Here is a 57,671-nt window from a genome sequence, read left to right as displayed (position 1 = left end):
TCCTTTACCAGCATCTTTACGCCGTTGGCTGTCTTCTGCTTGCAGAAAAGCACAACGTAACCTCAGTTTCGGTTGAGCGCGACGAAGATATCGAGCTTCAAAATGCGGGGCGGATTTACGTCCAGGTCAAAACCCGAATCAAACCGATCATACCCAGTGACATTGCTGGAGCGCTTGCGCGCTTCGATACGTTGCGTGCAGACCATGAATCAGGCCTTAGACGAGGTAAAGCTCAGTTTTTCGTTGTGATGAACCAACCACCTGGCCCACAGCTGCTTCAAGCCATCCATTCCGGACAAATGTCTGCGGATGTGAAATTGATTTGGCCTGGCTCTGAAGCTCACGCAATGCCGGCGTTACCTCCAGCTTGGAGCGGCATTGATCAAGCAGCTGAGTGGTGCGCCCAACTCGCAACAAAACTACCCTATTCCCTGATCTCACCGGAATCGCTTGTGTGGAAGTTGGCAGGTTGCGTGCAGCTGGCGTCAAGTGGCTCAGTACCTTATTCAACACATACATTCAAAAGCGATGATTTGAGGTCCTTATTCGAGCAACTGATAGTTAAAATGCAGGCGTTTCCTACCCCGCCAGCAGCGTATCGCCCGCAACGAAATGAGCCCTCGTTAGACAAAGCTGAAAGGATCAGAATCATCTGCGCCTTTTCAGGCTCAGGGAAAACGTCTTGGGCTTCAGAGTCAGCTATACACTCCACAAGCACCTGTGCCTACTACGATGTAGGGGATCTGCCTGGACCTGCAATTGCCTCTTCTCTTGTAAGAGAGCTGGCGCCACTTGTGCTCGATGTCGATAGTCCGGAAATCAGAAGGGTGCTTACCTTAGGAAGTACCGGACACGAATCTCTACAGGTGCTTGATGAGCACATTGGTCGTCACAACATTTCGGCTCTGGTGGTACTGGATAACGCCCACCGTGTTCCCGCAGAAAGTCTTCGCATTTTGGTAGAAAGCACCAGGTATTTGAAACTAGTCCTGCTCTGCCAACCCGGCCCTAGCATTCATGAGGTAGCAGCTTTACTTGGGTTAACTCAAGAAACCCTTTTGGGGTGGGACGTAGATTCGATCGCTGCGGAGGCTCAGCGCCTTGGCGTTAAGGGAAGCGCCAGCTCTTTCAAAAAGCTCAACTCGCTGACAGCAGGTTTGCCCCTCTACGTACAAAGCGCCCTCAGGCTCTGCAAGACGCATTACAGAGGTGACCTTGCGAAGCTTTGCTCTGAGGTGTCAGAACAAAGCAACGTCGCTGAGACAGCCCAAGAGATCATCCTTTCGAAGTTATTCAACTCACTTTCAGAAGCCTCACGCAAGGCGCTATCTGTTTGGAGCCTGGTAGACGTGGGCATGACCAAAGATGAGGTCTGCAATCTGTTGAAAGCAAGCGTTGGCATGACCAACCAACAAACGTTGGCACTGCTTAGGACGTTGCGTGCCCAAGGGATTGTCCAAGCTATTGATGCCGATCAGATGAAGATACATGACTCACTGAGGCTCTTAGGGCGTAGGCATTTGCACACGCTCGACCCAGCAGTCACACAGGATGCTTTGCAACATCTCAGGATCATGTTGTTTAAGTACTTGGCAGTACGGCGCGAACCATCGCGTTTGGCGACACTAATTTCAGTCTTGCTTCAGTTGGAGGACGTGGAAGCCATCATAGAGTTTGCTGGAGAAGAGTTATTCCACGAGATGGGACCGAGCATTGAATTTATGTCGTACCTGGACCAAATCGCGATCTCACCTCAGATAGAACCTACGCAGCGGTTTTGGGCATTGGATGGCTTGGTCTTCTCAGATGTAAAAAACGGACGGCACGAGAAACTGGCTGAGCGCTTCGATCAAATGCGGCGACTCATCGCAGATCATTCCCTAGATAGTGAAATTCAAGCTACGTATTACATGAAGTTGATGCTTCATCATGCTCAGTTTGGCCGTGCCGATTTGGCCCTTGAAGCCTTTTCCCAAGTGAGAGACCTGCTTCCTGACAAGCCAGTTGAACGGCGAGTGCTTCAGTACAACGCCGCTACCTCATTTTGGCAGCTAGGCAACCGCGAGGACTCACTCCAGATGTTGGAGCCAGTCATTGAGGAATATTTCGCATCGCTGGACTTCGACCTGCCAGATATTGCAGCACTCAATCCAGAACAACTCTGGGAGCGGGTTACTGGATTGCGCCATGCAGGCGACAACATCAAGCGCCTTGCCGATGCGTTAGAGCTGCGCGCGAAACTCTGTAGCGACACGGATCCAGATCAACTGGTTTACAGGTACAGCGCCTTAAATCTGTATGAAATGGTTGGCGCTATCGACTCACAGATCCGAGTGGGCCAAGACTTAGCTGACGACATGTCAGCTCGAGGCCGCTATGACCAAGCAAAGCAAGTGATCGAGAGGTTCCTCCTACCCTTACTGGCTGAGCACGGCTTGGTAGATCAAGCCATCGGAGTCAGGAGCCAATACGCCGTGTTCTTGGCATATTGTGAAGAGTTTGATGCAGCTGATGCTGAGATGGCCAGGCTGATGCCCTACTCGGCAGGATTCACTGAAAGACAGCGGCATGAAATTCAAGAGCAACTGAAAATCATCCATAACAGCAAAGCGCTACACGCATTTCGAGCTGATGGAGTACTTCCGAGCACAGTGGAGGATGGATCTGCGGACTGTCCTTGCGGCTCTGGAAAAGCCTTTTCGGCGTGTCACGGAGACATCTCTTGACCGTTATCTGTTTACGATTCTAGGTGCGAAAATCGTAGTTCTCAGGTTCAAGCTTGGGTGTGCCTAGTGTGACGTTCCTCGGTTTATCGTCGTAGTGACTGTCATACCACGACCGTCGCCGTACGCTTTCAGACCTCCGTCTGCTCCGCCATCTCCAATGCTAGGCTCTGATCGTGAACAGCCTGTCACGCGTCTTACTCAGGTTCTGGATCACGCGCGGCCCTTTTGAGCGACTGGATCAGGTGCTTGAAACCCTTGGTTTGAGCAAACTTTTTATAGAGGGCCGGGGTTATTTCAGACAACTTGGCAACAGCTTCCCCCCATCGTATTCCTGAGCTCTGTCGAGTACCTGAGCACGTCGATCAAGGCATCGCCGACAGCCGCGATCGACTGTACGGGCACTTCATTGCTCACTATCCCATTCAGGAGTGCCTGGTGCTATTTGGCCCCTGTCGAGATGATCTGAAATGAATCTGCAGGAACTGGATCAGCCACCCGGTCTCCATGGAATCGCCAAGGGTGGCACCCAGTTCGCTCCGCAGTACCAGTTCGTACATGCCAGGTTTGGGAGAAATATTCTTCCGCGCTGGAGACGGCTTCAATAGCCGGGTGGCAAGGTCTGTAGGTGCAATCGTTTTCGAGAGTATGGGCTGGGCACATAGTGAATCACTCCCGGTTTTATCGGCAGTGAGTGTCCACAAGCAATTCACTTAGATCCAGGCGCTGATCAATGGCACGCAGATGACCGATCACTGGCCAACACCAGAGGCAGCTATGGATCGCAAGCGGCCTGTCCGGGCATGGACGCCTCAAGCTAGGCCCAAGCAAGCCTCTTGACGGGCAATATTAAAACACCTGAAGGGCAGCAATCGGCCAAAAGCGGCACTCGTGCTTAGATTCCACAGCGGTCATTTGACTCGAATGCGGTATCGAGAACACGTATTTAGGCTCAAGTTGTCGGCGAAGCGTCAGTAACTCCCTCAGCCGGTCTGCGCGCGCTTAGAAGCGGCCAACTAACACCAGAGGCGAAATTTGGGTGACGCGGTTCGTCTTCAGGCAGCCCGTGTATGTCTCTGATTTCATCAATTTCTCGCAGGTATCGTGCAGCCACGTCGGACGGACCACCGTCCGTGCACATTGCCAAGAGATCTCGCCTCAGCTCAGCGACAGGTGCGGGCAAGATTTCGAAACCCCCTGACCAATCGCGTGAGGGAATACGCTCAGTTGCAACATATTCGACCGCGCGATAGCCCGCGAAATTTCGGCCCGTCGAGATCTCTGCCCGCACAAGCAGCAAAAGACCCGGCATATCGGGCGCTTCGGATATCGCTGTCGCAAGAAGCACCAACCCCGGCGTTGTGGGACCATCTGCGAGCAGTGCATATGTATGGCCCCGGACGTCGGCATGTACTTCTAGCAATCCAGCGATTTCGCGTGCGATGAACCAGTGATCTAGCCCCTTCTGCTCGAAAACACCATGCGCAGTAAGATCTATCAGTTGATGCGCAATATCTAGAGAACCCGTAGCCAATCGGAAAATTGTACGGAGCCAACTGTGATCACCGTAAAGGGCAGGAACCAACACTGCTAGCCTGAACAGGCAACATCCGCCCTCATCCTCGGTCAGGCTCCCGCATGCAAACACAACATCCTCGAGCATGTGAGGCTGGAGGAACGAATCAGGTAATGTTGTCAGCAAATCGAACCCATCGAGTGCGTTGTCCGTAAACGGTAAAAGCTGCAACCATTGCTTGAGTTCATACCCATTGCTTTGAGAGAGGATCCATGTTTGCAACTTGGCATCTTCCAGTGTGTCGGAGATGCCGCGTGTAACTTCATCAAGCGGGAGAATCTCGCCTGAAAGACAGAGATTCACGAGCAACGAGCAACGAGCGCGCGGTAGGGCCAATTCAAGCAGTTGTTTAACCACGCTGCTCCACCTACCGTGAGGAAGGCGCGCAGCTCGTGTGCCAAGCGCAACGGCAAGCCGATGCTGATCGTCGCTATTTCCTTCGAGCAACCTTTTGACCACCGCGAATATGGTGTCGGCCTCCTCGCAAGTTTCTTCGGGATTGCCGATGCGCGTTGCCCGTCGCGCAGGAACATCTGAAAAATCGAGCCTGCCAAACAGGCGAGTTTCAACCGGCTGAGGTTCGTTAGTGAGCCGCCAATGCTCGACAAGTACACCTGTGGCCTCTTCGCCAAAATTTAAATCGTCAAGATAGCCGTACAGGATGTGCCTAGTTTCCGGAAGCTTTAGCGCTCGAAAAGCCCGCGCATATTCATGGGTATGAGGCGTGCGCGCTTCATCCACTGCATTCCCAGGCCGCCACCTCTCCGCTTCTGCCTGCTCGCGGAATACTCGAAGGCGCTGAAGATTGTCATCGAGCAGTGCCTGAAGGACTGGCAAGAGTTGGCCAGATGGCGCACAGGTGGCAAGTTTCACGAGACTCGCCGTCTGCATCCTCGTCGCATCGCCGGACGCCAGCATTCGGTATGCCCACTCCTCCATAAAACCGGCGACACAGCTTTTTACTGTGTCACTGAAAGGTCGATCGTGACTCGATTGCTCTCCGCGACATCGGATCAACACCTCGGCCATCAGCGCCATCTGCGAAACCGAGGCTGGCGCAGACCGCGCCTGTACAGCCTCAAGAATACTTTCGGCAGGTGCGAGCGCTAGTCTTGCTTCGAGGCCATAAAATAGCTTATTCACCTCAGGGTCCCACGCGCCGTTCACCTTACGACTTGGTCCAAGTTCGAACAGCATGTCAAGCAACACGGCTGACGAGCGAGGGCCAAGCACCGCAGCAGCGATGGAGGCACGCTGGCTGTACTGGCCTAAGTCGTCCTGTGCGATCCTCAGCAGCGAGTCATCATCCTCAACGACCCCTCCAGTAGAGACAATTTCTGCAGCGTGGTGAAATAGCGACCGTCCTTCAAGCACCCGGGCTACGAGGGCTTTCGCTACAACGAAGGGATAATGTGTCCGCAACGTCTCAGCAAGCGAGCTCACGTCTCGGTCCCCGCGCTCAAATTCCATAGTTGACAGAATTCTGTACAACTCAGGCTCCAGCTGCTCATCGCGTGGTGTACGCGCAATTCGATGCAGCTTCTCGTAATCCGTTTCCGCCTCAATTGAGCGATGCTGCGCCTGTGCAAGACGTTCGCGACACTGAAAATCTGCGACTTCTTCAACATCCAGAATCTGTCGCCTAACGATCTGATCCAATGTGGCATCTGAGACAGCCCGAAGGATCTCGGCTATATGAAAATCAGCTCGTCGAAACGACAGCGCACTAACCACAGACAACTGCACGTCAGTATGAGGATCCATCTTTGCGAGGTCTGTTGCGAGACCGAGTCCCTCCACATCACCGTGCATAACCATTTCATGCAGTAGAACCTCCCGTGGGCTGTCTGGTAGCGCGGCGATGGCACCCGCAGCGTCCCCTCCAAACACCGCCCGCCGAAGCTGTCGGCAGTTACGCAGCGCACGCAGGCTATTTTGCTCACCCTCGTGAGTCACAAGCGGCCAGATTACTGCGAGGAACTCTGGTCTGCCGGACGTGAGCATGAACCTGAGTGCGCGATCAACAGTGCCGGGCACATGCCATGCCCTCACGAAGCGCTGTACGTCATCCGAGACCAATGCCCAAATTTCATCCGACGACCGATAAATCATTTCGGCTGCGAGCAATGGATCAACCTCCAGGGCCGCCAGTACTGATCGTGCACAAACCGCCTTTTGCAATTCGTCGGTACTACGCGCGAGCCGCTCGACCGCGAACAGGGTTGCCTCTTCCCAAGCAGGTTTGTCAAATATTTGCGCCTGCAGAGCCTTCAATTCGACCGGATCCTCTGAGGCCAACCGCATGCGATCTTGGACCATGTGCGACGCGTACCACTCTTGAAATTGCTGATGCTGGAACGAGTAGCCGGGGGTGTCCCCTAGCCGTAGCAGAACATGATTGCTAATCAGAGCTTCAAGAGCATCGTGCGGTTGAGGTAACGTCGTCACCTGCCCTTCCGCCATCAACAACCTTCCGGTATCGCTGATTGACCGACGGGCCTCTACCTCCGAGAGTGCAACCGCAAACGCGCTAGTTGATCGCACAGCCAGATCACACAAGTAGCGGTCGTGCAGGCCTGCCAAAGCTGCGCGCAATGCTTCTGCGTGCTCCGGCGTAGCTTCATGCGCTTCCACGAAACGGCGTAGAAGTTCTTCCTTCGTTGTCGGGAAGGCTGAGCCGCGCGGAAGTGACAAGAGCACTGTCAAGTAAAGGGGGATGGAGACTAACTCGCGAATTCCGGGCGTTCGCCAGGCCTCATCCACTATGCGAACTCCCGACTCGCCATACATATCGCGTGCTATTTCTTCCTGCTGACTGTAGTTGAGAGGCAGGAGATCGACGCGCAGCGCTTCGATGGGGACATCAAGTGACTGTCGGCGTGTCGAGATAATGATGCCGAGGTTGGGCAGCTCGGCCTTCAAGGAGATCAACTGGACACGGGCGCGTCGACGCGCTGCAGTGTCAAGTTCATTCCAGCCATCCAGCAGCAGCACTACACCAGGTTCTGCTGCTGCCGCACGAAAAATTTCTTCTGATATACCTCGGAAGGATGGCCGACGCAGGATGGATGCTAGCAATTCCATGTCATCCGTTGCCCAGTCACCAAGCGAGGCAAACATTGGAATTCCTGTTGGTTCTGCAAGCAGCCCCTCGGCTACTTGAAGCAGCACTGTCGTCTTTCCCATACCGGGAGGTGCCACGATCACGAGATCATCAAGTGATCCAACGGCTCTTGCCAGTGACTTTGTTGTAATGGACTCGTTGACACCCTCGATGGTCAAAGCGAGCTCAATCGACGAGGCTGGCCATCGCGCGGTTCGGCGAAATACTTCAATATCGGCAGATGCTGCGACACGAAGATCTCCTGCATCTTGGAATTCTTCAGATACAGGCCGTGCAGTGCCCTCTAAAACACGCTTTCTTGATTCTGTCTCGGCATCTTTCTTCCAAGTGCGCAACAGCTCGGTAGTGAACTTCGAATCTGGCGAGTCGATAGCTGTGCCGTGATTTCGGCACATCCAAATCCCATTGGTCACCGAGCGACGTTCGTCCATCGTCATCTTTTCGTCGTAGCGTGGTCCACCGGGCGCAGCGGCGCAGATGTGAGAAGCGGTGCCCACGCTCATGCGCCCGTTCTCGTCCGAGGTCGCACCTTCGGTAAAGACGCGACAGCCTGGAAAACTGCATAGCCATCCAGCGCGCTGTCCGATCTTACGCCTGGTGCACTCTGTGAAATCGTCTCGGTTCTTAGCCATTTGCCCTTCGCCTGCTGTCCGCTCCCGCATACTGTGCTGCGCGCTCACCCAAGTGTCCATTAGATCGCGCGCTGCCAGTTCAAGACCTCCATCTCCAAGCATCCTTCTCTTAGACTCTGTAGAGGTGACTGCTTTGGGTCCAGGCTGTGTGAAAACATATTTTTAGAACGATTCGGCCATGGGGGCATTCGACAAGGTTTTGAGGCTATTGGCGCCGATGCCGAGTTGACCCATTTTCCGAGATTTCACTGATCCATTCTGACTCCGCGTTAATCATTGTCTGTGATCGATTGTTGCAGTTTTAGAGATGGGACAGTCTTGCGTCGGCAATTGGGTCAATCCGGGGTCAGCATCAACAAGCTGGGACTCATATTTAGACACTTTATCGAAATTCACTCGAATCTTAAGTTAGATTTTTATCTTGGTTAGGATCAAGTTTCTATGTTCGCTGCTCCCACCAAAATCAGAAATCGGTTACAAGCTTTAAATCCCAATAATCTTTCGCTCAGGTGCTTCCTGGCATATGCCAGAACGAAGAGCTACCGCTGCGCGGATATAGCAAAATTCTTGATGGTCGGTCCTATCAGAATTTTTTCAAGATTCAGTTGTTGACTTGCTAGCTACAAAAAACACTGATCGGGAGCGCAGTGCGAACACCTAGCTCAAACTAGATGTTTAACCAGCTAAAATAAGGTAGATTGTCAGCCGTGTAATTTAAATTCCTAACCAGCACCGATAGGGGCTGGCCTTGCGTGCTTTTCGATTTAGGAACAGAAGTTGGACATTTCGACTATTTCTCGATTTCTTTTTTCGCTGGCTAGCCCCGTAGTTATGTTGCTCAAGAAACCTTGGGCTGAACGTACTGCAGCCCATAATCCGTCGGCTGCAGCTCACTCGCCAATCGAAGAGTTGGACCAAGAGACATTCGTGCATTTGGGTGTCACCTCATCCACCGAAGAAGGGTGGAAACGAATACTCGAAATGTTCGGGCATCAGTTGGTGAAGTCAGAACCATTTTCTCTGCCGCATGTGTGTGAATGGTTAAACTCCAGCACCACGAGATACCAGCTAAGACAACTCGCGCATGCACGTATCACCTCATCTATGGAGCCGTCCGACGTTCTCTGTGCGCTAATCGATAGCTACTCGCTGATGTCAGGAGAACACCATAATCGGGCAAAAAACATCATTGACCACGCCGTAAATGTACTAGTTGCAGGGGTGTTGGGTGCGACCAAGGATCGCGCCATGGCAGGTTTGATTGAAGTTAACATGCAGGCTCTGCAACAACGTTTCGATGAAATCAACATGCGGCTTGATGCGCAGAGTTTGCCGGAATCAGACTGGTCTCTTGATATTGCATTCAAAGCCAATACCGATTGGCTGCTGAGCGCTTTCTCCAATCGCGCCAAAGCCAAAGTTCGGCTCGGTCAGCCGCTATGTCCTGCTGACACAGCGGCTTCTATCATATATATGTCTAGAGGCGAGTTGGTTGCGCGTTTCGAGTCCCTGCTTGTCGAATCGACTGTTGGCGGTGTAGTAGCTCTTACTGGAGATGAAGGCAACGGCAAATCTTGGCTCGTCGCGCAAGCGTGGCTCTCCTTGGAAGAAAAGCCATTGACGCTGTTTTTAACCGCGGAAGAAATAGGCGAGCAGGCCATCACCCCTGCCACCCTCCTAGCGCAAAAGCTATGCGTACAGACTGATAGGCAAGGCTCTGAACGCCACCAGGAGTTTTGGACTACTCAACTTAGCGAATGGCGCAAACAGCGTAAGGGCCCTGATCAAGGGTTTCTTGTGGTCCTTGATGGCTTGAACCAACGCCCTCGAACAGAATGGGCTCGTGTGATTGACCAGCTCAGCGAAGAGTTAGAATGCATCAGTGGCAAGCTTATTCTCACGTCGCGAAGACGTTATTTTGACGAGATAATAAAGCCGCGTTTAGTTTCATCCTACCGTGTCTTGTCAGTGCCAGAGTGGTCACCTTCGGAGCGGGATGAATTGCTCTCCTCACAAAACATGCGCGGCGGCCAACTGCATGAACGTGTTGCGTCAGCCCTTCGCAACCCTAGATTACTATCCATTGCTCTAACCCTTTTGGACAGCGAGCAGCTTAAAAAGATGGAGGAGTTAAGCATTCCCTTTTTGTTGTTCGAGCATCTGCGGGCAAGCCAACGTGACAGTTACGATCAATCCGCTGAGCACTTCAAACGCAACCTGCAGCGACATGCAAAGGAGGTATTGCAACGGCTGAGTAGGCAGCAACGCGATGACCTAAAGGTATTTGACGGTGGATTAGATGCCGTAGTGGAAGGACGATTCTATGTTCCGTTGACAGAAGACCCGACGCGCTACTCCGTAAGCGAAGAGGGGCTTGGCTTGGCATTAGGGTTGGCAATTCTCGAAGAGCTCAACAAAGCCCATCGCAATGGGCACAATCTAGACGAAGCTCTGGCTGTCATAGCGGAACCGATCGCCGCGCTTGATCAAACTTCGGAGGCAATACTGGCATCACTCACCGTGGCGTGTATGTCTGAAGAGAATTCAACTGCAATTGGTGCAGCAATCCTGACCGGGTTCGCTGGCTTACAAAATCTAGACGATGGCATTTCCAATTCTATCACCGCGTTGGCACGCATCCGGACGCCTGTTTTTCTTGAGGCGATGAGGTCTCTTGCATTGCAAGGTGGTGTAGCGATCAATTTTGATTGCGTCGAACTGGCTTTGCATAGCGCTAAGGTTGACGATCAAGCTTGGACAGCCATTGCATCGGAGCTCAATAGCTGGCTGACGCATGTAACTCTAGATGTCGAAAAACATGTAAATCCATCTGGTAGAAGCGCGGACGATCTCACATCACGCCGTCTTGAACTAAAAAACGAATTGGCAGAGAAACTCGAGAAACTATCTCCAAGTGAAAAGGACATTTTTGATCAACTGCAGCGCGTCGAAGTTCAAGACGTTTCAGTACTCGGGACAGTTGCTTTGAGACTGATGGCCGGCAAGCCACTAGCAGATTTCGCACACGCATTCGTGCAATGGAGTTTTGCTAAAAGTCTCAACGTTAGTCACTTATCACCTACGCAAGATTTTCGCCATTTAATTCGCTTCAACAGCATTGATTGGGAAGCCACCCGTGCCGAGCTTCTGCTTTTTAGCCAAAGATTGGCCGATGGAAAGCCGTCAAATGTTGGTCAATGGGCTCTAGTAACATTACTTCAGTCGACCGGACACCCGGATGACGCATTGCGTGCGCAGAAACTAGTCGACGACCTGAGCGTAGATCTACCGAAAGGCGGGGGCTGGAGACTTGTTGAAAACTATTGCAGCACCGATCCCTGCGATCCTAACAATGAAGAACCTGAGAATGTCGCGAAAACTGCAACACAGTATGCTGCTGCCGATGTCACCAGCATTTCGTTGAGTAAAGGAATACTTCCACAGGACTACTTTTTCAATGATGCGCGGCCTGCCATTAGCCGCTTTTATCCAGAGATCGCGATCAACCAGCATCGCTCGCTCTTTGATGACGTACTGCGACGCAACGCTTTACCTCTACGGCAAGGAGTAGTCGGTCTACTCGATCACTCTGCCCTCGTTACACATCAGCAAGCACTAAAGTTCGTCGGTCGCTCGTGCGGGGACGGAGCTGATGTCGAGGCTTTGCACTCGCTAGGAAACGAGGCCCAGATCTGGGCACAATTTCAATTGCAAGTTGTCTTTCCCGCGCTAGAGGCCTCCGAGCAGCTCGACTCACTCTTGAAGGCCCGGCTAGGCTATCGGCTACAAAAAAATTTGGTTGAAACCATTAAGCCACTCGACGTGCAAACCTTCGAAATGAGGCTAGCGGCTGCAGTGGCAGATCAGAACGAAGAGTCACAGTTCATAGTGCTGCTGTTCGCCCCCTTTGTTAATAGACCGTTGTCGCCATCAGTTCTAAATCATCTTCCAGCCTTGCTAAGCAGTGCGTCAACATCCGTACGTGCTCATGCATTGGCAATGGTTGCGAAGTCCGCGGATTCCGCAGCGCTACAAATAGCTAAGGAAAGTGGCTGGAATGCCAATCAGTTAAGCAAGGATGAGGCGCTGGAGCGCTGGTTTGGTTCAGACGTATTGGTAGCGGCTGCGATACAGAACGTCGCTTCCTGGGATAAATTTATAGCGGACATGGACTTTCAACATTTAGGACAACTATCGGCGCGTATCGGTGGGGAAGTATCGCTCCATGTTGCATTGACTATAGACGCCCTGCTTCAGCGCTCGCTGGAGTTACCAGTCGAATCGGACATGCTTGAAATTGAGCTCATGTATCAATCAAAAGACACCTCCCGAAAGCCCTGCTTCACCTTGCGCGAGCGCCAGCTTTCGTCGCCTGATTCCGAAAAATCTTGGCTGCGAGCACTCGAAGATGAAGACAGCTTTAATGAGCGTCAAAAAAAGCTGCATTCCAGCTTCGAAGCTTTGCTTTCGCATTTAACGCGTATAGATGCAGAGAAACTGTTGGAGCAAATTGGTACCGAAGATTTCGCAAGTATCGCCGCGGCAGATACCACCTTGACCGAACGCTGGTGCGATTTGCTGCTCAGCCAATCAAATCATGCGAATCTGGTAGCATTTCGTAATATCGGTATGCAATTAGCGCGATTCGTTTCGACGTATGACCCTATTCGTGCGGTTCAACTGTTCGAAAAATACGACCCTATCGCTCCCCTCGTGCGTGTAGTTTTTGGCCGCGCAGCTATTGAGTTGGGGGCAACGTGTATCTGGTCCGCTAGAGAGAGCACCGAGTTGAATGCTCTGCGTTCGCGCCGTCTCGACTGCGCCACAAATAACGATGTGCTCGCTTGTGAGGTATGGGCTGCTTTGTGGAGCGGAAAATCTTTCCAGCTAACTCAGTACATTGAGGAGGGCTTGGCCTCCACGCGGCCAGCTAAACAGGCACGTGCCATCTTGGTCGCCGGACTGATGGGAGAGAACTCATGTAGCGAAAGAGTTTTATCTCTATTTGCCGGGGTTCCAGGATTTCTTGGGGAAACACAGCGCCTTGCTAAGGCTCTATATGAGCGACACATCTGGGCTGCGCACTGGCTTACCCTCATGCGCGATGCGTCCTCTTCAGAAAGCTTTTGGCGTGCTGCCGTACTGTTTCTCGTAGTGGCGGACGGCCGTATTGAGGCATTGAAGCTCACAGAGGGGAAAGCCCAAGAGATTTTTCACTTACATTGGCCTAGCATCGAACGCCGATTGCAGAGTCGTTTTGATAAATTACGGACAAAATGGAAAGAGCATTTTCTTTCTGAGAAGCATCCTTGGCCACTTTTTTTGGTACGCCCAAAAAGTGACTAATGAAATAGACCGTGGCGCGCTCAAATGGTCAACATTTGGAACCCGGCAAGCGAAAGCGTAGTTTTGCGGGTACGTGAGCGAAGCGAACAAGGTTTGCTGGCGATGTAGAGCATTTCTGCTATCGGGAGGATGTTGTGATTGAGGATTGAGGCGGCGCTCGCGGGCGACTCGCGTAGTGAGAAAAGCGCCGTCGTACATCCGTACCGAGTGCAAGATACGTACGGGCATCTCCCCGGGCATCGTCGCCTATACACGCATCGTCACCAAGCAGACACTGCAGTTGGCAACGAACGACAAGGGTGAACAGGTCATGGTATATGCCATGGTTGGCGACCCGGACGTGCAGAACACCACAGACATCGCGACTTAAGTTGTGGTCACCAAAGCAATCCTCAGTGCAATTGCCGCTGTTGCCACCGTGATAGCCGGCGGGGGGGGGGGCAAAACCATGGCGCTAATCGTAGGCATCATCGCGGCGAAAGTAGTGGCCATCGTCAGCATTGTTATTCACGTAAATATCGAACGCGCGGTAGCTGGCGGATGACCAACAATATTCCGTCCATAGCGCCAATGGTCAAGGTGGCGGCGAACCAAGTGAAATGGCCATTCTGTGAACCGGATGCCTTTGTCCTGACAGACATCACCTATTCCGGCGCTATAATTTTCGGAGGATCACTCAAACTGCTCGAGAAGTTCCGCATCCAGGAAAGACGTCTTGCGCTGACGCTTGCCGCCTGAGCCCCGTGTTACAGCCTCGGGCCTTGCGCCCGGGGTTGCTTCACCCACTTCTCATTCCTTTAGACCAGGTCCCGACGATCGGGGGCGGCCCTGTCATCAGCAAAAACATGGATCTACCAACTTAGCAAGGAGTAACAATGACTGTAATTGCACTCATAAACCCCGAGACCGATCCGCACTTAATAGCGGATTGTCTAATAAGCGCGGACGGCGAAGACCGTAGAGACAAACAGTTAGTTTGGCTACCGTCTCTAGGACTAATACGAACTGGCTGGCAAGAACCTAAAGGCCCGTGGCATATCGTACGAATGGGTAGAAAAACGATTATTCTACCTAATAACGGCGGCATACTGGCTTTTGCTGGGGACTGTAAATCAGCTTTTGAGTTCTGGATAAGTCTTTCCGATACCATAAACAATAAACACGGCTATAATCCAGATGCACGCGTAGATAGCGGGTTAATTGACCTAGTCTTGTCCGGCATGGGAGTGGCAGCGCTTAAGTTTCACATGCTAGGCGTATTGATCGACGAGGGCGGAGTGCGACGCCCATTTATCCATAATTCTGAAAAAATTGTTGAAACCTCCAATTTTGGCACATGCTACTTTGCAGGATCCGGAACTAATAAGCTTTCCGCCGCAGTAATTTCAGAGGACGAAAGACATTCAGCCATCTCTGATTGGCCATGGAACAAAATATCTCCAACTGAAGAATTAGTAGAGTCACTCTGCTCAACCATGCTCTATTTCGAGTCAGATGCCCGCTATAATATAAACCCGGATACACCATTATCTGATAGATTTGGCGGCTTTTATGAATGGTACGGAGTTAAAGAGAACGGCATTCGCTTTATGCCTACCAGGATAGACCTAAACCTACTAGTAGAAAACGATAAACTATTCGTAACGCGCCTACATCTCTATGAACCGATCCAACCTCGCGATCCTAAAAAAACCATATTCAAAGGCCAACAGGCTGTTTTGTCCGTACTGACGTTTTGCAGCAAGTTAATAGAAATCCCAGTTGAGGATCTTTTCAAAGACAAGCTTGAAATCACTGTTAAACAAGTGGACGCCGTTCTAATCGAACGAATGTTCGCGAGTTACGATCGCCCTTCCAATATAGACCCAAGATTCTCCGGAATTGTGCCCACCGAAGTGCTCGCAGATAGTTTCGCCGATCCCGTTGAGATTAGAAGGGTTAGGCTAGTCATCAGCATGAATGGAAACGGAATAGCAAAAGGCCTTACAAAAATTGACGACGACTTCGCACTCGCCAATATCGTCCACCAGGATGGAAATACAATAATCACTCTATTTGAAGGTACAACGATGAATGTTGTAGATCTGATTTCAAGGCACAGCACTTAAAAACCAATACTTTAATACCTCTCCCCATGGTGGGGCCAGCAGGCCTCATCACCGGCGCGGAGGCACAAGCGAATGCGATCCAACCCTCCAAGGCAGCGCGGCATTGCAGATGTCAGCAGATCTCGTAAAGTGAGTTCAAGGCTAGCTGTTAGAATTGCACTGGTTTAGTGATCGGGCCCTTGAGAAGCAGCATGAACGAAGAATGGACCGAAGAAGAGATGCGCCAAGCGTTGTTCGGCGACGCTGAAATATCTGCTCCGGTGAGCACTGCCCCCGTGGAAGAAATCCAGCCGGACGTCACTGCCGTGCCCGTATCAAAAGGGGCGAAACAGAAAGCCCCCAAAGCTTTTAATCCGAGGATTCTAGTGACTCTCCTTGTGAGCAATGAGTTTGAAGGAAGGACGTTTGAGATCGTCCATGAAGCCGATACTCTGAGTACGCTGCTGGCAGAGCAGGAAGCCACCAGAGCAGCCAGGAAAAAATTCCGGTATGTGGAAGTGGTATCGGTCAAATCAATGTAAATCATGTTTCCAAGAGACCAACGGGTTGGTGCGGTACTTCGGAGAATGGCATACCCACCCGCAAGAGGTGCCTAGCCCTTCACACATCGATTTGGATGAATGGGAAACTCTAGCCACGAGTCGCACGGATCGACGCCCGCTGTTGGCTGGTGGTCGGACGACAGAATCTTCATGTGGAGTTGATGCATGCAGATGGCATACGTCAGGAGTTTATTCAGCGATGATGCCATTCGACTCGAGAGCCCAGTCCCGCTTTAGGTCTTTTCAGCGCTACCGCTCGGGCTGACTGTGAGCAGCTCTGAGTTACGCCAGAAAGCCCAAGGGTCAATGCCCCAAGGAAGTAAGGAGTCGGCCGAAACCGCAAAAGTGAAGAGCCAGAAACGGCGAATCCCGCTCTAGACGGGATTCTCAGCCGTCGATTGCATGCGTTCGACGGGGCAGGACGCTGTTACCTGGCACTGGGCCATCTGACTTTCATCAAAAGCGGGGTGCGATCCAAAGATCCCTGTAACCACCCGGTGGTTCACGCCTAAGCGCGTATCAACAGTAGCCAATCGACAGTCATTATGTCAATCATGACGTCACATATTGGATCACCGCCGGTCACTCATCAGCGACATAAAAACAACTGCAACCCTGAAGCGTCGGAAGCAAAAATCAACTCACTAACCTGGGGATTCCACGCGCACTTGGACACCCATTCCACGAACACTTGGACAGCGACTCCACGCTGACTTGGACACTCATTCCACGGCCACTTGGACACTGATTCCACAAGCACTTGGACAGTGATGTCCCACTGATCCGATCCATGCTCAGGCAGGCAGCAACGCAGGATTATTCACTACCATCGACCTCTTTTCTCGAAGCGAAGAGGTCGTCGTGGAGCGTATATCCATGCGTAAAATCCGAGAGGTACTACGCCTAAAGTTCGACGCAGGCCTGTCCGTGCGCAAGATCGCCGCCAGCCTGCGCATCAGTAGCGGCAGTGCGGGCAATTACTTGCACCGCTTCAACGCTTGCGGGCTGACTTGGCCGATATTGTTATCGGATGCCGAACTGGAGCGATGCCTGTTCCCTCCAGCACCAACAGTTCCCAGCGATCAACGTCCGATGCCTGACTGGGCATGGGCGCATGCCGAGCTGCGTCGCCCCGGCGTAACTCTGGCCCTGCTTTGGCAAGAGTACCGACTCGCTCACCCGCAAGGCTTCCAATACAGCTGGTTCTGCGAGCACTACCGCCTCTGGGCCGCCAAGGTCGACGTTGTCATGCGCCAGGAGCACCGTGCCGGCGAAAAGCTGTTCGTCGATTACGCCGGACAGACCGCGCCCATTATCGACCGACAGACCGGTGAAATCCGTCAGGCCCAGATCTTCGTCGCCGTCCTCGGCGCGTCCAGCTACACCTTCGCCGAGGCCACTTGGTCGCAGAAACTGCCCGACTGGCTGGGCTCGCACGCCCGCTGTTTTGCTTTTTTCGGTGGCACATCGCAGATCCTGGTGCCCGATAATCTGCGCAGTGGCGTCACCAAGGCGCATCGCTACGAGCCGGACATCAACCCCAGTTACCGCGATCTCGCCGAGCATTACGGCGTAGCCGTACTGCCCGCGCGTTCGCGTAAACCCAAGGACAAAGCCAAGGTTGAAGTGGGTGTGCAAGTGGTCGAGCGCTGGATCCTGGCAGTGCTGCGCAACCGCCAGTTCTTCTCGCTCGGAGAACTCAACACGGCAATCAGCCTGCTGCTCGAACGCCTCAATCAAAAGCCCTTCAAGAAGCTGCCCGGCTCACGCCGGTCAGCCTTCGAGACCCTTGACCAACCGGCGCTGCAACCGTTACCGGAGCATCCGTACGTCTACGCCGAATGGAAAAAAGTACGCGTCCACATCGACTACCACGTCGAGGTCGACGGCCACTTTTACTCGGTGCCGTACCAGTTAGTGAAGCACCAACTCGAAGTGCGGCTCACGGCCCAGACCGTCGAGTGTTTCCACGCCAACCAACGCGTGGCCAGCCATCTGCGCTCGCCGCACAAAGGCCGCCACACCACCCAGACCGAGCACATGCCCAAGAGCCACCGCGAACACGCTGAGTGGACACCGCAACGACTGATCCGCTGGGCCGAGCAGACCGGGCCCAACACCGCGGGCGTTATCGCCTACATCCTCGAACGCCGAATCCATCCGCAGCATGGCTTCCGCGCCTGCCTGGGGATCCTGCGCTTGGGCAAACAGTACAGCGAAGAGCGGCTGGAAGCCGCGTGCCAGCGTGCGCTGGCACTGGGTGCATGCAGTTACAAAAGCCTGGAATCGATCTTGCGCCAAGGCCTTGAACGCCTGCCGCTGGCCCAGCAAAACCTGCCGCTGCTGCCCGACGAGCACATCAACCTGCGTGGCCCCGGCTACTACCACTGACCTGAAAAAGGATCACCAAAATGCTACCCAACCCGACGCTCGACAAGCTGCAAACCCTACGCCTGCACGGCATGATCAAGGCGCTGAGCGAGCAACACGCAACGCCCGACATCAACGACCTTGGCTTCGATGAACGACTCGGCCTGATGATCGACCGCGAACTGACCGAGCGAGAAAACGCACGTCTGACGACGCGCCTCAAAGCCGCCCGACTGCGCCACAACGCTTGCCTGGAAGACATCGATTACCGCAGCCCGCGTGGCCTGGACAAGTCCATGATCCTGCAACTGGGCAGCGGCCAGTGGCTGCGCGATGGCTTGAATCTGATCATCGGCGGCCCGACCGGTGTAGGCAAAACCTGGCTCGCCTGCGCGCTGGCCCACAAGGCCTGCCGGGACGGCTACAGCGTGCGCTACTTACGTCTGCCGCGCCTGATGGAGGAACTGGGCCTGGCTCACGGAGACGGTCGCTTCGCCAAATTAATGGCCGGCTATGCCAAGACCGACCTGCTGATCTTGGACGACTGGGGCCTAGCGCCGTTTACCGCTGCGCAAAGGCGCGACATGTTGGAACTGCTGGACGACCGTTACGGCAACCGCTCGACGCTGGTCACCAGCCAGATGCCGGTGGACAAATGGCATGCGCTGATCGGCGACCCGACCTTGGGCGATGCGATCCTCGACCGGCTGGTGCACAACGCTTATCGAATCGAACTGAAGGGCGAATCGATGCGCAGACGCGCAACGAAATTGACGGCAACAGGGACTTCAGACTAACAATGCAAACCTGCGTCGCTGCGCTCCGACTGCCTGTCCAAATGGGCGTGGATCAGGTGTCCAAGTGAGCGTGGAACGAGTGTCCAAATGATCGTGGACTGGGTGTCCAAGTGTCGTGGAATCCGCACACTAACCCTTGCAACTTACTGCCAAACGTAAAAGCTAATCATCAGCCCCACCTTCAAATACTAAAACCTCGCTTGACTCTATACGATCAGAAATGCAGCCAACTCCGCTAGAAATGTAGCACCCTCCTCCTAAAACCCTATACACATAGTAGCAGTCACCAGACACAAACTTACCCTTGGAGATACTTAACAACTGCTCCATCAACCAAGATCCGCTTTTATTAAAGTATCCAGGGCTGACTAATTGTATCTCTTCAACCTTTACCAACTCAGACCGAGAAAAAACCAAACCTTCAAGACTAACAACATCAGACAGCATCAGCATATCTCGATACTTACCGTCTTTAGTTATTTTAGCCAGCGTCACATAAAACCAGGGCTGATGAAGACCATGCTCAATATAGCGCCACAGGTGACAATCTGATCCGAAAGCCTCGCCAATCTGAATTTCAGCATCCGCGTAGGTACGAAACATAGCATCACTCCACTTTATACTCTATCGAGTATAGCACTTTCATTCCTGTAAAGGCCTTATCGTTCCTTTTGCGAGTAATGCACATTGGAACTGAAATACGCATTTGGTAAGGCCCTGCGAGAAATCAGAATGAGCAAGGATCTGTCGCAGGAAAGCATAGGGGCGAGTCAAAGCTACGTGAGCGACGTCGAGCGCGGCCTGAAGACGCCATCGATTGAAAAGCTGGATGAATTTGCGTCGAACATCGGGGTTCATCCGGTGACCATTCTCGCTAAAAGCTACCTGCTTAAAGACGAATCATTGCAACCAGAGATCTTGATCGCCCGCCTGCGCGAGGAACTAGGTCTAAGCGAGATTTAAGCTTAGCCGAGAAATGGTCTGCCCCGTGGGTAGGTGTTGCAGATGTGATTTTCCGGGCCATGATCCACACGCGGGGGATCTGAATGCAATTCACCCTGATCGTTTTTCTGGTTTACGCCCGGCCACAGTAGTTCGCTCTCTATCCACCCCAGGGAGGGGCGTATTTAAATATTCTTTTGTCAGCCCCTTCAAATGCGCGTTATAGGCCCAAGTTACGAACTGCTCAAGCAGTCTGTCACCTTCAACCTTAAGACGACTATTCTCAGCCTCTAGTCGATAAAGACGCTGTGTAATCACCCCAACCTCCACGGCGGTAAGTTTTTGATGGCGCCCGGAACGTGGAGCCCCACTAAGCCGCTTTTTAGCATCTTGGTATGCCGTTTTTATACGCACGCGCTTGTCGAGTGCCTGGCGCGTATAACGAACACGCAGGCGCCTCTCAATTACATCAATGAACAGATCCCACGTGAGCTTGCCGGACCATCCATCCAGCATACCCACAATGAGTCCGATGGCATCGTCACTAAGATTTTTCGCCCGCCCCTTAGTCATGTTTGCCTCCCTTAGGCCGGCGGCGGCTGGCAATATCCAAAAGTTTTATAGGTGAACGGCCATCTATTGCAACGCGATCTTCCAACGCTTGCTCTATGCCCCATGACACAACGGGAACATCAGTCAGTTGGATTACAGAGCCGACTGGAACCGCTGGATTATCGAGGATCTCTATAAGCTGGGTTAGCCGCAGTACCGTCTTCTTATGGTGCTCCATCCAACGGTCCGCTCCGTAGTAGCCTTTGAGGGTCGCAGCTTCAGCATGCGCCAGCAATTCTTGCGCCTCTTGTAGCCGACGTTTCACCATCAGGGTCTTGCCTTCGTCGCCCTTCACACAAACATGCTCGTAGCAATTGACGCAGTCGGCATGCCGGTCGCATGGCATCATTGAGTAGTCATGGACACAGAAGCCGAAGTCAGTCGTATGGGCCGTCGGAATTTTGAGCCGTGCAAATTCATCTCGTGAAATCGGGATATTCTTTGGCAGCTTTGCCAGCGGGCCGAACATATGGGACTCGTCGCCAATAGACTCGCGAAACTTCGCCACCATTTGATCTGCGCTCACATGGTCATACACCTCGTTCTGCCGAACATCCACGCGCCCAGACCACTTCGCAATATCTAACTGACTCATCCCGCCCGCCTGCGCCAAAGTATTGAGGTAGTGACGGAACTGATGGGTAGATACTCGGATATGGCTGCCGTCTGGCTCTTTGAAACCCAGCCGCCCAAACATTGACTCAAAGCCATGTTCACTTCTGGTGCCGAGTGCTGTGTTCACCTGATTGGTAGTGACCGGTTCAATGACACCGCCAAACGTACCTTTTGCAGAATGCAGTTCATTACGCCGCACTACGATAAGCGCTTCTGAAAACTTAAGGCCCATCTCCGCGTTGAGCAGTGGGAATCCCGCTGGAAGTAGAGCTATTGCGGCTCTTTCGACATCAGCAAATCGCACACATACTTTACGTCCTTTTTTTTCCAACAACACATGATTTGCTGTACACCAAAGTCGAGCAAATGAAGGCGCGCCCTCATCCAGCAAAATCACCTGCTGAACTTCATCCAGTGTCAAAAATTCTTGGCTTCTCAGGTACTCCAGATGCTGAGGTAGATAAAGCTTTTCTGAATTCAACTCGTACCATTGAGCAATACGTCGAGCGGCTTGCGTCAAATGCCTGATTTTGGCAATGGCCTCAGCGACAACGGGCGCCATAGAGGGAATGATCCATTTAACCATTGGATCAGCTCGCTTTGCCGGCTGCCATCGTAGGCCGTAGGCATCTTTACCGCCTGACGTTTTGTCATAAACCTCACAGTTCTCGGTTAGCAGCAGCACTTCGTTGATGCGATCAGGCGCAGAGCAGAGAATCGCGGCAATCGAGGAGAACAAAACGTCATTAGGTTGGGTCGCCAAGTAAAACGTCTTAGGAAGCGCTTCCAATGCGGCTTGGGATGGCATTTTCGCGTTCCGGCGTTTGTCAAATTCCTGCCCGACACGAACTGTATCGATCGGTCGATTGATAGGACTACGCCACGAAAGGGGAATCGCTGTGAGACGGTGTTCCGACATGAACTTGGCAATTAACTCGAGCTGAGCACCTACTCGATAGGCCGTAGATCCTGAAAGGCGCTCAGCGATAATTCGCGCCGCTCGATTAAACGTGTCGCCATCCATCATCACCGGGATCAAGTGACCGCTCATTCTAAAAGCAGCATCAAGGGCGCGCAGCGCAGTGACTCGAAAAGCAGGATTCTTCGTTGGCCGCATACCCTGCATGTAGCGGACGTAAGCTTTGGCAAAAGACACAAACGGCTCAGACATCTGCGTTGGCAGTACGTCATTTACCGTTTCTTGCGTGGAGAAGCAGATGCGCACCCGATTCTTACCATGCGCCTTCAGCTGCGTCGTGTCGGTGACATCCCATGCCATATCGTCAAAACGAAGACCAGCACCGAAAATAGTCAGGTTAGACCGGCTCATCGCGATAAACTCGCGCAAGTTTTCTGCGGCATCCCGCTCTGCCCTGGGGATGAACACCACGAGGCTGTCAGGCATCCTTCATCTCCCCACGCTTCTTCCGAGTGAGTTGAACCACCTCGGCAACGGCGAGAATTGTGCGGTCATTCACTGCCGCGATACGGTCATCTGCCACTGCGATCAAACGTTCACGCTCGACCAGCAGGTAGTCCAGCACCGCTTCATGAGGACCATCGACCCAGGCTTCGAAGTTTTTACAGGTGTAGCACGCAATAGGCGCCATAAACCCACAAGGTCCGCCGCGACCACAGTTCCCCATCGGCTTCATTGTTTCGTCAAAGCGAGGATCGACAATACGACTCGTTGGGTCACCGCCGCGGCTCGCCGCCGACTCCTCACTAATGACGATACCGGCAAACGCATGAGCAAGCGGCGCCATTCGAAGCGCCACGGCACGGTCGATCCGCTCAATGATTTCCGGTGTGGCCTTCACATAAATACCGACGTTTTGAGTGTCGCTGTGATCGAGCAGTTCAGCGATGATCAGCTCGCCGTGCCCCTCTCTTGCCGCGGACGTGGCCATCGTATGTCGCAGCCGTTTAGAGGTCACCTTGAGGGGTTCACCGGTTCGCTCCGAATACACCTGCAAAGCTTCAAATACCGAACTGATTCTGCCGCCAATCTCATCAGGCGAAGTGTGATGGTGAAATCCTGGACGATTTCTTTTCGTCGTCATCCTTTGAGGAAACAAAGGCGCTTGCGACGGCACAATGGAGAATTTTCCGTCACGTGCGAATCGTTTGCGTACAGTACTCGCGTAGCTAATTAGCATTTTTCCGATGCTGGGCGTTATCAATCGCTCCTTGAATTGCTCCCGTCGCGCCTGGGCACTTACTTGCTTAACCCTAGGCACTCTTAGTACGTACTCGTAGCTCCCATCCGCTTTCGCAATCTGTTTGACATCGCAGACTTTCAACATTGCGAACTGGATATTTCTCTGCCCCAAGAGCAAAGAAAGCCAGCTCAGAAGATAGTCATCCAAGGCGATCTTCTTGGCGGCAAAGGCATCGTTCAGCGCCGCTTGCGTGGCCGAGCGTTCAATGTCCGTAAGCGGCCCCTTGAGCGGATCCATCGTCAGGACTGCTGCGCCCTTGCGGTTCCCTTTGAGGCGAATGCTTTTCAGAAAGCGCACGGCGGCGTTCGTTACGCCTGGCACGCCCAAACTATTCCATTTTTTGAGAAAGGCGCTCAAGGCGCCGAGCTTCCACTCGGTATCCGTTGTGAGGGAAGCTCGAAAACTCGCGAGCTGCGGCGCGTCAATGTCTCCAACAACCTGGCCCTGCGCAATCGATACGGATTCGAGAAACCGCCTCAGATGGTCAAAAAGTGAGACTACAGTTGTTCCTTCAGCGTTTTCGGCATACCAAATCAAAGGGAACTTCGCTGCCGCGATTAACTCGTCCGCGGCACATCGACTCAATCGTTCGAAATTCACACTGATTGAATGAAGGCCGTCATGGTACGACCATCGTTTGGCGCTCGGATCGAACACCGCTCCGCTAAGTGCCCTAACAGTAGGCGGCAGAGTCAAACCGCCCAACGAATGACGGGAAATCGCTCTTTTTTCAGTCATCGCTCGCCACCCCGTCTACTTGCCTGGCTTGCATTGCCAAGGACACCTGCTGAGCTTTCAGTCGTACGTGCCGGCGGGTGTAATTGACAGAGGTCTTCGAGGTCGGTGCCCAGCCCATCAAGAACGATCGCATGCGCTCTTCTTCGGCTTCAGAAACTTTCGCATTGTCCATGACGTCCGAGAAGCGGTCGTTCCACGTGTGGCGAAGAACATGCGGGGTCACCGCATCGAATTCACCATTAAAGGCATTCCGCAGCTCGGCGAAAATAGCATTCACAGCACTGAGCGAGAGAGGCGCGCCGGTACCCATGGCGATGAATAGGTAGGGGTGCCGCCTTGCACCTTCAGTGGCTCGGCGTGTGTTGGTTATGTATTCGTGCGTCAGCTTGCAAAGGCCTGGGGATAATGGAATCTTTCGGTCACGCGTCTTAACCAGTGGCTGATCCTTTCGAGGGTCTTGCGGATCGTCTGCTCGCCTGACAACCGTCAGCTCCTCAGACTGGAAGTTAATGTCGGAAATCTTGATGTTTAATACTTCTCCACGCCTTAGCCCAAGCTCGTAGAACCAGCGAACTAGGAGAGCATTTCGAATGCGTGTGCCCTTCCCCTTCCAGGGGTTCTCCGGTGATGTTGGCGACGTAACACTGAGAAGTCTCTCTGCTACCTCTGGCTGAAGCCCTTCCCGCTGCCCAATAGTATTTCTCCCTTTATGGCGCGGCAGTCGCGCGCCCAGCGCATCCTTGCAAGACGTCCACTCATTCCAAAGCTGCGCTCTCTCAGTTGCACTCGAGTGATAACGGGCCATGTGGTATCGCACGAGCCAATCGAGATAGTCCCGGATGACCCGAATACGGTTAGCTGCGGTATGACCCGCCACCTCTGTTGGTGCAAGTTTTCGTTGAAATAGGCGCACGCTTTCAGCGGCGCTTCTACGAGCGGATGGATGGGATGGGGAAATCGAATCGCACTTCAGTTGATCAGCGACAGGGCGCCTGCAGAACCGAACAAGCTCGTCAAGCTCGCTTAAACGAAAAACACCGCCCTTTCGGATGCGCTGCTCAATATCAATCCGATTGGAGTCGAGGAATAGATGGAGCACCATGATTGACCTCAAGATCTGGTCAATCGTATTGCTCGCTCTGTTGGTCGCCCGAATCTCGCTGAGGACGTAAACGGAGGGCTCGAATAAGGGGGCGCCGGAGGCCAGTGCAATCAGCACAGGCAAGCGCTCCCCCGAGCCCAAGACAATCATCTTTACCGCATACGGGTTCAGAGTCATTTGTTTACACCTTCGAGAGGTAAACACTTAACAAATGTAGCTCTTACTCCGCAAAAATCTGTAAACAATAAAAAAGCGAAGCCAAATCAATGGCTTCGCTTTTAATGTTTACCGCTCTTAAAAAACTACACTTCAGAACGGAATATCGTCATCAAAGCTGTCGAAATCCGGAGCCGGTTGCGGCGCGGCTTGCTGTGGAGCCGGGGCCGAACGCTGTTGCGGAGCCGACTGCTGCGGGCGCGGAGCCTGCTGGCGTGGTGCTGGAGCGGACTGCTGATAGTTGTTGCCGCCGCCTTGTTGCTCGCCCTGTTGTGGACGGCCGCCGAGCAGTTGCATGGTGCCTTGCATGTCGACCACGATTTCGGTGGTGTAACGCTTGATACCGTCTTTTTCCCACTCACGGGTCTGCAGCTTGCCTTCGATGTAAACCTGCGAGCCTTTACGCAGGTATTCGCCAGCGATCTCTGCAACCTTGCCGAACATCGAAACACGGTGCCATTCGGTCTTCTCGACCTTCTGCCCGGTTTGCTTGTCGGTCCACTGTTCGCTGGTTGCCAGACTCAGGTTGGTCACGGCGTTACCGTTAGGCAGGTAGCGAACTTCGGGATCCTGGCCGCAAGTGCCGACCAATATGACTTTGTTAACCCCACGGGCCATAACGTTCTCCTAGGCTTCGCAAGCAGCCCCGGCCGGGTTGTTCACCAGGCGTTCGAGGGTGTCGCGATCCACTAATTCTTTGTCCAGTTTGATGTAAACAGCCGCTTCATCAGCAACTATCACTGCATCGGTTACCCCTACGAGGGCCTTGAGGCGCTCGACCAGACCCGCTTCGCGGATCGCCTCGGGCGACAACGGCAAGCGCAGGCTCGTCACGTAGGGAGGTTCGCGCATGGTAACAGCAAAGGCCAGCCATATGGCAGCCAGCCCGGCACATCCAAGGAACACAACCGACAGACCGCCATGCTGAAACAACCAGCCGCCGAGTATCCCGCCAAGAGCCGAACCGAGGAACTGGCTGGTGGAATACACGCCCATGGCCGTGCCCTTCCCGCCCGCCGGTGAAACCTTGCTGATCAGCGACGGCAATGAAGCCTCCAGCAGATTGAACGCGGTGAAAAACACCACCGTGCCAATCACCAGAGCCCGCAAGCTGTCACCGAACTGCCAGAAGAATAGCTCAGTCAGCATCAGCGTCATGACGGCGCCGAGCAAAACTCGTTTCATTTTGCGTTTCTTCTCGCCATAGATGATGAACGGGATCATGGCGAAGAACGAAATCAGCAGTGCGGTCAGGTAGACCCACCAGTGCTGCTCCTTGGGCAAACCGGCTTTTTCCACCAGTGCCAGGGGCAACGCGACGAAGCTCGACATCAACATGGCATGTAACACAAAGATGCCCAGATCCAGGCGCAACAGATCCGGATGTTTGAGTGTCGGCAGCAACGCCTGCCGCGCTACACCCGATTCACGGTGCTGCAATGGCCCGGTGGATTTCGGCACCATGAACATGACGATCACGATTCCGACCAGCGCCATCGCGCCAGTGGCGAGAAACAATCCGGACAAGCCGAAGGCACTGGTCAGCAGCGGCCCGACCACCATGGCCACGGCGAATGACAGGCCAATGGTCATGCCGATCATTGCCATCGCTTTGGTGCGGTGTTGTTCACGAGTCAGGTCAGACAGTAACGCCATGACCGCAGCGGAAATCGCCCCGGCGCCCTGCAGGATCCGACCGGCGATCACGCCCCAGATCGAGTCGGCCTGAGAAGCCAGCACACTGCCGAGGGCGAAGACGATCAGCCCCAGGTAAATCACTGGCCGGCGGCCGATGCGGTCGGAAATAAACCCGAACGGAATCTGGAAAATCGCCTGTGTCAGGCCGTAAGCGCCAATAGCCAACCCAATCAGGGCCGGGGTCGCTCCTGCCAGATCCATGCCGTAGGTCGCCAGTACCGGCAACACCATGAACATGCCAAGCATACGGAAGGCGAACACCAGGGCCAGACCGCTCGCCGCGCGGGTCTCGCTGCCACTCATGCGTTCGCTGTGGGGATCGTGCATGGAAAAACCTCGTGTGAACCGGCGGCGATTCTACCAGTCCCATCGAAAGACGGGGTATATCGCGACGCTTTGCCACGCATAGATGAAACTCTCTTCATACAAGGCAAAAAACGCTTGGTTTGATAGTGTGCATCCATCCAGTATTTGCCCGTATACTCCTACGTTTTCGACGCCCGCCGAGCGAGGCCACTTTGGACAAGATCCTGATACGTGGGGCCCGTACCCACAACCTGAAGAACATCGACCTGACCCTGCCACGGGACAAACTGATCGTCATCACCGGCCTGTCCGGATCCGGCAAGTCGTCCCTGGCCTTCGACACCCTGTACGCCGAAGGTCAGCGCCGCTATGTCGAATCCCTGTCGGCCTACGCCCGGCAGTTCCTGTCGATGATGGAAAAACCTGACGTCGACACCATTGAAGGCCTGTCGCCGGCAATCTCCATCGAACAAAAGTCGACCTCGCACAACCCGCGCTCCACGGTCGGCACCATCACCGAAATCTACGACTACCTGCGCCTGCTCTATGCACGCGTCGGTACGCCGCGCTGCCCGGATCATGATATTCCGCTGGAAGCGCAGACCGTCAGCCAAATGGTCGACCTGGTACTGGCGCAACCGGAAGGCAGCAAACTGATGCTGCTGGCACCGGTGATTCGCGAGCGTAAAGGCGAGCATCTGTCGGTTTTTGAAGAACTGCGTGCGCAAGGTTTCGTCCGCGCCCGGGTCAATGGCCGAATCTGCGAACTCGACGAACTGCCGAAACTGGATAAACAGAAGAAGCACTCGATCGATGTAATCGTCGACCGCTTCAAGGTTCGCGCCGATCTGCAGCAACGTCTGGCCGAGTCCTTCGAGACCGCACTGAAACTGGCGGACGGTATCGCCCTCGTGGCGCCGATGGACGACGAACCGGGCGAAGAGATGATCTTCTCCGCACGCTTTGCCTGCCCGATCTGTGGGCATGCGATCAGCGAACTCGAGCCCAAGCTGTTCTCCTTCAACAACCCGGCCGGCGCTTGCCCGACCTGCGATGGCCTGGGCGTTAAGCAGTTCTTTGACATCAAGCGACTGGTCAACGGCGAACTGACGCTGGCCGAAGGCGCGATCCGCGGCTGGGACAGGCGTAACGTCTATTACTTCCAGATGCTCGGCTCGCTGGCCTCGCACTATGGTTTCAGTCTGGAGAAGCCGTTCAACGAACTGCCGGCCGATCAGCAGAAGTCCATCCTGCACGGCAGCGGCTCGCAGAACGTCGACTTCAAATACCTCAATGACCGTGGCGATATCGTCAAACGTTCGCACCCGTTCGAAGGCATCGTGCCGAACCTGGAGCGACGTTACCGCGAGACGGAATCGGCGAGCGTGCGTGAAGAGCTGGCCAAGTTCCTCAGTACCCAGTCCTGCCCGGATTGCCGTGGCACCCGTCTGCGTCGCGAGGCGCGGCACGTCTGGGTCGGCGAGAAGACTCTGCCGGCGGTGACCAACCTGCCAATCGGCGATGCGTGTGAGTATTTCGGCACGCTGAAGCTGACCGGTCGTCGTGGCGAAATTGCCGACAAGATCCTCAAGGAAATCCGCGAGCGTCTGCAGTTCCTGGTTAACGTCGGGCTGGACTACCTGTCGCTGGACCGCAGCGCGGACACCCTTTCCGGTGGTGAAGCCCAGCGGATTCGTCTGGCCAGCCAGATCGGTGCTGGCCTGGTGGGCGTGCTGTACATCCTCGACGAGCCGTCAATCGGCCTGCACCAGAGGGATAACGACCGACTGCTCGGTACGCTCAAACATCTGCGCGATATCGGCAACACGGTGATCGTGGTCGAACACGATGAAGACGCCATCCGTCTGGCCGATTACGTGGTCGATATCGGTCCGGGCGCTGGCGTGCATGGCGGCCATATCGTCGCTGAAGGTACGCCCGCCGAAGTCATGGCGCACCCGGATTCGCTCACCGGCAAGTATCTTTCGGGCCGGGTGAAGATCGCAGTGCCAGCCAAGCGCACGCCACGCAACAAGAAGCTGACCCTGTCACTCAAGGGCGCGCGCGGCAACAATCTGCGCAATGTCGATCTGGAAATCCCGATCGGCCTGCTGACGTGCGTGACCGGTGTGTCCGGTTCGGGCAAATCGACGCTGATCAACAACACGCTGTTCCCGCTGAGCGCTACGGCACTCAACGGTGCGACCACGCTGGAAGCAGCAGCTCACGACAGCATCAAAGGTCTGGAACATCTCGACAAAGTCGTCGATATCGACCAGAGCCCGATCGGCCGTACGCCGCGCTCCAACCCGGCGACTTACACCGGCCTGTTCACGCCAATCCGCGAACTGTTCGCCGGCGTGCCGGAATCACGCTCGCGCGGTTACGGGCCTGGGCGTTTCTCGTTCAACGTCAAGGGCGGTCGCTGCGAAGCGTGCCAGGGCGACGGTCTGATCAAGGTGGAAATGCACTTCCTGCCGGACATCTATGTGCCGTGCGACGTGTGCAAGAGCAAGCGCTACAACCGCGAAACCCTTGAGATCAAGTACAAGGGCAAGAACATCCACGAAACTCTCGAGATGACGATCGAGGAAGCACGGGTGTTCTTCGATGCGGTGCCGGCACTGGCGCGCAAGCTGCAAACGTTGATGGATGTGGGGCTGTCGTACATCAAGCTCGGGCAGTCGGCGACTACGCTGTCCGGCGGTGAAGCGCAGCGGGTCAAGCTCTCTCGCGAGCTATCCAAACGCGACACCGGCAAGACCCTGTACATCCTCGATGAGCCGACCACAGGCCTGCACTTCGCGGATATCCAGCAATTGCTCGATGTTCTGCATCGCCTGCGCGATCACGGCAACACCGTGGTGGTGATCGAACACAACTTGGACGTGATCAAGACGGCTGACTGGCTGGTTGATCTCGGGCCTGAAGGCGGTTCCAAGGGTGGACAGATCATTGCCACCGGCACACCGGAGGAAGTGGCCGAGATGAAGCAATCTCACACCGGTTACTACCTCAAGCCGTTGCTGATCCGTGATCGTGCCTAAACAGCGGGCATGAAAAAGCCCCTGTCACTTCATCAGTGACAGGGGCTTTTTTATATCTTTGCAATCAGGACGTATGCGACTGCAGATAGTTCTCGAGACCGATGAGCTTGATCAGGCCCAGCTGCTTTTCCAGCCAGTAGGTGTGATCTTCTTCGGTGTCGTTCAGCTGAATTCGCAGGATCTCACGACTGACGTAGTCTTTGTGTTGCTCGCAGAGCTCGATGCCTTTGCACAGCGCAGCGCGGACTTTGTACTCAAGGCGCAGATCCGCTTCGAGCATCTCCGGCACCGTAGTGCCGACATCCAGATCATCCGGACGCATACGCGGTGTGCCTTCAAGCATCAGAATCCGGCGCATCAACGCATCGGCGTGACCCGCCTCTTCTTCCATCTCGTGGTTGATTCGCTCGTAGAGCTTGGTGAACCCCCAGTCCTCATACATCCGCGAATGAACGAAATATTGGTCACGCGCGGCCAGTTCGCCGGTCAGCAACGTGTTGAGGTAATCGATAACATCTGGGTGGCCTTGCATCGCCCTACATCTCCCTGCTTGAAAGGCTGTAGTTTGAACCAACCTGACTGGAAGGTCACCCTTTCTACGCAATAAAAGCGAAGATATTCTGAGAAAAGCGGGCTAAATAACGCAAAAACCGCCCAAATGAGGGCGGTTCTGCTTCTCGTTTAGACTTCGTTAAGCTGTACGTTGAGCAGCGTTGCGATTGCTTCTCCATACGCCGGATCAGCTTTGTAAAAGTGCTGCAATTGGCGGTCGACGACATCAGGCGAAACCCCGCCCATTGCCCCGGCAATGTTGCTGACCAACAGAGCTTTTTGCTCGTCACTCATCAGGCGGAACAGTGCGCCGGCGTGGCTGTAGTAGTCGGTATCTTCGCGGTGATCGTAACGATCAGCCGCACCGCTCAAGGTTAGCGCAGGCTCAGCATAATGCGCCGCTTGCTTTGGCGACTCGATGTAGCTGTTCGGCTCGTAGTTGGGCGCCGCACCACCGTTGCTGCCAAAAGCCATCGAGCCATCACGCTGATAAGTATTCACCGGACTGCGCGGAGCATTCACCGGCAATTGCTGGTGGTTGGTGCCAACACGGTAGCGATGGGCATCAGCGTAAGCGAACACACGACCTTGCAGCATGCGGTCAGGCGAGAGACCGACGCCTGGAACCATGTTGCTTGGGCCGAATGCGGCTTGCTCGACTTCGGCAAAGTAATTCAGGGGATTGCGGTTCAGCTCCAGCTCACCCACTTCGATCAGCGGGAACGCTTTCTGTGACCAGGTCTTGGTGACATCAAACGGGTTCTCGAAATGCGCCGCCGCTTGAGCCTCGGTCATGATCTGGATGCACACGCGCCATTTCGGGAAGTCACCGCGCTCAATCGCTTCGAACAGGTCACGCTGGGCGTAATCCGGATCGGTGCCCGCCAGACGTGCAGCATCTGCCGGCGCGAGGTTTTTGATCCCTTGCTTGGTCTTGTAGTGCCACTTCACCCAGTGACGCTCGCCCTTTGCATTGATCAGGCTGTACGTGTGACTGCCGAAGCCATGCATGTGACGATAGCCGTCGGGAATACCGCGATCAGAGAACAGAATTGTGACCTGGTGCAGCGCTTCGGGTGAGTGCGACCAGAAATCCCACATCATCTGCGCACTTTTCAGGTTGCTTTGTGGCAGACGCTTTTGAGTGTGGATGAAGTCTGGAAACTTCAGGGGATCACGAATAAAGAACACGGGCGTGTTGTTGCCAACGATGTCCCAGTTGCCTTCTTCGGTATAAAACTTCAAAGCGAAACCACGAGGATCGCGCTCGGTATCAGCCGATCCACGCTCGCCACCGACAGTGGAGAATCGCAAAAAGGTCGGGGTTTGCTTGCCCACAGACTCGAACAGCTTGGCGCTGGTGTACTGGGTGATATCGCCAGTAACGGTGAACGTACCGTATGCACCCGAGCCCTTGGCATGCACGCGGCGCTCAGGAATGTTTTCACGGTTGAAATGGGCGAGCTTCTCGAGCAGGTGGAAATCGTCGAGCAGCAGCGGGCCACGCGGGCCGGCAGAGCGAGAATTCTGGTTATCAGCGACGGGGGCGCCACTGGCGGTCGTAAGGGTTTTGCTCTGGTTCATACGGTATTCTTCCTCTTTCAATCTTCAACTGCCGGCTAATCGGCTTGGTGGGAAGTATCGATCATCAACATAACACCTACAAATTCATTAACATTGATGAATCGATAGAGAATTACTAATGACAATTTCCCGCGCATGATGACTAAAGAGCAGAGTCGCAAGCTTGTACGAATCAATCATTTTCTTTCAGGCACAAAAAACCGGGCACTAGGCCCGGTTCTTCGTTTCAGACTGACGTCTTACTCAGCGGATACAGCTTCACCGCCGGTAGCACGATCAACCAACTCGACGTACGCCATAGGCGCGTTGTCGCCAGTGCGGAAGCCGCACTTGAGGATGCGCAGGTAGCCACCCTCACGGGTAGCATAACGCTTGCCCAGGTCGTTGAAGAGCTTACCAACGATAGCTTTCGAACGAGTACGGTCGAAAACCAAACGGCGGTTAGCCAGGCTGTCTGTCTTGGCCAAAGTGATCAGCGGCTCAGCAACGCGACGCAGTTCTTTAGCTTTCGGCAGTGTAGTTTTGATCAGCTCGTGCTCGAACAGCGACACCGCCATGTTTTGGAACATGGCCTTGCGGTGCGAGCTGGTGCGGCTCAGGTGACGACCACTTTTACGATGACGCATGGTTCATTCCTTACCAAACACTACGTTCGGTGATTACGACGATCAGGCAGTCGCCTTGTCGTCCTTCTTAAGACTTGCAGGCGGCCAGTTGTCGAGGCGCATGCCGAGGGACAGACCGCGGGAGGCCAGAACGTCCTTGATTTCAGTCAAGGATTTCTTACCCAGGTTCGGAGTCTTCAACAGCTCTACTTCGGTACGCTGAATCAGGTCACCGATGTAGTAGATGTTTTCCGCCTTAAGGCAGTTAGCCGAACGTACAGTCAGTTCCAGATCGTCAACCGGGCGAAGCAGGATCGGATCGATCTCGTCTTCCTGTTCGACAACCACTGGCTCACTGTCACCTTTGAGGTCGACGAACGCAGCCAACTGCTGTTGCAGAATGGTTGCAGCGCGGCGAATTGCCTCTTCAGGATCCAGAGTACCGTTGGTTTCCAGATCAATAACCAGCTTGTCCAGGTTAGTACGCTGCTCGACACGGGCGTTTTCCACCACGTATGCGATACGGCGAACCGGGCTGAACGAAGAGTCAAGCTGCAAGCGACCGATGCTGCGGCTTTCGTCTTCATCGCTCTGACGCGAGTCGGCTGGTTCATAACCACGACCACGAGCTACAGTGAGCTTCATGTTCAGGGCGCCGTTAGACGCCAGGTTAGCGATTACGTGATCGGGATTAACGATCTCGACATCATGATCCAGCTGAATATCGGCAGCGGTAACCACCCCCGAACCCTTCTTCGACAAGGTCAGCGTAACTTCGTCACGACCGTGCAGCTTGATGGCCAGACCTTTAAGGTTCAACAGGATTTCAATTACGTCTTCCTGTACACCTTCGATGGCGCTGTACTCGTGGAGCACACCGTCAATCTCGGCCTCGACTACTGCGCAGCCGGGCATTGAGGACAACAGGATGCGTCGCAGCGCGTTGCCCAGGGTGTGGCCAAAACCACGCTCGAGAGGCTCGAGAGTGATCTTGGCGCGGGTTGGACTGACAACCTGCACATCAATATGGCGGGGTGTCAGGAACTCATTTACCGAAATCTGCATGGATGCACCTATTTTCTAGCCCTTACTTGGAGTAGAGCTCGACAATCAGGCTTTCGTTGATGTCGGCGGACAGATCACTGCGAGCAGGAACGTTCTTGAAAACGCCCGACTTCTTCTCAGTGTCTACTTCTACCCATTCTACGCGGCCACGTTGGGCACACAGATCGAGAGCTTGGACAATGCGAAGCTGGTTTTTTGCTTTCTCGCGAACTGCAACCACGTCACCAGCACGAACCTGATACGACGGAACGTTTACGGTCTGACCGTTAACGCTGATCGACTTGTGCGATACCAGCTGGCGGGATTCGGCACGAGTCGAACCAAAGCCCATACGGTATACAACGTTGTCCAGACGGCATTCGAGCAGTTGCAGCAGGTTTTCACCGGTTGCACCTTTCTTGCCAGCAGCTTCTTTGTAGTAGCCGCTGAACTGACGCTCGAGAACGCCGTAGATACGACGGACCTTCTGCTTTTCACGCAGTTGGGTGCCGTAGTCGGACTGGCGACCGCGGCGTTGGCCGTGGATACCAGGTGCTGCTTCAATGTTGCACTTCGATTCGATCGCGCGCACGCCGCTCTTCAGGAAGAGATCGGTGCCTTCGCGACGAGCGAGTTTGCATTTTGGACCAATGTAACGAGCCATTCTTTACAATCTCCTGGATTACACGCGGCGCTTCTTCGGCGGACGGCACCCGTTGTGCGGGATTGGCGTCACGTCGGTGATGCTGGCGATCTTATAGCCACAGCCGTTCAATGCACGGACAGCAGACTCACGACCTGGACCTGGACCTTTGACGTTAACGTCGAGGTTTTTCAGGCCATATTCCAGCGCAGCTTGACCAGCACGTTCAGCAGCTACTTGAGCAGCAAACGGGGTGGACTTGCGGGAACCGCGGAAACCCGAACCACCGGAGGTAGCCCAAGAAAGCGCGTTACCTTGACGGTCGGTGATGGTCACGATTGTGTTGTTAAAAGAAGCATGGATGTGGGCGATGCCATCAACCACTGTCTTTTTAACTTTTTTACGAGGACGAGCAGCAGGTTTTGCCATGATTAATTTCCTGTCGATTCGCGTGGGCGATTACTTGCGGATCGGCTTACGCGGACCTTTACGGGTACGCGCGTTAGTCTTGGTACGCTGACCGCGCACTGGAAGACCACGACGATGACGCAGACCGCGGTAGCAACCGAGATCCATCAAACGCTTGATTTTCATGTTGACTTCGCGACGCAGGTCACCTTCAGTGGTGAACTTCGCCACTTCGCCACGCAACTGTTCAATCTGCTCGTCGCTCAGATCTTTGATCTTAGCGGCTGGGTTTACCCCAGTCTCTGCGCAAATTTTCTGCGCAGTAGTGCGACCAACACCATAGATGTAGGTCAGCGAGATAACAGTGTGCTTGTTATCTGGAATGTTAACGCCTGCAATACGGGCCATTCAGTGGGACTCCAATTGACAGCTACCTACGCCCCGGAAGCCAAGAAATAGGGCGCGAGATAATATCGCTGTAATAACAAATAATCAACCCGGCAGCGCACTAGCTGCCGGGCTTCAAGCGGATCACACTCAGCCTTGGCGCTGTTTGTGACGCGGTTCCGCGCTGCAAATTACTCGAACAACACCTTCGCGGCGAATAATTTTGCAGTTACGGCACAGCTTTTTCACCGATGCACGAACTTTCATCACCAACTCCTCGAACCTTATGGGTACTCAGCGCAACATGCCGCTGCCGTAACCCTTCAGGTTGGCTTTCTTCATCAGGGATTCGTACTGGTGCGAAACGAGGTGCGATTGTACTTGGGACATGAAGTCCATCACAACCACGACCACGATCAGCAACGAGGTCCCGCCAAGGTAGAACGGAACGTTTGCCGCAACCACCAGGAACTGGGGCAACAGACATACGGCCGTCATATATAGAGCACCGAACAGGGTCAAGCGGGTCAGAACACCATCAATATAGCGCGCCGACTGCTCGCCTGGACGGATGCCCGGAATAAAGGCACCGGACTTCTTCAGGTTTTCCGCTACGTCTTTCGGATTGAACATCAACGCCGTATAGAAGAAGCAGAAGAAAATAATCCCTGCACTAAACAGCAGAATATTCAACGGCTGACCAGGAGCGATCGACTGCGAGATGTCCTGCAACCAGCCCATACCTTCAGACTGACCGAACCAGGTACCCAACGAAGCCGGGAACAGCAAAATGCTGCTCGCGAAAATAGCCGGAATAACACCGGCCATGTTCACCTTCAGCGGCAAGTGGCTAGTCTGCGCAGCAAAGACCTTACGGCCCTGCTGACGCTTGGCGTAGTGAACAGCAATACGACGCTGACCACGCTCAATGAACACCACAAAACCGATAATCGCTACTGCCAGCAAACCGATCGCAACCAGGGCAAAAATGTTGATGTCACCCTGACGCGCAGACTCGAAAGACTGCCCGATCGCTCTCGGAAGACCGGCGACGATACCTGCGAAAATCAACATCGAGATACCGTTGCCAACACCACGTTCAGTAATCTGCTCACCCAGCCACATCATGAACATCGCACCAGCCACAAAAGTGGATACCGCGACGAAATGGAAGCCAAAGTCACCAGTGAACGATACGCCCTGCCCCGCCAGACCAATGGACATGCCAATAGCCTGAACGAGAGCGAGAACGACAGTGCCGTAGCGGGTGTACTGAGCAATCTTGCGACGCCCAGCTTCACCTTCCTTCTTCAACTGCTCCAACTGCGGGCTGACGGCTGTCATCAGTTGCATGATGATCGATGCCGAAATGTACGGCATGATCCCCAGTGCAAAGATGCTCATCCTTTCCAGCGCGCCGCCAGAGAACATGTTGAACAAGCTAAGAATGGTCCCCTCATTCTGTCGAAACAGTTCTGCGAGTCGGTCCGGGTTGATACCTGGAACCGGGATGTGTGCGCCTATTCGGTAGACGATAATCGCCAGGAACAGAAAACGCAGACGAGCCCAGAGTTCAGACATACCGCCTTTGCCGAGCGCAGAGAGAGCACCTTGCTTAGCCATTTATTCCTCGAACTTGCCGCCAGCTGCTTCGATAGCCGAACGCGCACCTTTGGTGGCGCCGATTCCCTTGCCGATAGTGACAGCGCGAGTCACTTCACCGGACAGCATGATTTTCACACGCTGTACGTTGACGTTAATCACGTTGGCATCTTTCAGGGACTGCACGGTGACGATGTCGCCTTCCACTTTAGCCAGCTCGGACAGACGCACTTCTGCGCGATCCATAGCCTTCAGGGAAACGAAACCGAACTTCGGCAGGCGACGATGCAGCGGCTGTTGACCGCCTTCAAAGCCTGGAGCAATGGTGCCACCGGAGCGGGAGGTCTGACCTTTGTGGCCACGGCCACCAGTCTTACCCAAACCGCTACCGATACCACGGCCCGGACGATGCTTTTCACGACGGGAACCCGGCGCTGGACTCAGATCATTGAGTTTCATCGATTAACCCTCGACACGCAGCATGTAGTAAGCCTTGTTGATCATCCCGCGATTCTCGGGAGTATCCTGGACTTCTACAGTGTGACCGATGCGACGCAGACCCAGACCCTTAACGCACAATTTGTGGTTAGGGATGCGGCCGGTCATGCTTTTGATCAGCGTTACTTTAACGGTAGCCATGATCAGAAGATCTCCTTGACGGTCAAGCCACGCTTGGCGGCAATAGACTCAGGAGATTGCATGGCTTTCAGACCCTTGAAAGTGGCGTGAACCACGTTTACCGGGTTAGTCGAGCCGTAGCACTTGGCCAGAACGTTCTGAACGCCAGCAACTTCGAGGACAGCACGCATAGCGCCACCAGCGATGATACCGGTACCTTCAGAAGCAGGCTGCATGTACACCTTCGAAGCGCCATGAGCGGACTTCATTGCGTACTGCAGAGTGGTGCCGTTCAGGTCAACTTGAATCATGTTGCGGCGAGCAGCTTCCATTGCCTTCTGGATCGCAGCAGGCACTTCACGTGACTTGCCACGGCCGAAGCCAACACGCCCCTTACCATCACCAACCACGGTCAACGCGGTAAAAGTGAAGATACGGCCGCCTTTAACGGTTTTGGCTACGCGGTTAACTTGAACCAGCTTCTCAATGTAGCCTTCGTCGCGCTTTTGGTCGTTATTTGACATAACTTAGAACTCCAGCCCAGCTTCACGAGCAGCATCAGCCAGCGCTTTAACGCGGCCGTGATACTTGAAGCCAGAGCGGTCGAAAGCCACTTGCGAGACGCCAGCGGCCTTAGCACGCGTAGCGACCAGCTGGCCAACCTTTGTGGCCGCGTCGATGTTGCCAGTGGCACCATCACGCAGTTCTTTATCCAAAGTCGAGGCGCTTGCCAAGACCTTGTTGCCGTCGGCCGAGATGACCTGGGCGTAGATGTGCTGCGACGAGCGGAACACGCAGAGACGCACGACTTCGAGTTCGTGCATTTTCAGGCGTGCTTTGCGAGCGCGACGCAGTCGAGTAACTTTTTTGTCGGTCATTTGCTATGCCCTACTTCTTCTTGGCTTCTTTACGACGGACGACTTCGTCCGCGTAGCGCACACCTTTGCCTTTGTACGGCTCTGGTGGACGGAAGTCGCGGATCTCAGCGGCCACTTGACCTACCAGCTGCTTATCGATGCCCTTGATCAGGATATCGGTCTGGCTAGGAGTCTCAGCGGTGATGCCTTCCGGCAGTTCGTAATCCACTGGGTGCGAGAAGCCAAGGGCAAGGTTCAAAACCGTGCCTTTTGCTTGCGCTTTGTAACCAACACCGACCAGCTGGAGCTTACGCTCGAAGCCTTGGCTTACGCCTTGGACCATGTTGTTTACCAACGCACGCGTGGTACCGGCCATTGCGCGAGTTTGTTGATCGCCATTGCGAGCAGCGAAACGCAGCTCACCAGCTTCTTCAACAATCTCAACGGACGAATGGATGTTCAGTTCAAGAGTGCCCTTGGCACCCTTCACCGAAAGCTGTTGGCCTGCGAATTTTACTTCGACACCGGCTGGCAGCTTAACGGGGTTCTTAGCGACGCGAGACATGCTTATCCCCCCTTAGAACACAGTGCAAAGAACTTCGCCGCCGACACCGGCAGCGCGCGCAGCACGATCCGTCATCACACCTTTGTTGGTGGAGACGATAGACACGCCAAGACCGCCACGAACTTTCGGCAGATCTTCAACGGACTTGTACTGACGCAGGCCTGGACGACTAACGCGCTTCACTTCTTCGATAACCGGACGGCCTTCGAAGTACTTCAGCGAGATGGACAACGACGGCTTAGCGTCGGTGGTGATCTGAAAATCCGCGATGTAACCTTCGTCCTTCAGGACTTTTGCTACAGCCACCTTCAGCGTGGAAGACGGCATGCTTACGACAGACTTTTCAGCCATCTGGGCATTACGGATTCGAGTTAGCATGTCCGCTAACGGGTCCTGCATACTCATGGGCTAGACGCTCCTAATACAGAAAAATTAGCCTTGCGGCTACTACTTGTCGCCGAGAACTTCCGGGCATGAAAAACACGGGCTCAGGCGAGCCGGTCATTCTAGACACACCCCAGAAATGAATCAAGCCCCAAAAGGGGCTTGATTCAAATTCAAGGCCACCGATGGTCAGACTCTTGCAAATCCGACCATCAAGGCTTTGACAGCGATTACCAGCTGGCTTTAACCAGACCTGGAACGTCACCACGCATTGCAGCTTCACGCAACTTGTTACGGCCAAGGCCGAACTTGCGATAAACGCCGTGCGGACGACCAGTCAGGCGGCAACGGTTACGCATGCGCGAAGCGCTTGCGTCACGTGGTTGCTTCTGCAGAGCTACGGTAGCTTCCCAACGCGCTTCTGGACTTGCGTTCAGATCAACGATGATAGCTTTCAGCGCTGCACGCTTGGTGGCGTACTTGGCAACAGTGAGCTGACGCTTCAGCTCACGGTTTTTCATGCTCTTCTTGGCCATTTTCCTACTCCAATCAGTTGCGGAACGGGAATTTGAAAGCACGCAGCAGAGCGCGGCCTTCGTCATCGTTCTTGGCAGTGGTGGTCAGGGTAATGTCCAGACCGCGGAGAGCATCGATCTTGTCGTAGTCGATTTCCGGGAAAATGATCTGCTCTTTTACGCCCATGCTGTAGTTACCACGACCATCAAAGGACTTGGCATTCAGGCCGCGGAAGTCGCGAACCCGAGGCAGGGAGATCGACAGCAGACGATCCAGGAACTCATACATACGCTCACGGCGCAGAGTCACCTTGACACCGATCGGCCATCCTTCGCGGACTTTAAAGCCAGCGATGGATTTACGAGCGTAGGTCACAACGACTTTTTGGCCGGTGATCTTTTCCAGGTCAGCAACAGCGTGCTCGATGACTTTTTTGTCGCCGATCGCTTCGCCCAGACCCATGTTCAGGGTGATTTTGGTAACGCGCGGAACTTCCATCACGTTCGAAAGCTTAAGTTCTTCCTTAAGCTTCGGAGCGATTTCCTTCCGGTAAATCTCTTTTAGTCGTGCCATGGTCTTCTACCTAGCAGTGTTCAAGCATCAACCGCTTTTTGGGTCGACTTGAAGACACGAATTTTCTTACCTTCTTCTACTTTGAAACCAACGCGGTCAGCCTTGTTGGTTTCGCCATTGAAGATGGCTACGTTAGAAGCGTGCAGTGGCGCTTCTTTCTCGACGATACCGCCTTGTACGCCCGACATCGGGTTAGGCTTGGTATGACGCTTGACCAGGTTCAGACCACCAACAACCAGACGGTTGTCAGCAAGAACCTTCAGCACCTTACCGCGCTTACCTTTGTCTTTGCCGGCGATCACGATGATCTCGTCGTCACGACGAATCTTTTGCATGTCGGATCTCCTTACAGCACTTCTGGGGCGAGCGAGACGATCTTCATGAACTTCTCAGTACGAAGCTCACGGGTCACTGGCCCAAAGATACGGGTGCCGATCGGCTCTTGCTTGTTGTTCAGAAGAACAGCAGCGTTGCCATCAAAGCGGATAATGGAGCCATCAGCACGACGTACGCCGTGACGAGTGCGGACTACAACAGCAGTCATCACTTGGCCTTTTTTCACTTTACCGCGAGGAATTGCTTCCTTCACGGTAACTTTGATGATGTCACCGATACCAGCGTAACGACGATGGGAGCCACCCAGCACCTTGATGCACATAACACGGCGAGCGCCGCTGTTATCGGCCACATCGAGCATGGATTGAGTCTGAATCATATAATTTCTCCGACCCCTAGTCCTTAGACTTCCACAGCGCGTTCGAGAACATCAACCAGTGCCCAAGACTTGGTCTTGGCCATCGGACGAGTTTCACGAATAGTGACTTTGTCGCCGATATGGCACTGATTGGTTTCGTCGTGCGCGTGCAGCTTAGTCGAACGCTTAACATATTTACCGTAGATCGGGTGCTTAACGCGACGCTCGATCAGAACGGTGATGGTTTTGTCCATCTTGTCGCTGACAACACGGCCAGTCAGCGTACGGACAGTTTTTTCGGCTTCAGCCATGATCACTTACCTGCCTGCTGGTTAAGCACAGTCTTCACGCGAGCGATGTCACGCTTAACTTGCGAGAGCAGATGAGACTGCCCCAACTGGCCAGTTGCTTTCTGCATACGCAGATTGAACTGGTCGCGCAGCAAGCCGAGCAGTTGCTCGTTCAGCTGCTGTGCGGATTTTTCACGAAGTTCATTCGCTTTCATCACATCACCGTCCGTTTAACAAAGGCGGTGGCGAGCGGCAGCTTTGCAGCAGCCAGGGCAAAAGCCTCACGCGCCAGCTCTTCAGTTACACCCTCGATTTCATACAGGACTTTGCCTGGCTGAATCTGGGCTACCCAGTATTCCACGTTACCCTTACCTTTACCCATCCGAACTTCGAGGGGCTTTTTGGAGATCGGCTTGTCCGGGAATACACGGATCCAGATCTTGCCGCCACGTTTAACGTGACGGGTCAGAGCACGACGCGCTGACTCGATCTGACGAGCGGTGAGACGACCACGAGCTACAGACTTCAGCGCGAACTCGCCGAAGCTGACTTTGCTACCGCGCTGAGCCAGGCCACGGTTGTGACCTGTCATCTGCTTGCGGAACTTCGTACGCTTAGGTTGCAACATTTGGCGTACCCCTTACTTAGCAGCTTTTTTACGAGGCGCTGGTGCTTGTGGTTTCAGTTCTTCTTGGCGACCACCAATTACTTCGCCTTTGAAGATCCAAACCTTTACACCGATCACACCGTAAGTGGTGTGAGCTTCGTAGTTGGCATAGTCGATGTCGGCACGCAGGGTGTGCAATGGCACACGCCCTTCGCGATACCATTCAGTACGTGCGATTTCAGCACCGCCGAGACGACCGCTCACTTGGATTTTGATGCCTTTGGCACCAATGCGCATGGCGTTCTGAACAGCGCGCTTCATAGCGCGACGGAACATTACGCGACGCTCCAGCTGCTGAGCTACGCTCTGCGCAACCAGCATACCGTCGAGCTCCGGCTTGCGGATCTCTTCGATATTGATGTGCACAGGCACACCCATTTGCTTGGTCAGGTCCTGACGCAGTTTCTCAACATCTTCACCTTTCTTCCCGATAACGATACCTGGACGAGCAGTGTGGATGGTGATACGTGCAGTTTGCGCCGGACGATGGATATCGATACGGCTTACGGACGCGCTTTTTAGTTTGTCTTGGAGATACTCACGCACCTTCAGATCAGCGAACAAATAGTCCGCATAAGTCCGACCGTCTGCGTACCAGACGGAGGTGTGCTCCTTGACGATTCCCAGGCGAATGCCAATGGGATGTACTTTCTGACCCATCTCTTCGACTCCGTTACTTGTCAGCAACCTTGACAGTGATATGGCAAGACCGCTTGACGATGCGATCAGCACGGCCTTTGGCACGTGGCATGATGCGCTTCAGCGAACGCCCTTCGTTGACGAAAACGGTGCTGACCTTCAGGTCATCAACGTCTGCGCCTTCGTTATGCTCGGCGTTGGCTACGGCCGACTCCAGCACTTTCTTCATGATCTCGGCGGCTTTCTTACTGCTGAAAGCCAACAAGTTGAGCGCTTCGCCCACCTTCTTCCCGCGAATCTGGTCGGCGACCAAGCGGGCTTTCTGGGCGGAGATTCGAGCGCCCGACAACTTAGCGGCTACTTCCATTTCCTAACCCCTTAACGCTTGGCTTTCTTGTCTGCCACGTGCCCACGATAAGTGCGGGTACCGGCAAACTCGCCCAGTTTGTGGCCGACCATGTCTTCGTTAACGAGAACTGGGACGTGTTGACGACCGTTGTGTACTGCGATGGTCAGACCGACCATTTGTGGCAGGATCATCGAACGACGCGACCAAGTCTTAATTGGTTTGCGATCGTTCTTTTCCGCCGCCACTTCGATCTTCTTCAGTAGGTGAAGATCAATAAAAGGACCTTTTTTCAGAGAACGTGGCACTGTCGTATCCCTCTATTTACTTGCGACGACGGACGATCATTTTGTCGGTACGCTTATTACCACGAGTCTTCGCGCCCTTAGTCGGGAAGCCCCATGGCGATACCGGATGACGACCACCAGAGGTACGACCTTCACCACCACCATGTGGGTGGTCAACCGGGTTCATGGCAACACCACGAACGGTTGGGCGAACGCCACGCCAGCGCTTGGCACCAGCTTTACCCAGCGAACGCAGGCTGTGCTCGGAGTTCGAGACTTCACCCAGGGTCGCACGGCATTCAGCCAGGACTTTACGCATTTCACCGGAGCGAAGACGCAGGGTAACGTACACACCTTCACGAGCGATCAGCTGAGCCGAGGCACCAGCGGAACGAGCGATCTGCGCGCCTTTACCTGGCTTCAATTCGATGCCGTGTACGGTGCTACCAACTGGAATGCTGCGCAGTTGCAACTGGTTGCCTGGCTTGATCGGAGCCAAAGCACCCGAAATCAGCTGGTCGCCAGCGCTCACGCCTTTAGGGGCGATGATGTAACGGCGTTCGCCGTCTGCGTACAACATAAGAGCAATGTGAGCAGTACGGTTTGGATCGTATTCAATACGCTCAACAGTGGCTGGAATGCCATCTTTGTCGTTGCGACGGAAGTCGACCATACGATAATGCTGCTTATGACCACCACCTATGTGACGGGTAGTAATACGGCCATTGTTGTTACGACCACCAGTCTTCGATTTTTTCTCGAGCAGCGGTGCGTGAGGAGCGCCTTTATGCAGCTCCTGGTTGACCACCTTGACCACAAAACGGCGGCCAGGGGAAGTCGGTTTGCATTTAACGATTGCCATGATGCACCCCTTCCTTACTCAGCACTGCTGCTGAAATCGAGATCTTGGCCTGGCTGAAGGGAGATAACTGCCTTCTTCCAGTCATTACGCTTGCCCAGACCGCGAGCCGTGCGCTTGCTCTTACCCAAAACGTTCAGGGTAGTAACACGCTCAACTTTCACGCTGAACAGGCTTTCGACGGCCTTCTTGATTTCCAGCTTGGTTGCGTCAGTTGCAACCTTGAAAACGAACTGGCCCTTCTTGTCAGCCAGAACCGTAGCCTTTTCGGAAACGTGCGGGCCAAGCAGAACTTTAAATACGCGTTCCTGGTTCATCCCAGCAGCTCCTCGAATTTCTTCACGGCCGACACGGTGATCAACACCTTGTCGTATGCGATCAGACTAACTGGATCGGAACCTTGAACGTCACGTACATCTACGTGCGGCAGGTTACGAGCAGCCAGGTACAGGTTCTGATCAACAGCGTCCGACACGATGAGAACATCGGTCAGGCTCATGTTGTTCAGCTTGCCCAGCAGATCTTTGGTTTTCGGAGTTTCAACAGCGAAATCCTGAACCACGACCAGACGATCAGTACGCACCAGCTCAGCAAGGATGGAACGCATTGCTGCGCGGTACATCTTCTTGTTCAGCTTCTGGGAGTGATCCTGCGGACGAGCTGCGAAAGTGGTACCGCCGCCACGCCAGATTGGGCTACGGATAGTACCGGCACGAGCACGGCCAGTACCTTTCTGACGCCATGGGCGCTTACCGCCACCACGAACGTCGGAACGGGTCTTTTGCTGCTTGCTACCTTGACGGCCGCCGGCCATGTAGGCCACGACTGCTTGGTGAACCAGCGTCTCGTTGAATTCGCCGCCAAATGTCAGTTCGGAAACTTCGATCGCTTGAGCGTCATTTACATTTAATTGCATGTCAGCTTCCCCTTAACCGCGAGCCTTGGCTGCTGGACGTACAACCAGGTTGCCGCCAGTAGCGCCAGGAACAGCGCCCTTGACCAACAACAGATTGCGTTCAGCGTCCACGCGCACTACTTCCAGGGACTGCACGGTCACGCGCTCAGCGCCCATATGACCGGACATTTTTTTGCCCTTGAATACACGACCAGGAGTCTGGCACTGGCCGATAGAGCCTGGGACGCGGTGGGATACGGAGTTACCGTGGGTGTTATCTTGCCCGCGGAAATTCCAACGCTTGATCGTACCCTGGAAACCCTTACCCTTGGACTGACCGGTTACATCAACCAGTTGGCCAGCGGCGAAGATTTCAGCGTTGATCAGATCGCCAGCCTGGTAGTCGCCTTCTTCAAGACGGAACTCCATGACAGTGCGACCAGCGGCAACGTTCGCCTTAGCGAAGTGGCCAGCCTGAGCAGCTGTAACACGCGAAGCACGACGCTCGCCTACAGTGACTTGCACTGCACGATAGCCATCGGTCTCTTCAGTTTTGAACTGGGTGACGCGATTCGGCTCGATCTCAATGACCGTGACCGGAATGGAGACACCTTCTTCGGTGAAAATACGGGTCATACCGCATTTACGACCGACTACACCAATAGTCATGTTGTAAACCTCATGAGTGTACGGGGCTTTCACCCGCTATGGCCGCCCATTTCAGAGCGTTACACGACTAAGACCGAGTCTTAGCCGAGGCTGATCTGCACTTCCACACCGGCCGCAAGATCAAGCTTCATAAGTGCATCAACGGTTTTATCCGTTGGCTGGACGATGTCCAGTACGCGCTTATGAGTACGGATCTCGTACTGGTCACGCGCGTCTTTGTTGACGTGCGGGGAGACCAGAACGGTGAACCGCTCTTTACGGGTAGGCAGTGGAATTGGACCACGCACTTGAGCACCAGTACGTTTCGCGGTTTCCACGATTTCCTGGGTGGATTGGTCGATCAGGCGATGGTCAAAAGCCTTCAACCTGATACGGATTTGCTGATTTTGCATTGGATTTCAGACTCCGGCTGCTATTCCCACCGAGCGCAATACGCCCGTTAAAAGGAGGCGCAATTCTATAGACGCCCCAGATTGGTGTCAACCCAATAAAAAAGCCCCCGCTAAGCGGAGGCTTTCTTCAATTCATCATTTAACTCAAAAGAGTTAGGCGATGATTTTGGCTACGACGCCAGCGCCGACGGTACGACCGCCTTCACGGATAGCGAAACGCAGACCGTCTTCCATTGCGATGGTCTTGATCAGGGTGACAACCATTTTGATGTTGTCGCCCGGCATTACCATTTCAACGCCTTCCGGCAGTTCGCAGTTACCGGTCACGTCAGTGGTCCGGAAGTAGAACTGTGGACGGTAGCCTTTGAAGAACGGAGTGTGACGACCGCCTTCTTCTTTGCTCAACACGTACACTTCAGCTTCGAAGGTAGTGTGCGGCTTAACCGAACCCGGCTTAACCAGAACCTGGCCACGCTCTACGTCGTCACGCTTGGTGCCGCGCAGCAGCACGCCGCAGTTCTCGCCAGCACGACCTTCGTCGAGCAGCTTACGGAACATTTCAACACCGGTGCAGGTGGTGACAGTAGTGTCACGCAGACCAACGATTTCCAGTGGATCCTGAACGCGAACGATACCGCGCTCGATACGGCCAGTTACAACAGTACCGCGACCCGAGATCGAGAATACGTCTTCGATTGGCATCAGGAACGGCTTGTCGATTACGCGAACTGGATCCGGAATGTAGCTGTCCAGAGTCTCAACCAGCTTACGAACGGCAGAGGTGCCCATTTCGTTGTCGTCTTTGCCTTCCAGAGCCATACGAGCCGAACCGATGATGATCGGAGTGTCGTCGCCTGGGAAGTCATAGGTGGACAGCAGGTCGCGAACTTCCATCTCAACCAGTTCCAGCAGCTCAGCGTCGTCTACCAGGTCAGCCTTGTTCAGGAAGACCACGATGTACGGAACGCCAACCTGGCGGGACAGCAGGATGTGCTCACGGGTTTGTGGCATCGGACCATCAGCGGCCGAGCAAACCAGGATTGCGCCGTCCATCTGAGCAGCACCAGTGATCATGTTCTTCACATAGTCAGCGTGACCTGGGCAGTCAACGTGAGCGTAGTGACGGATCAGCGAGTTGTATTCAACGTGCGCGGTGTTGATGGTGATACCACGAGCTTTTTCTTCTGGTGCGCTGTCGATCTTGTCGAAGTCAACGATTGCGGAACCGAAAACTTCGGAGCAAACGCGAGTCAGAGCAGCAGTCAGAGTGGTTTTACCGTGGTCAACGTGACCAATGGTGCCAACGTTGACGTGCGGTAGGGAACGATCAAATTTTTCTTTAGCCACGACAATTAACTCCTAGCCTAAAGGGGCTGAATCAGCCTTGTTTTTTGGTAACAGACTCGACGATGTGCGACGGGGCTGTATCGTATTTTTTGAATTCCATAGAGTAGCTTGCGCGACCCTGGGACATGGAACGAACGTCGGTCGCATAACCGAACATTTCACCCAGCGGAACTTCGGCACGAATTACTTTGCCGGAGACCGTGTCTTCCATACCCTGGATCATGCCGCGACGACGGTTAAGGTCGCCCATCACATCACCCATATAGTCTTCAGGCGTAACAACCTCTACAGCCATGATCGGCTCGAGCAACTCACCACCACCCTTCTGGGCCAGTTGCTTGGTCGCCATGGAAGCAGCCACTTTAAACGCCATCTCGTTGGAGTCGACGTCGTGGTAAGAACCATCGAACACGGTAGCCTTCAGGCCGATCAGCGGATAGCCGGCAACAACGCCGTTCTTCATCTGCTCTTCGATACCCTTCTGGATAGCCGGGATGTATTCCTTAGGAACCACACCACCTACTACTTCGTTCACGAATTGCAGACCTTCCTGACCTTCGTCAGCAGGAGCAAAACGAATCCAGCAGTGACCGAACTGGCCACGACCGCCGGACTGGCGAACGAACTTGCCTTCGATTTCGCAGTTCTTCGTGATGCGCTCACGATAGGAAACCTGAGGCTTGCCGATGTTGGCTTCGACGTTGAACTCACGGCGCATCCGGTCAACCAGGATGTCCAGGTGCAGCTCGCCCATGCCGGAGATGATCGTTTGACCAGTCTCTTCATCAGTCTTAACGCGGAAAGAAGGGTCTTCCTGAGCAAGTTTGCCCAGAGCGATACCCATTTTTTCCTGGTCATCCTTGGTCTTAGGCTCTACGGCAACCGAAATAACCGGCTCCGGGAAGTCCATACGAACCAGAATGATTGGCTTGTCAGCGTTGCAGAGGGTTTCACCAGTGGTGACGTCCTTCATGCCGATCAGGGCCGCGATGTCACCAGCGCGCACTTCCTTGATCTCTTCACGGGCGTTTGCGTGCATTTGCACCATACGGCCCACGCGCTCTTTCTTGCCCTTAACCGAGTTGATCACGCCGTCGCCGGAGTTCAACACGCCCGAGTAAACGCGGACGAAGGTCAAAGTACCCACGAATGGGTCGGTAGCGATCTTGAACGCCAAAGCCGAGAACGGCTCCGCATCGTCTGCGTGACGCTCCAGCTCGATTTCCTCGTTATCCGGGTCAGTACCCTTGATAGCAGGAATATCGGTTGGCGCAGGCAGGAAGTCGATAACGGCGTCGAGAACCAGGGGAACACCCTTGTTCTTGAAGGAAGAACCGCAAACGGCCAGAACGATTTCGCCGGCGATAGTACGCTGACGCAAAGCAGCTTTGATCTCTTCGATCGTCAGCTCTTCGCCTTCCAGGTACTTGTTCATCAGCTCTTCGTTGGCTTCGGCAGCAGCCTGAACCATGTTGTCGCGCCATTCGGCAGCCAATTCCTGCATATCTTCAGGAACAGGCTTACGAACAGGAACCATACCTTTATCAGCATCATTCCAGTACACAGCTTCCATGTTGATCAGATCAATCTGACCCTGGAAGTTGTCTTCCGAACCGATAGCCAACTGGATCGGCACCGGAGTGTGACCCAGACGCTTTTTGATCTGTTCGATCACGCGCAGGAAGTTCGCACCAGCACGGTCCATCTTGTTTACGTAAACAAGACGTGGAACACCGTATTTGTTGGCTTGACGCCATACGGTTTCCGACTGAGGCTCAACACCCGAAGTACCGCAGAACACAACGACAGCGCCGTCGAGTACGCGCAGGGAACGTTCAACTTCAATGGTGAAGTCTACGTGGCCCGGGGTATCGATTACGTTGAAGCGGTGCTCGTCTTTGTACTGCTTAGCAGAACCTTTCCAGAAGGCGGTAATGGCAGCAGAAGTAATGGTAATACCACGCTCCTGCTCCTGAACCATCCAGTCTGTGGTCGCGGCGCCGTCATGCACCTCGCCCATTTTGTGACTTTTGCCAGTGTAAAAAAGGACGCGCTCGGTGGTGGTGGTTTTACCAGCATCCACGTGAGCGACGATACCGATGTTACGGTAGCGACTAATCGGAGTAGTACGAGCCATAAAGCCCTCGCAAAATTAGTGAAGCTAAAATTAGAAGCGGTAGTGCGAGAAAGCTTTGTTGGCTTCTGCCATACGGTGCACGTCTTCACGCTTCTTAACAGCAGCACCTTTACCTTCAGCAGCATCCAGCAGCTCGCCAGCCAAACGCAGAGCCATAGACTTCTCGCCACGCTTGCGCGCGAAGTCTACCAACCAGCGCATTGCCAGAGCGTTACGACGGGAAGGACGAACCTCGACCGGAACCTGGTAAGTAGCACCACCAACGCGGCGCGACTTCACTTCGACCAGCGGAGCGATGGCGTCGAGTGCTTTTTCGAAGAGTTCCAGGGGATCGGTGCCAGCCTTACGGGTTGCAACGGTTTCCAGGGCACCATAAACGATACGCTCGGCAACGGCTTTCTTGCCGCTTTCCATAACGTGGTTCATGAATTTGGCGAGGATCTGGCTTCCGTATTTCGGATCGTCCAGAATCTCACGCTTTGCTGCTACGCGACGTCTTGGCATGATAAGCCCTCAAGCGGTCTTCAGGTTAGCTCGGGACAGATCCAAAGGATGCGTGCCCGACCTTACTCTTATCGACTCAATAAAATAAAAATCTGCAAAACGACCGATTACTTCGGACGCTTGGTACCGTACTTCGAACGACCCTGGTTACGACCTTTAACGCCGGAAGTATCCAAAGAACCGCGAACGGTGTGGTAACGAACACCTGGCAAGTCTTTTACACGGCCGCCACGAATCAGTACGACGCTGTGCTCTTGCAGGTTGTGGCCTTCACCGCCGATGTACGAGGAAACCTCGAAACCGTTGGTCAGACGCACACGGCATACTTTACGCAGTGCCGAGTTAGGTTTTTTCGGCGTGGTGGTATACACACGGGTGCATACGCCACGACGTTGCGGGCAGTTCTGCAGCGCAGGCACGTCGGATTTCTCGACGATACGCTTACGCGGCTGACGTACCAGCTGGTTGATAGTTGCCATCTACTAGCTCCACTGTTGTCTTGCGACGCTATTGTCTTGCAAGAAAAGCAAAATGGCAGGAACGAATTCCCGCCAAATTTAGGGGTACAAGAGTCTAAAGAGGATCTTGTCCCCAGTCAAGGCAAGGCCCCGACCTCCCCACTCATCGAACCTCGACAAATTGTCTCGATTCGATGAACGGTGCGATCAGGGCCTTACGCTCATATGTCGCAGAACTCAGTTACCGCTCGAGTTCAGCGCTTCGGTCAGTGCAGCTTCCACTTCACTGGCGCTTACGCGCAACGGCTTGTCTGCTTCACGACGACGCTTGCGCTCGCTGTGATATGCCAGACCGGTACCGGCCGGGATCAGACGACCCACGACTACGTTTTCTTTCAGGCCGCGCAGGTAATCGCGCTTGCCGGTAACGGCCGCTTCGGTCAGTACGCGGGTGGTTTCCTGGAAGGAAGCCGCCGAGATGAACGATTCGGTCGACAACGACGCCTTGGTGATACCCAGCAGAACGCGAGTGAACTTGGAGACAAATTTGTCTTCCGCGCCCAGACGCTCGTTCTCTACCAGTACGTGAGTCAATTCCATCTGGTCGCCCTTGATGAAAGTCGAATCGCCGGATTCAGCGATCTCAACCTTACGCAGCATCTGACGCAGAATGGTCTCGATGTGCTTGTCGTTGATCTTCACGCCTTGCAGACGGTAAACGTCCTGGATCTCGTTAACAATGTACTTGGCCAGCGCGCTCACACCCAGCAGACGCAGGATGTCATGCGGATCGCTAGGACCGTCGGAGATAACTTCGCCGCGGTTTACCTGTTCGCCTTCGAACACGTTCAGGTGACGCCACTTCGGAATCAGCTCTTCGTACGGATCAGTACCATCGTTCGGGGTAATAACCAGACGACGCTTGCCTTTGGTCTCTTTACCGAACGCGATGGTGCCGCTGACTTCAGCGAGGATCGACGCTTCTTTCGGACGACGAGCTTCGAACAAGTCGGCAACACGCGGCAGACCACCGGTGATATCTCGAGTTTTCGAAGTTTCTTGCGGGATACGAGCGATAACATCACCGATCGCAATCTTCGCACCATCCGCAACACCGACCAGGGCGTTGGCTGGCAGGAAGTACTGAGCGATAACGTCAGTGCCTGGCAGCAACAGATCCTTGCCGTTGTCGTCGACCATCTTCACTGCTGGGCGAATTTCTTTGCCGGCAGCTGGACGATCTTTCGCGTCGAGTACTTCAATGTTGGTCATACCGGTCAATTCGTCAGTCTGACGCTTGATCGTGATGCCTTCTTCCATGCCCACGTAGGTCACGGTACCTTTCATTTCGGTAACGATTGGGTGAGTGTGCGGATCCCACTTGGCCACGATTGCGCCAGCGTCGACCTTGTCACCCTCTTTAACCGAAATCACAGCACCGTATGGCAGCTTGTAACGCTCACGCTCACGACCGAAGTCATCAGCGATTGCCAGCTCACCAGAACGGGACACAGCAACCAAGTGACCATCCACTCGCTCAACGTGCTTCAGGTTGTGCAGACGGACGGTACCGCCATTCTTCACCTGAACGCTGTCGGCTGCGGAAGTACGGCTTGCCGCACCACCGATGTGGAACGTACGCATCGTCAGCTGGGTACCCGGCTCACCGATGGACTGGGCAGCGATAACGCCGACCGCTTCACCGATGTTCACCTGGTGACCACGAGCCAGATCACGGCCGTAGCACTTGGCACAAATGCCATAGCGGGTTTCGCAGCTGATCGGCGAACGCACGATCACTTCGTCGATGCTGTTCAGCTCGATGAACTCGACCCACTTCTCATCTACCAGAGTGCCGGCAGGAACGATAACGTCCTCGGTACCTGGCTTGAATACGTCACGGGCAATAACACGACCCAATACGCGCTCACCCAACGGCTCTACAACGTCACCGCCTTCAATGTGCGGAGTCATCAACAGACCGTGTTCGGTGCCGCAATCGATCTCGGTTACAACCAGATCCTGCGCCACGTCTACCAGACGACGAGTCAGGTAACCGGAGTTCGCAGTTTTCAACGCGGTATCCGCCAGACCTTTACGAGCACCGTGAGTAGAGATGAAGTACTGAAGTACGCTCAAACCTTCACGGAAGTTCGCAGTAATCGGCGTTTCAATGATGGAACCGTCCGGCTTGGCCATCAGACCACGCATACCGGCCAGCTGACGAATCTGTGCTGCGGAACCCCGCGCACCCGAGTCAGCCATCATGTACATCGAGTTGAAAGATTCCTGGTCGACTTCGACGCCATGTCGGTCGATGACTTTCTCTTTCGAGAGGTTGGCCATCATCGCCTTCGAGACTTCGTCGTTCGCTTTCGACCAAAGGTCGATCACTTTGTTGTACTTCTCGCCCTGGGTTACCAGGCCGGAGGCGTACTGGCTCTCGATCTCTTTCACTTCGTCGGTGGCAGCACCGATGATGCGGGCTTTTTCATCCGGGATAACGAAGTCGTTAACACCGATGGAAACGCCGGAGATGGTCGAGTAAGCGAAACCGGTGTACATCAACTGGTCAGCGAAGATCACGGTCTCTTTCAAACCAACCACGCGGTAGCACTGGTTGATCAGCTTGGAGATCGCCTTTTTCTTCATCGGCAAGTTGACGACGTCGTAAGACAACCCTTTCGGCACAACCTGGAACAGCAGCGCACGGCCGACAGTAGTGTCGACGATACGGGTACCGCTCACACTGTTGCCGTCACGGTCGTTGACGGTTTCGTTGATACGTACTTTAACCTTGGCGTGCAGTGCGGCTTCGCCAGCACGGAACACACGGTCAACTTCCTGCAGATCCGCAAACACACGACCTTCGCCCTTGGCGTTGATCGCTTCGCGAGTCATGTAGTACAGACCCAATACAACGTCCTGCGACGGAACGATGATTGGCTCACCGTTGGCTGGCGACAGAATGTTGTTGGTCGACATCATCAACGCACGCGCTTCCAACTGAGCTTCCAGTGTCAGCGGTACGTGCACGGCCATTTGGTCGCCGTCGAAGTCGGCGTTGTACGCGGCGCAGACCAGAGGGTGCAGCTGAATAGCCTTACCTTCGATCAGTACCGGTTCAAACGCCTGGATACCCAGACGGTGAAGGGTCGGTGCACGGTTGAGGAGAACCGGGTGTTCACGGATCACTTCAGCGAGAACGTCCCAAACCTCTGGCAGTTCGCGCTCGACCATCTTCTTGGCCGCTTTGATGGTGGTCGCGAGACCCCGCATTTCAAGCTTGCCGAAAATGAACGGTTTGAACAGCTCGAGAGCCATCTTCTTCGGCAGACCGCACTGGTGCAGACGCAGGGTCGGGCCTACGGTAATTACCGAACGACCGGAGTAGTCAACACGCTTACCGAGCAAGTTCTGACGGAAACGGCCTTGCTTACCCTTGATCATGTCAGCCAGGGATTTCAGAGGACGCTTGTTCGAACCGGTGATAGCGCGGCCACGACGACCGTTGTCGAGCAGTGCATCGACAGCTTCCTGCAACATACGCTTTTCGTTACGCACGATGATGTCCGGTGCGGACAGATCGAGCAGACGCTTCAAGCGGTTGTTACGGTTGATCACTCGACGATACAGATCGTTGAGGTCGGAAGTCGCGAAACGACCACCATCCAGCGGAACCAGTGGACGCAGATCTGGCGGCAGAACCGGAAGAACGGTCAGCACCATCCATTCTGGAAGGTTGCCGGAACCCTGGAAGGCTTCCATCAACTTCAGACGCTTGGACAGCTTCTTGATCTTGGTTTCGGAGTTGGTTTGCGGAATTTCTTCACGCAGACGGCCAATCTCGTGCTCCAGGTCGATAGCGTGCAGCAGTTCGCGGACAGCCTCGGCACCCATGCGGGCATCGAAATCGTCACCGAACTCTTCCAGCGCTTCGAAATACTGCTCGTCGTTCAGCAGCTGGCCTTTTTCAAGGGTGGTCATGCCCGGATCGATAACGACATAGCTCTCGAAGTAGAGAACACGTTCGATATCACGCAGGGTCATGTCCATCAGCAAACCGATACGCGACGGCAGCGATTTCAGGAACCAGATGTGGGCAACCGGCGAAGCCAGTTCGATGTGCGCCATGCGCTCACGACGAACCTTGGCCAGTGCAACTTCAACGCCGCACTTCTCGCAGATCACACCACGGTGCTTCAAGCGCTTGTACTTACCGCACAGGCACTCGTAATCCTTTACCGGGCCAAAGATCTTGGCGCAGAACAGACCGTCACGCTCAGGTTTGAACGTACGGTAGTTGATGGTTTCCGGCTTTTTAACTTCGCCGAACGACCATGAGCGGATCATCTCAGGCGAGGCCAATCCAATACGGATGGCGTCGAACTCTTCGACTTGACCCTGGTTTTTCAGCAAATTCAGTAGGTCTTTCAAGGCCTTTCCTCCTGGCGGAGCAGAGAGCGGGCAATCCTGCCCCGCTCTCGATTCGCGTCACGTGTTATTCGGTTTCCAGATCGATATCGATGCCGAGGGAACGAATTTCCTTGATCAACACGTTGAAGGACTCGGGCATGCCCGGCTCCATACGGTGATCGCCATCCACGATGTTTTTGTACATCTTGGTACGGCCGTTCACATCGTCCGACTTCACTGTGAGCATTTCTTGCAGAGTGTAAGCGGCACCGTAAGCTTCCAGTGCCCAGACCTCCATCTCCCCGAAACGCTGACCACCGAACTGTGCCTTACCACCCAGCGGCTGCTGGGTAACCAGGCTGTACGAACCGGTAGAACGAGCGTGCATCTTGTCGTCTACCAAGTGGTTCAGCTTCAGCATGTACATGTAGCCAACGGTAACTGGACGCTCGAACTTGTTGCCGGTACGGCCGTCAGTCAGCTGCATCTGGCCGCTTTCCGGCAGGTCTGCCAGTTTCAGCATGGCCTTGATTTCGCTTTCCTTGGCGCCGTCGAACACTGGGGTGGCCATTGGAACACCGCCACGCAGGTTCTTCGCCAGATCCAGGATTTCCTGATCGGAGAAGCTGTCCAGATCTTCGTTACGACCGCCGATCTGGTTGTAGATCTCGTCCAGGAAAGTACGCAGTTCTGCGACTTTACGCTGCTCTTCGATCATACGGTTGATCTTCTCGCCCAGACCTTTGGCCGCGAGGCCCAGGTGGGTTTCGAGGATCTGACCAACGTTCATACGCGAAGGTACGCCCAGTGGGTTGAGGACGACGTCGACCGGGGTGCCATTGGCATCGTGCGGCATGTCTTCAACCGGCATGATCACGGAGACCACACCTTTGTTACCGTGACGACCGGCCATCTTGTCGCCCGGCTGGATGCGACGACGGATTGCCAGGTAAACCTTGACGATTTTCAGCACACCTGGAGCCAGGTCATCGCCCTGCTGCAGTTTGCGCTTCTTATCTTCGAACTTGTCGTCCAGCAGACGGCGACGATCAACGATGTAGGCCTGAGCCTTCTCGAGCTGCTCGTTCAGAGCATCTTCAGCCATGCGCAGCTTGAACCACTGGCCATGCTCAAGACCGTCGAGCACTTCGTCGGTGATGTCCTGACCTTTCTTCAGACCTGCGCCGCCTTCAGCCTTGTGGCCTACCAGAGCGGAACGCAGACGTTCGAAAGTCGCGCCTTCAACGATACGGAACTCTTCGTTCAGATCCTTGCGGATCTCGTCCAGCTGAGTCTTCTCGATCGACAGAGCACGAGCATCACGCTCAACGCCGTCACGGGTGAAGACTTGAACATCGATGACAGTACCTTTAGTACCGGTAGGTACACGCAGGGAGGTGTCTTTAACGTCGCTGGCTTTTTCACCGAAGATTGCACGCAGCAGTTTTTCTTCCGGAGTCAGTTGGGTCTCGCCTTTCGGAGTGACCTTACCTACCAGAATGTCGCCTGCGCCAACTTCAGCACCTACGTAAACGATACCGGCTTCGTCCAGTTTGTTCAGTGCAGCTTCACCCACGTTAGGGATGTCCGCAGTGATTTCTTCTGGCCCAAGCTTGGTGTCACGCGCCACACAGGTCAGTTCCTGAATGTGGATCGTGGTGAAGCGATCTTCTTGAACAACTCGTTCCGACAGGCAGATGGAGTCTTCGAAGTTGTAACCGTTCCAGGCCATGAACGCGATGCGCATGTTCTGACCCAGTGCCAGCTCACCCATATCGGTGGACGGACCATCAGCCATGATGTCGCTACGCTGAACCCGATCACCTTTACGCACCAGCGGACGCTGGTTGATGCAGGTGTTCTGGTTGGAGCGGGTGTACTTGGTCAGGTTGTAGATGTCGACACCAGCTTCGCCGGTTTCAACTTCGTCATCAGCAACACGAACCACGATACGGCTGGCATCAACGGAGTCGATCACGCCGCCACGACGAGCCACGACGCAAACGCCGGAGTCACG

General features: G+C 54.3%; 54 protein-coding genes and 1 pseudogene (2 of these 55 running past the window's edge). 11 read left to right on the top strand and 44 right to left on the bottom strand.

The genetic code is table 11. The features are described from left to right. Window positions 1-2,726 carry the 3' portion of an SEC-C metal-binding domain-containing protein gene (locus AB4P91_RS08915; protein WP_216311384.1) on the top strand. The gene continues 88 nt to the left of window position 1, outside the view, so 2,726 of the gene's 2,814 nt are visible here — the last part of the coding sequence; its start codon lies off the left edge, out of view; it ends in the stop codon at window positions 2,724-2,726. Window positions 2,727-3,675: 949 nt separating this feature from the next. Here AB4P91_RS08915 and AB4P91_RS08910 read toward each other — a convergent pair. Next, a complete protein-coding gene (locus tag AB4P91_RS08910) occupies window positions 3,676-7,926 on the bottom strand; it encodes an NACHT domain-containing protein (protein ID WP_395604643.1) in 4,251 nt (1,416 codons plus the stop codon). A gap of 906 nt (window positions 7,927-8,832) precedes the next feature. Between AB4P91_RS08910 and AB4P91_RS08905 the strand changes: the two genes are divergently transcribed. From AB4P91_RS08905 to istB, 8 genes and pseudogenes are all read left to right on the top strand, one after another. Continuing rightward, the gene (locus AB4P91_RS08905; RefSeq protein WP_395604642.1) at window positions 8,833-13,401 is read left to right on the top strand and encodes a hypothetical protein; all 4,569 of its coding nucleotides are present in this window, start codon (window positions 8,833-8,835) and stop codon (window positions 13,399-13,401) included. A 175-nt stretch (window positions 13,402-13,576) separates the two neighbouring features. Further along, window positions 13,577-13,945, top strand: a pseudogene (locus tag AB4P91_RS08900) (TULIP family P47-like protein). Further along, window positions 13,942-14,139 carry a TULIP family P47-like protein gene (locus tag AB4P91_RS08895; protein WP_395604641.1) on the top strand — a complete coding sequence of 66 codons (198 nt, stop codon included), beginning with the start codon at window positions 13,942-13,944 and terminating at the stop codon, window positions 14,137-14,139. The pseudogene AB4P91_RS08900 and the gene AB4P91_RS08895 overlap by 4 nt, the downstream one beginning before the upstream one ends. 137 nt (window positions 14,140-14,276) lie before the next feature. Further along, window positions 14,277-15,509, top strand: a complete 1,233-nt coding sequence (locus tag AB4P91_RS08890; protein ID WP_216311380.1) for a hypothetical protein — start codon at window positions 14,277-14,279, stop codon at window positions 15,507-15,509. Window positions 15,510-15,700: 191 nt separating this feature from the next. Beyond that, entirely contained in the window at window positions 15,701-16,030 is a 330-nt protein-coding gene (locus tag AB4P91_RS08885) for a hypothetical protein (RefSeq protein ID WP_216311379.1), read from the top strand. Beyond that, window positions 15,999-16,316: a Mov34/MPN/PAD-1 family protein gene (locus tag AB4P91_RS08880; protein WP_253219630.1), complete on the top strand. Its 318-nt coding sequence runs from the start codon at window positions 15,999-16,001 to the stop codon at window positions 16,314-16,316. The genes AB4P91_RS08885 and AB4P91_RS08880 overlap by 32 nt, the downstream gene beginning before the upstream one ends. A gap of 611 nt (window positions 16,317-16,927) precedes the next feature. After that, window positions 16,928-18,442, top strand: coding sequence for an IS21 family transposase (gene istA, locus AB4P91_RS08875; protein WP_038825005.1), 1,515 nt, complete (start codon window positions 16,928-16,930; stop codon window positions 18,440-18,442). Between the two features lie 20 nt (window positions 18,443-18,462). Then, the gene (istB, locus tag AB4P91_RS08870) at window positions 18,463-19,218 is read left to right on the top strand and encodes an IS21-like element ISPre4 family helper ATPase IstB (protein ID WP_059400003.1); all 756 of its coding nucleotides are present in this window, start codon (window positions 18,463-18,465) and stop codon (window positions 19,216-19,218) included. A 162-nt stretch (window positions 19,219-19,380) separates the two neighbouring features. On the opposite strand, the gene AB4P91_RS08865 is transcribed toward istB, so the two are convergent. Further along, the gene (locus tag AB4P91_RS08865; protein WP_216311378.1) at window positions 19,381-19,821 is read right to left on the bottom strand and encodes a hypothetical protein; all 441 of its coding nucleotides are present in this window, start codon (window positions 19,819-19,821) and stop codon (window positions 19,381-19,383) included. Window positions 19,822-19,950: 129 nt separating this feature from the next. Between AB4P91_RS08865 and AB4P91_RS08860 the strand changes: the two genes are divergently transcribed. Next, the gene (locus AB4P91_RS08860) at window positions 19,951-20,181 is read left to right on the top strand and encodes a helix-turn-helix transcriptional regulator (RefSeq protein WP_253219629.1); all 231 of its coding nucleotides are present in this window, start codon (window positions 19,951-19,953) and stop codon (window positions 20,179-20,181) included. A gap of 90 nt (window positions 20,182-20,271) precedes the next feature. Here AB4P91_RS08860 and AB4P91_RS08855 read toward each other — a convergent pair whose 3' ends face one another. From AB4P91_RS08855 to AB4P91_RS08830, 6 genes are all read right to left on the bottom strand, one after another. After that, a complete protein-coding gene (locus AB4P91_RS08855) occupies window positions 20,272-20,733 on the bottom strand; it encodes a hypothetical protein (RefSeq protein ID WP_216311376.1) in 462 nt (153 codons plus the stop codon). After that, a complete protein-coding gene (locus AB4P91_RS08850; RefSeq protein ID WP_395604640.1) occupies window positions 20,726-22,792 on the bottom strand; it encodes an integrase in 2,067 nt (688 codons plus the stop codon). The genes AB4P91_RS08855 and AB4P91_RS08850 overlap by 8 nt, the downstream gene beginning before the upstream one ends. Continuing rightward, complete coding sequence (locus tag AB4P91_RS08845; protein ID WP_216311375.1) at window positions 22,785-24,347, bottom strand: site-specific integrase; 1,563 nt, start codon at window positions 24,345-24,347, stop codon at window positions 22,785-22,787. The genes AB4P91_RS08850 and AB4P91_RS08845 overlap by 8 nt, the downstream gene beginning before the upstream one ends. Then, window positions 24,340-25,626, bottom strand: a complete 1,287-nt coding sequence (locus AB4P91_RS08840; RefSeq protein WP_216311374.1) for a site-specific integrase — start codon at window positions 25,624-25,626, stop codon at window positions 24,340-24,342. Before AB4P91_RS08840 ends, AB4P91_RS08845 begins: the two co-directional genes overlap by 8 nt. A 132-nt stretch (window positions 25,627-25,758) precedes the next feature. Then, on the bottom strand, window positions 25,759-26,283 hold the full coding sequence (locus AB4P91_RS08835) for a single-stranded DNA-binding protein (RefSeq protein WP_042561333.1): 525 nt from the start codon (window positions 26,281-26,283) through the stop codon (window positions 25,759-25,761). Window positions 26,284-26,292: 9 nt separating this feature from the next. Continuing rightward, entirely contained in the window at window positions 26,293-27,690 is a 1,398-nt protein-coding gene (locus AB4P91_RS08830; RefSeq protein ID WP_042561334.1) for an MFS transporter, read from the bottom strand. Between the two features lie 191 nt (window positions 27,691-27,881). Between AB4P91_RS08830 and uvrA the strand changes: the two genes are divergently transcribed. Continuing rightward, the gene (uvrA, locus tag AB4P91_RS08825) at window positions 27,882-30,716 is read left to right on the top strand and encodes an excinuclease ABC subunit UvrA (RefSeq protein WP_042561335.1); all 2,835 of its coding nucleotides are present in this window, start codon (window positions 27,882-27,884) and stop codon (window positions 30,714-30,716) included. A 64-nt stretch (window positions 30,717-30,780) separates the two neighbouring features. Here uvrA and bfr read toward each other — a convergent pair whose 3' ends face one another. From bfr to rpoB, 36 genes are all read right to left on the bottom strand, one after another. Further along, on the bottom strand, window positions 30,781-31,248 hold the full coding sequence (gene bfr, locus AB4P91_RS08820; RefSeq protein WP_047303712.1) for a bacterioferritin: 468 nt from the start codon (window positions 31,246-31,248) through the stop codon (window positions 30,781-30,783). Window positions 31,249-31,397: 149 nt separating this feature from the next. Next, on the bottom strand, window positions 31,398-32,852 hold the full coding sequence (locus AB4P91_RS08815; protein ID WP_395604639.1) for a catalase: 1,455 nt from the start codon (window positions 32,850-32,852) through the stop codon (window positions 31,398-31,400). 239 nt (window positions 32,853-33,091) lie between these two features. Beyond that, entirely contained in the window at window positions 33,092-33,478 is a 387-nt protein-coding gene (rplQ, locus tag AB4P91_RS08810) for a 50S ribosomal protein L17 (protein ID WP_042561338.1), read from the bottom strand. A 42-nt stretch (window positions 33,479-33,520) separates the two neighbouring features. Beyond that, window positions 33,521-34,522 carry a DNA-directed RNA polymerase subunit alpha gene (locus AB4P91_RS08805; RefSeq protein ID WP_003186012.1) on the bottom strand — a complete coding sequence of 334 codons (1,002 nt, stop codon included), beginning with the start codon at window positions 34,520-34,522 and terminating at the stop codon, window positions 33,521-33,523. A gap of 22 nt (window positions 34,523-34,544) precedes the next feature. Further along, complete coding sequence (rpsD, locus tag AB4P91_RS08800) at window positions 34,545-35,165, bottom strand: 30S ribosomal protein S4 (RefSeq protein ID WP_003176404.1); 621 nt, start codon at window positions 35,163-35,165, stop codon at window positions 34,545-34,547. A gap of 18 nt (window positions 35,166-35,183) precedes the next feature. After that, window positions 35,184-35,573, bottom strand: coding sequence for a 30S ribosomal protein S11 (rpsK, locus tag AB4P91_RS08795; RefSeq protein ID WP_002555466.1), 390 nt, complete (start codon window positions 35,571-35,573; stop codon window positions 35,184-35,186). A 30-nt stretch (window positions 35,574-35,603) separates the two neighbouring features. After that, window positions 35,604-35,960 carry a 30S ribosomal protein S13 gene (gene rpsM, locus AB4P91_RS08790; RefSeq protein WP_150595171.1) on the bottom strand — a complete coding sequence of 119 codons (357 nt, stop codon included), beginning with the start codon at window positions 35,958-35,960 and terminating at the stop codon, window positions 35,604-35,606. A 129-nt stretch (window positions 35,961-36,089) separates the two neighbouring features. Further along, window positions 36,090-36,206 (bottom strand): 50S ribosomal protein L36, encoded by a 117-nt coding sequence (rpmJ, locus tag AB4P91_RS08785; RefSeq protein WP_002555468.1) that lies wholly within the window; start codon window positions 36,204-36,206, stop codon window positions 36,090-36,092. A gap of 27 nt (window positions 36,207-36,233) precedes the next feature. Continuing rightward, window positions 36,234-37,562, bottom strand: a complete 1,329-nt coding sequence (gene secY, locus AB4P91_RS08780; RefSeq protein ID WP_150595170.1) for a preprotein translocase subunit SecY — start codon at window positions 37,560-37,562, stop codon at window positions 36,234-36,236. Then, window positions 37,563-38,000 carry a 50S ribosomal protein L15 gene (gene rplO, locus AB4P91_RS08775; RefSeq protein ID WP_042561340.1) on the bottom strand — a complete coding sequence of 146 codons (438 nt, stop codon included), beginning with the start codon at window positions 37,998-38,000 and terminating at the stop codon, window positions 37,563-37,565. 3 nt (window positions 38,001-38,003) lie between these two features. Continuing rightward, entirely contained in the window at window positions 38,004-38,180 is a 177-nt protein-coding gene (gene rpmD, locus AB4P91_RS08770; RefSeq protein ID WP_003176408.1) for a 50S ribosomal protein L30, read from the bottom strand. A 2-nt stretch (window positions 38,181-38,182) separates the two neighbouring features. Further along, window positions 38,183-38,683, bottom strand: a complete 501-nt coding sequence (rpsE, locus tag AB4P91_RS08765; RefSeq protein ID WP_003176409.1) for a 30S ribosomal protein S5 — start codon at window positions 38,681-38,683, stop codon at window positions 38,183-38,185. Between the two features lie 3 nt (window positions 38,684-38,686). Next, the gene (rplR, locus tag AB4P91_RS08760) at window positions 38,687-39,037 is read right to left on the bottom strand and encodes a 50S ribosomal protein L18 (protein WP_003186037.1); all 351 of its coding nucleotides are present in this window, start codon (window positions 39,035-39,037) and stop codon (window positions 38,687-38,689) included. Between the two features lie 10 nt (window positions 39,038-39,047). Next, complete coding sequence (gene rplF, locus AB4P91_RS08755; RefSeq protein ID WP_003176412.1) at window positions 39,048-39,581, bottom strand: 50S ribosomal protein L6; 534 nt, start codon at window positions 39,579-39,581, stop codon at window positions 39,048-39,050. Between the two features lie 12 nt (window positions 39,582-39,593). Continuing rightward, entirely contained in the window at window positions 39,594-39,986 is a 393-nt protein-coding gene (gene rpsH, locus AB4P91_RS08750; protein WP_007966178.1) for a 30S ribosomal protein S8, read from the bottom strand. A gap of 209 nt (window positions 39,987-40,195) precedes the next feature. Then, window positions 40,196-40,501, bottom strand: a complete 306-nt coding sequence (gene rpsN / locus AB4P91_RS08745) for a 30S ribosomal protein S14 (protein ID WP_003228726.1) — start codon at window positions 40,499-40,501, stop codon at window positions 40,196-40,198. A 13-nt stretch (window positions 40,502-40,514) separates the two neighbouring features. After that, the gene (gene rplE / locus AB4P91_RS08740; RefSeq protein ID WP_003210069.1) at window positions 40,515-41,054 is read right to left on the bottom strand and encodes a 50S ribosomal protein L5; all 540 of its coding nucleotides are present in this window, start codon (window positions 41,052-41,054) and stop codon (window positions 40,515-40,517) included. A 20-nt stretch (window positions 41,055-41,074) separates the two neighbouring features. After that, on the bottom strand, window positions 41,075-41,389 hold the full coding sequence (gene rplX / locus AB4P91_RS08735; RefSeq protein ID WP_042561341.1) for a 50S ribosomal protein L24: 315 nt from the start codon (window positions 41,387-41,389) through the stop codon (window positions 41,075-41,077). 11 nt (window positions 41,390-41,400) lie between these two features. Continuing rightward, window positions 41,401-41,769 carry a 50S ribosomal protein L14 gene (gene rplN, locus AB4P91_RS08730; RefSeq protein ID WP_002555479.1) on the bottom strand — a complete coding sequence of 123 codons (369 nt, stop codon included), beginning with the start codon at window positions 41,767-41,769 and terminating at the stop codon, window positions 41,401-41,403. Window positions 41,770-41,792: 23 nt separating this feature from the next. After that, window positions 41,793-42,059: a 30S ribosomal protein S17 gene (gene rpsQ, locus AB4P91_RS08725; RefSeq protein WP_003194644.1), complete on the bottom strand. Its 267-nt coding sequence runs from the start codon at window positions 42,057-42,059 to the stop codon at window positions 41,793-41,795. A gap of 2 nt (window positions 42,060-42,061) precedes the next feature. After that, window positions 42,062-42,253, bottom strand: a complete 192-nt coding sequence (gene rpmC, locus AB4P91_RS08720) for a 50S ribosomal protein L29 (protein WP_002555481.1) — start codon at window positions 42,251-42,253, stop codon at window positions 42,062-42,064. Continuing rightward, entirely contained in the window at window positions 42,253-42,666 is a 414-nt protein-coding gene (gene rplP / locus AB4P91_RS08715; RefSeq protein WP_003232424.1) for a 50S ribosomal protein L16, read from the bottom strand. Before rplP ends, rpmC begins: the two co-directional genes overlap by 1 nt. A gap of 12 nt (window positions 42,667-42,678) precedes the next feature. Continuing rightward, a complete protein-coding gene (rpsC, locus tag AB4P91_RS08710) occupies window positions 42,679-43,365 on the bottom strand; it encodes a 30S ribosomal protein S3 (RefSeq protein WP_003176422.1) in 687 nt (228 codons plus the stop codon). Between the two features lie 13 nt (window positions 43,366-43,378). Continuing rightward, complete coding sequence (gene rplV / locus AB4P91_RS08705) at window positions 43,379-43,711, bottom strand: 50S ribosomal protein L22 (RefSeq protein ID WP_003103908.1); 333 nt, start codon at window positions 43,709-43,711, stop codon at window positions 43,379-43,381. Between the two features lie 11 nt (window positions 43,712-43,722). Next, window positions 43,723-43,998 carry a 30S ribosomal protein S19 gene (gene rpsS, locus AB4P91_RS08700; RefSeq protein ID WP_003228731.1) on the bottom strand — a complete coding sequence of 92 codons (276 nt, stop codon included), beginning with the start codon at window positions 43,996-43,998 and terminating at the stop codon, window positions 43,723-43,725. Between the two features lie 16 nt (window positions 43,999-44,014). Beyond that, window positions 44,015-44,839 (bottom strand): 50S ribosomal protein L2, encoded by an 825-nt coding sequence (rplB, locus tag AB4P91_RS08695; RefSeq protein ID WP_042561342.1) that lies wholly within the window; start codon window positions 44,837-44,839, stop codon window positions 44,015-44,017. Between the two features lie 14 nt (window positions 44,840-44,853). Beyond that, entirely contained in the window at window positions 44,854-45,153 is a 300-nt protein-coding gene (gene rplW / locus AB4P91_RS08690; RefSeq protein WP_002555488.1) for a 50S ribosomal protein L23, read from the bottom strand. After that, window positions 45,150-45,752 carry a 50S ribosomal protein L4 gene (gene rplD / locus AB4P91_RS08685; RefSeq protein WP_003228735.1) on the bottom strand — a complete coding sequence of 201 codons (603 nt, stop codon included), beginning with the start codon at window positions 45,750-45,752 and terminating at the stop codon, window positions 45,150-45,152. Before rplD ends, rplW begins: the two co-directional genes overlap by 4 nt. 12 nt (window positions 45,753-45,764) lie before the next feature. After that, the gene (gene rplC / locus AB4P91_RS08680; RefSeq protein WP_007253310.1) at window positions 45,765-46,400 is read right to left on the bottom strand and encodes a 50S ribosomal protein L3; all 636 of its coding nucleotides are present in this window, start codon (window positions 46,398-46,400) and stop codon (window positions 45,765-45,767) included. Between the two features lie 80 nt (window positions 46,401-46,480). Continuing rightward, window positions 46,481-46,792, bottom strand: a complete 312-nt coding sequence (gene rpsJ, locus AB4P91_RS08675; RefSeq protein ID WP_003186070.1) for a 30S ribosomal protein S10 — start codon at window positions 46,790-46,792, stop codon at window positions 46,481-46,483. Between the two features lie 153 nt (window positions 46,793-46,945). After that, on the bottom strand, window positions 46,946-48,139 hold the full coding sequence (gene tuf / locus AB4P91_RS08670) for an elongation factor Tu (protein ID WP_150595169.1): 1,194 nt from the start codon (window positions 48,137-48,139) through the stop codon (window positions 46,946-46,948). Between the two features lie 31 nt (window positions 48,140-48,170). Further along, on the bottom strand, window positions 48,171-50,276 hold the full coding sequence (fusA, locus tag AB4P91_RS08665) for an elongation factor G (RefSeq protein WP_150595168.1): 2,106 nt from the start codon (window positions 50,274-50,276) through the stop codon (window positions 48,171-48,173). Window positions 50,277-50,306: 30 nt separating this feature from the next. Further along, window positions 50,307-50,780, bottom strand: coding sequence for a 30S ribosomal protein S7 (gene rpsG / locus AB4P91_RS08660; protein WP_007916467.1), 474 nt, complete (start codon window positions 50,778-50,780; stop codon window positions 50,307-50,309). A 107-nt stretch (window positions 50,781-50,887) separates the two neighbouring features. Beyond that, complete coding sequence (gene rpsL, locus AB4P91_RS08655; protein WP_003186084.1) at window positions 50,888-51,259, bottom strand: 30S ribosomal protein S12; 372 nt, start codon at window positions 51,257-51,259, stop codon at window positions 50,888-50,890. 216 nt (window positions 51,260-51,475) lie between these two features. Continuing rightward, on the bottom strand, window positions 51,476-55,675 hold the full coding sequence (gene rpoC / locus AB4P91_RS08650) for a DNA-directed RNA polymerase subunit beta' (protein WP_042561345.1): 4,200 nt from the start codon (window positions 55,673-55,675) through the stop codon (window positions 51,476-51,478). Between the two features lie 64 nt (window positions 55,676-55,739). After that, window positions 55,740-57,671 carry the 3' end of a DNA-directed RNA polymerase subunit beta gene (rpoB, locus tag AB4P91_RS08645; protein WP_042561346.1) on the bottom strand. The gene runs 2,142 nt beyond the window's last position, so 1,932 of the gene's 4,074 nt are visible here — the last part of the coding sequence; its start codon lies off the right edge, out of view; it ends in the stop codon at window positions 55,740-55,742.

The sequence above is a fragment of the Pseudomonas sp. B21128 genome (assembly GCF_044218865.1).
In the GTDB taxonomy this organism is placed as follows: Bacteria; Pseudomonadota; Gammaproteobacteria; order Pseudomonadales; family Pseudomonadaceae; genus Aquipseudomonas; species Aquipseudomonas iridis.
The sequence above is the reverse complement of the archived record's forward strand: the minus strand, read 5'-3'. Positions and strand labels throughout refer to the sequence as shown.

Coding starts and splice junctions, on each gene's coding strand:
- AB4P91_RS08910 (WP_395604643.1), bottom strand. CDS start 7,926: ATGAGCGTGGGCACCGCTTCTCACATCTGCGCCGCTGCGCCCGGTGGA.
- rplF (WP_003176412.1), bottom strand. CDS start 39,581: ATGTCTCGCGTCGCTAAGAACCCCGTTAAGCTGCCAGCCGGTGTCGAA.
- AB4P91_RS08840 (WP_216311374.1), bottom strand. CDS start 25,626: ATGACTCTGAACCCGTATGCGGTAAAGATGATTGTCTTGGGCTCGGGG.
- rplR (WP_003186037.1), bottom strand. CDS start 39,037: ATGACCGACAAAAAAGTTACTCGACTGCGTCGCGCTCGCAAAGCACGC.
- AB4P91_RS08880 (WP_253219630.1), top strand. CDS start 15,999: ATGTGGAAGTGGTATCGGTCAAATCAATGTAAATCATGTTTCCAAGAG.
- rpmD (WP_003176408.1), bottom strand. CDS start 38,180: ATGGCTACCGTTAAAGTAACGCTGATCAAAAGCATGACCGGCCGCATC.
- rplB (WP_042561342.1), bottom strand. CDS start 44,839: ATGGCAATCGTTAAATGCAAACCGACTTCCCCTGGCCGCCGTTTTGTG.
- rpsL (WP_003186084.1), bottom strand. CDS start 51,259: ATGGCAACTATCAACCAGCTGGTACGTCAGCCGCGTAAGCGTATCGTC.
- AB4P91_RS08835 (WP_042561333.1), bottom strand. CDS start 26,283: ATGGCCCGTGGGGTTAACAAAGTCATATTGGTCGGCACTTGCGGCCAG.
- rplC (WP_007253310.1), bottom strand. CDS start 46,400: ATGACTATTGGTGTAGTCGGTCGTAAATGCGGTATGACCCGTATTTTC.
- rpmJ (WP_002555468.1), bottom strand. CDS start 36,206: ATGAAAGTTCGTGCATCGGTGAAAAAGCTGTGCCGTAACTGCAAAATT.
- rpmC (WP_002555481.1), bottom strand. CDS start 42,253: ATGAAAGCGAATGAACTTCGTGAAAAATCCGCACAGCAGCTGAACGAG.
- rplP (WP_003232424.1), bottom strand. CDS start 42,666: ATGTTGCAACCTAAGCGTACGAAGTTCCGCAAGCAGATGACAGGTCAC.
- rpsN (WP_003228726.1), bottom strand. CDS start 40,501: ATGGCCAAGAAGAGCATGAAAAACCGTGAGCTGAAGCGTCAGCTCACT.
- rpsE (WP_003176409.1), bottom strand. CDS start 38,683: ATGTCAAATAACGACCAAAAGCGCGACGAAGGCTACATTGAGAAGCTG.
- AB4P91_RS08865 (WP_216311378.1), bottom strand. CDS start 19,821: ATGTTTCGTACCTACGCGGATGCTGAAATTCAGATTGGCGAGGCTTTC.
- rplE (WP_003210069.1), bottom strand. CDS start 41,054: ATGGCACGACTAAAAGAGATTTACCGGAAGGAAATCGCTCCGAAGCTT.
- rpsQ (WP_003194644.1), bottom strand. CDS start 42,059: ATGGCTGAAGCCGAAAAAACTGTCCGTACGCTGACTGGCCGTGTTGTC.
- rpsH (WP_007966178.1), bottom strand. CDS start 39,986: ATGAGTATGCAGGACCCGTTAGCGGACATGCTAACTCGAATCCGTAAT.
- rpsG (WP_007916467.1), bottom strand. CDS start 50,780: ATGCCAAGACGTCGCGTAGCAGCAAAGCGTGAGATTCTGGACGATCCG.
- AB4P91_RS08890 (WP_216311380.1), top strand. CDS start 14,277: ATGACTGTAATTGCACTCATAAACCCCGAGACCGATCCGCACTTAATA.
- rplW (WP_002555488.1), bottom strand. CDS start 45,153: ATGAACCAGGAACGCGTATTTAAAGTTCTGCTTGGCCCGCACGTTTCC.
- rpsJ (WP_003186070.1), bottom strand. CDS start 46,792: ATGCAAAATCAGCAAATCCGTATCAGGTTGAAGGCTTTTGACCATCGC.
- bfr (WP_047303712.1), bottom strand. CDS start 31,248: ATGCAAGGCCACCCAGATGTTATCGATTACCTCAACACGTTGCTGACC.
- rplQ (WP_042561338.1), bottom strand. CDS start 33,478: ATGCGTCATCGTAAAAGTGGTCGTCACCTGAGCCGCACCAGCTCGCAC.
- AB4P91_RS08850 (WP_395604640.1), bottom strand. CDS start 22,792: ATGCCTGACAGCCTCGTGGTGTTCATCCCCAGGGCAGAGCGGGATGCC.
- rpsD (WP_003176404.1), bottom strand. CDS start 35,165: ATGGCTCGTTACATTGGTCCAAAATGCAAACTCGCTCGTCGCGAAGGC.
- rpsM (WP_150595171.1), bottom strand. CDS start 35,960: ATGGCCCGTATTGCAGGCGTTAACATTCCAGATAACAAGCACACTGTT.
- AB4P91_RS08805 (WP_003186012.1), bottom strand. CDS start 34,522: ATGCAGATTTCGGTAAATGAGTTCCTGACACCCCGCCATATTGATGTG.
- AB4P91_RS08855 (WP_216311376.1), bottom strand. CDS start 20,733: ATGACTAAGGGGCGGGCGAAAAATCTTAGTGACGATGCCATCGGACTC.
- fusA (WP_150595168.1), bottom strand. CDS start 50,276: ATGGCTCGTACTACTCCGATTAGTCGCTACCGTAACATCGGTATCGTC.
- istB (WP_059400003.1), top strand. CDS start 18,463: ATGCTACCCAACCCGACGCTCGACAAGCTGCAAACCCTACGCCTGCAC.
- AB4P91_RS08885 (WP_216311379.1), top strand. CDS start 15,701: ATGAACGAAGAATGGACCGAAGAAGAGATGCGCCAAGCGTTGTTCGGC.
- rplD (WP_003228735.1), bottom strand. CDS start 45,752: ATGCAATTAAATGTAAATGACGCTCAAGCGATCGAAGTTTCCGAACTG.
- rpsK (WP_002555466.1), bottom strand. CDS start 35,573: ATGGCAAAACCTGCTGCTCGTCCTCGTAAAAAAGTTAAAAAGACAGTG.
- AB4P91_RS08895 (WP_395604641.1), top strand. CDS start 13,942: ATGACCAACAATATTCCGTCCATAGCGCCAATGGTCAAGGTGGCGGCG.
- rplX (WP_042561341.1), bottom strand. CDS start 41,389: ATGCAAAAGATTCGTCGTGACGACGAGATCATCGTGATCGCCGGCAAA.
- rplO (WP_042561340.1), bottom strand. CDS start 38,000: ATGAAACTCAATGATCTGAGTCCAGCGCCGGGTTCCCGTCGTGAAAAG.
- rplN (WP_002555479.1), bottom strand. CDS start 41,769: ATGATTCAGACTCAATCCATGCTCGATGTGGCCGATAACAGCGGCGCT.
- secY (WP_150595170.1), bottom strand. CDS start 37,562: ATGGCTAAGCAAGGTGCTCTCTCTGCGCTCGGCAAAGGCGGTATGTCT.
- AB4P91_RS08845 (WP_216311375.1), bottom strand. CDS start 24,347: ATGACTGAAAAAAGAGCGATTTCCCGTCATTCGTTGGGCGGTTTGACT.
- AB4P91_RS08815 (WP_395604639.1), bottom strand. CDS start 32,852: ATGAACCAGAGCAAAACCCTTACGACCGCCAGTGGCGCCCCCGTCGCT.
- istA (WP_038825005.1), top strand. CDS start 16,928: ATGCGTAAAATCCGAGAGGTACTACGCCTAAAGTTCGACGCAGGCCTG.
- rplV (WP_003103908.1), bottom strand. CDS start 43,711: ATGGAAGTAGCCGCTAAGTTGTCGGGCGCTCGAATCTCCGCCCAGAAA.
- rpsC (WP_003176422.1), bottom strand. CDS start 43,365: ATGGGTCAGAAAGTACATCCCATTGGCATTCGCCTGGGAATCGTCAAG.
- AB4P91_RS08830 (WP_042561334.1), bottom strand. CDS start 27,690: ATGCACGATCCCCACAGCGAACGCATGAGTGGCAGCGAGACCCGCGCG.
- AB4P91_RS08860 (WP_253219629.1), top strand. CDS start 19,951: ATGAGCAAGGATCTGTCGCAGGAAAGCATAGGGGCGAGTCAAAGCTAC.